The organism is Streptomyces sp. NBC_00887, assembly GCF_045207585.1.
Window position 1 is genome coordinate 1,547,203 of record NZ_CP108788.1, and the last position, 55,998, is coordinate 1,603,200.

Annotated in this window: 53 protein-coding genes, 1 tRNA gene and 2 pseudogenes (2 of these 56 cut by a window edge); 25 read left to right on the forward strand and 31 right to left on the reverse strand. The window is 70.4% G+C overall.

The features are described 5' to 3' along the window. Positions 1-123, reverse strand: partial view of a site-2 protease family protein gene (locus OG844_RS07025; protein ID WP_383811499.1) — the beginning only. It extends 1,128 nt beyond the left edge of the window; 123 of the gene's 1,251 nt are visible here — the first part of the coding sequence; the start codon lies at positions 121-123; its stop codon lies off the left edge, out of view. A 171-nt stretch (positions 124-294) separates the two neighbouring features. On the opposite strand from OG844_RS07025, the gene OG844_RS07030 reads away from it, so the two are divergent. Then, a complete protein-coding gene (locus OG844_RS07030; RefSeq protein WP_406396031.1) occupies positions 295-1,140 on the forward strand; it encodes a RecB family exonuclease in 846 nt (281 codons plus the stop codon). Between the two features lie 9 nt (positions 1,141-1,149). Next, entirely contained in the window at positions 1,150-1,821 is a 672-nt protein-coding gene (locus tag OG844_RS07035) for a response regulator (RefSeq protein ID WP_385610509.1), read from the forward strand. An 84-nt stretch (positions 1,822-1,905) separates the two neighbouring features. Here OG844_RS07035 and OG844_RS07040 read toward each other — a convergent pair whose 3' ends face one another. From OG844_RS07040 to metH, 3 genes are all read right to left on the reverse strand, one after another. Next, positions 1,906-3,492, reverse strand: coding sequence for an ABC transporter substrate-binding protein (locus tag OG844_RS07040; RefSeq protein WP_406388851.1), 1,587 nt, complete (start codon positions 3,490-3,492; stop codon positions 1,906-1,908). 277 nt (positions 3,493-3,769) lie between these two features. After that, entirely contained in the window at positions 3,770-4,474 is a 705-nt protein-coding gene (locus OG844_RS07045) for an HAD-IA family hydrolase (protein ID WP_406388852.1), read from the reverse strand. A gap of 140 nt (positions 4,475-4,614) precedes the next feature. After that, a complete protein-coding gene (gene metH / locus OG844_RS07050) occupies positions 4,615-8,127 on the reverse strand; it encodes a methionine synthase (protein WP_406388854.1) in 3,513 nt (1,170 codons plus the stop codon). Positions 8,128-8,367: 240 nt separating this feature from the next. Here metH and OG844_RS07055 point away from each other — a divergent pair, with 240 nt between their 5' ends. The 6 genes from OG844_RS07055 (at position 8,368) to OG844_RS07080 (ending at position 14,866) form a co-directional block, all read left to right on the forward strand. Continuing rightward, positions 8,368-9,132, forward strand: a complete 765-nt coding sequence (locus OG844_RS07055) for an IclR family transcriptional regulator (RefSeq protein WP_406388856.1) — start codon at positions 8,368-8,370, stop codon at positions 9,130-9,132. 274 nt (positions 9,133-9,406) lie between these two features. Then, the gene (locus OG844_RS07060; RefSeq protein ID WP_406388858.1) at positions 9,407-10,198 is read left to right on the forward strand and encodes an MIP/aquaporin family protein; all 792 of its coding nucleotides are present in this window, start codon (positions 9,407-9,409) and stop codon (positions 10,196-10,198) included. Between the two features lie 42 nt (positions 10,199-10,240). Continuing rightward, complete coding sequence (gene glpK / locus OG844_RS07065; protein WP_406388860.1) at positions 10,241-11,776, forward strand: glycerol kinase GlpK; 1,536 nt, start codon at positions 10,241-10,243, stop codon at positions 11,774-11,776. A 6-nt stretch (positions 11,777-11,782) separates the two neighbouring features. Then, positions 11,783-13,393 (forward strand): FAD-dependent oxidoreductase, encoded by a 1,611-nt coding sequence (locus OG844_RS07070; protein WP_406388862.1) that lies wholly within the window; start codon positions 11,783-11,785, stop codon positions 13,391-13,393. A 119-nt stretch (positions 13,394-13,512) separates the two neighbouring features. Next, the gene (locus tag OG844_RS07075) at positions 13,513-13,770 is read left to right on the forward strand and encodes a hypothetical protein (RefSeq protein ID WP_406388863.1); all 258 of its coding nucleotides are present in this window, start codon (positions 13,513-13,515) and stop codon (positions 13,768-13,770) included. A gap of 37 nt (positions 13,771-13,807) precedes the next feature. Beyond that, the gene (locus tag OG844_RS07080; RefSeq protein WP_406388865.1) at positions 13,808-14,866 is read left to right on the forward strand and encodes an LLM class flavin-dependent oxidoreductase; all 1,059 of its coding nucleotides are present in this window, start codon (positions 13,808-13,810) and stop codon (positions 14,864-14,866) included. Positions 14,867-14,901: 35 nt separating this feature from the next. On the opposite strand, the gene OG844_RS07085 is transcribed toward OG844_RS07080, so the two are convergent. The 4 genes from OG844_RS07085 to OG844_RS07100 form a co-directional block, all read right to left on the reverse strand. After that, a complete protein-coding gene (locus OG844_RS07085) occupies positions 14,902-16,059 on the reverse strand; it encodes an LLM class flavin-dependent oxidoreductase (protein ID WP_406388867.1) in 1,158 nt (385 codons plus the stop codon). A 22-nt stretch (positions 16,060-16,081) separates the two neighbouring features. Then, positions 16,082-17,263, reverse strand: coding sequence for an SfnB family sulfur acquisition oxidoreductase (locus OG844_RS07090; RefSeq protein WP_406388868.1), 1,182 nt, complete (start codon positions 17,261-17,263; stop codon positions 16,082-16,084). Next, positions 17,256-17,810, reverse strand: coding sequence for an NADPH-dependent FMN reductase (gene ssuE / locus OG844_RS07095; protein ID WP_406388870.1), 555 nt, complete (start codon positions 17,808-17,810; stop codon positions 17,256-17,258). The genes OG844_RS07090 and ssuE overlap by 8 nt, the downstream gene beginning before the upstream one ends. A gap of 228 nt (positions 17,811-18,038) precedes the next feature. Continuing rightward, positions 18,039-18,236, reverse strand: a complete 198-nt coding sequence (locus tag OG844_RS07100; RefSeq protein WP_406388872.1) for a putative leader peptide — start codon at positions 18,234-18,236, stop codon at positions 18,039-18,041. 135 nt (positions 18,237-18,371) lie between these two features. Between OG844_RS07100 and OG844_RS07105 the strand changes: the two genes are divergently transcribed. Both OG844_RS07105 and OG844_RS07110 read left to right on the forward strand, forming a co-directional pair. Continuing rightward, the gene (locus tag OG844_RS07105; RefSeq protein ID WP_406388873.1) at positions 18,372-19,043 is read left to right on the forward strand and encodes a FadR/GntR family transcriptional regulator; all 672 of its coding nucleotides are present in this window, start codon (positions 18,372-18,374) and stop codon (positions 19,041-19,043) included. Positions 19,044-19,372: 329 nt separating this feature from the next. Next, positions 19,373-20,455, forward strand: a complete 1,083-nt coding sequence (locus tag OG844_RS07110; RefSeq protein WP_406388875.1) for a PAC2 family protein — start codon at positions 19,373-19,375, stop codon at positions 20,453-20,455. A gap of 96 nt (positions 20,456-20,551) precedes the next feature. On the opposite strand, the gene mshC is transcribed toward OG844_RS07110, so the two are convergent. The 4 genes from mshC to OG844_RS07130 all read right to left on the reverse strand — a co-directional run bounded on the left by mshC (position 20,552) and on the right by OG844_RS07130 (position 24,221). Continuing rightward, complete coding sequence (gene mshC / locus OG844_RS07115) at positions 20,552-21,781, reverse strand: cysteine--1-D-myo-inosityl 2-amino-2-deoxy-alpha-D-glucopyranoside ligase (RefSeq protein WP_406388877.1); 1,230 nt, start codon at positions 21,779-21,781, stop codon at positions 20,552-20,554. A gap of 197 nt (positions 21,782-21,978) precedes the next feature. Then, a complete protein-coding gene (locus OG844_RS07120) occupies positions 21,979-22,848 on the reverse strand; it encodes an SCO1664 family protein (protein ID WP_406388879.1) in 870 nt (289 codons plus the stop codon). Further along, entirely contained in the window at positions 22,812-23,402 is a 591-nt protein-coding gene (locus OG844_RS07125; protein ID WP_406388881.1) for a DUF3090 domain-containing protein, read from the reverse strand. The genes OG844_RS07120 and OG844_RS07125 overlap by 37 nt, the downstream gene beginning before the upstream one ends. A 108-nt stretch (positions 23,403-23,510) precedes the next feature. Continuing rightward, positions 23,511-24,221 carry a histidine phosphatase family protein gene (locus OG844_RS07130; protein WP_384603587.1) on the reverse strand — a complete coding sequence of 237 codons (711 nt, stop codon included), beginning with the start codon at positions 24,219-24,221 and terminating at the stop codon, positions 23,511-23,513. 63 nt (positions 24,222-24,284) lie between these two features. On the opposite strand from OG844_RS07130, the gene corA reads away from it, so the two are divergent. Further along, entirely contained in the window at positions 24,285-25,271 is a 987-nt protein-coding gene (corA, locus tag OG844_RS07135) for a magnesium/cobalt transporter CorA (RefSeq protein WP_406388882.1), read from the forward strand. Positions 25,272-25,304: 33 nt separating this feature from the next. Here the strand turns inward: corA and OG844_RS07140 are convergent, their stop codons facing one another. Further along, positions 25,305-26,093: a ferritin-like domain-containing protein gene (locus OG844_RS07140; RefSeq protein WP_406396032.1), complete on the reverse strand. Its 789-nt coding sequence runs from the start codon at positions 26,091-26,093 to the stop codon at positions 25,305-25,307. Positions 26,094-26,342: 249 nt separating this feature from the next. Next, entirely contained in the window at positions 26,343-27,395 is a 1,053-nt protein-coding gene (locus tag OG844_RS07145) for an LLM class F420-dependent oxidoreductase (protein ID WP_406388884.1), read from the reverse strand. Positions 27,396-27,539: 144 nt separating this feature from the next. Here OG844_RS07145 and OG844_RS07150 point away from each other — a divergent pair, with 144 nt between their 5' ends. Continuing rightward, positions 27,540-28,523, forward strand: a complete 984-nt coding sequence (locus OG844_RS07150) for an aldo/keto reductase (RefSeq protein WP_406388886.1) — start codon at positions 27,540-27,542, stop codon at positions 28,521-28,523. Next, positions 28,520-30,853: a helix-hairpin-helix domain-containing protein gene (locus OG844_RS07155; RefSeq protein WP_406388887.1), complete on the forward strand. Its 2,334-nt coding sequence runs from the start codon at positions 28,520-28,522 to the stop codon at positions 30,851-30,853. The genes OG844_RS07150 and OG844_RS07155 overlap by 4 nt, the downstream gene beginning before the upstream one ends. A 69-nt stretch (positions 30,854-30,922) precedes the next feature. On the opposite strand, the gene OG844_RS07160 is transcribed toward OG844_RS07155, so the two are convergent. Then, on the reverse strand, positions 30,923-31,582 hold the full coding sequence (locus tag OG844_RS07160; protein ID WP_384603578.1) for a hypothetical protein: 660 nt from the start codon (positions 31,580-31,582) through the stop codon (positions 30,923-30,925). Positions 31,583-31,629: 47 nt separating this feature from the next. On the opposite strand from OG844_RS07160, the gene OG844_RS07165 reads away from it, so the two are divergent. Then, the gene (locus OG844_RS07165; protein ID WP_185301746.1) at positions 31,630-31,818 is read left to right on the forward strand and encodes a DUF5703 family protein; all 189 of its coding nucleotides are present in this window, start codon (positions 31,630-31,632) and stop codon (positions 31,816-31,818) included. Between the two features lie 69 nt (positions 31,819-31,887). Here OG844_RS07165 and OG844_RS07170 read toward each other — a convergent pair whose 3' ends face one another. From OG844_RS07170 to OG844_RS07180, 3 genes are all read right to left on the reverse strand, one after another. Further along, positions 31,888-32,652 (reverse strand): chaplin family protein, encoded by a 765-nt coding sequence (locus OG844_RS07170; protein WP_406388889.1) that lies wholly within the window; start codon positions 32,650-32,652, stop codon positions 31,888-31,890. A 135-nt stretch (positions 32,653-32,787) separates the two neighbouring features. Continuing rightward, positions 32,788-33,021 (reverse strand): chaplin ChpH, encoded by a 234-nt coding sequence (gene chpH / locus OG844_RS07175; RefSeq protein WP_406388891.1) that lies wholly within the window; start codon positions 33,019-33,021, stop codon positions 32,788-32,790. A 164-nt stretch (positions 33,022-33,185) separates the two neighbouring features. Next, positions 33,186-34,511 (reverse strand): M20/M25/M40 family metallo-hydrolase, encoded by a 1,326-nt coding sequence (locus tag OG844_RS07180; protein ID WP_406388892.1) that lies wholly within the window; start codon positions 34,509-34,511, stop codon positions 33,186-33,188. A gap of 181 nt (positions 34,512-34,692) precedes the next feature. Here OG844_RS07180 and OG844_RS07185 point away from each other — a divergent pair. Further along, positions 34,693-34,780: transfer RNA gene (locus OG844_RS07185), tRNA-Leu, on the forward strand. A gap of 45 nt (positions 34,781-34,825) precedes the next feature. On the opposite strand, the gene OG844_RS07190 is transcribed toward OG844_RS07185, so the two are convergent. The 3 genes and pseudogenes from OG844_RS07190 to OG844_RS07200 all read right to left on the reverse strand — a co-directional run bounded on the left by OG844_RS07190 (position 34,826) and on the right by OG844_RS07200 (position 39,641). Further along, positions 34,826-37,378 carry an alpha-L-arabinofuranosidase C-terminal domain-containing protein gene (locus OG844_RS07190; protein WP_406388894.1) on the reverse strand — a complete coding sequence of 851 codons (2,553 nt, stop codon included), beginning with the start codon at positions 37,376-37,378 and terminating at the stop codon, positions 34,826-34,828. A gap of 133 nt (positions 37,379-37,511) precedes the next feature. Next, a pseudogene (locus OG844_RS07195) lies at positions 37,512-38,539 on the reverse strand (family 43 glycosylhydrolase). 43 nt (positions 38,540-38,582) lie between these two features. Beyond that, entirely contained in the window at positions 38,583-39,641 is a 1,059-nt protein-coding gene (locus OG844_RS07200; RefSeq protein WP_406388896.1) for a rhamnogalacturonan acetylesterase, read from the reverse strand. A 386-nt stretch (positions 39,642-40,027) separates the two neighbouring features. Here OG844_RS07200 and OG844_RS07205 point away from each other — a divergent pair. Next, a pseudogene (locus OG844_RS07205) lies at positions 40,028-41,239 on the forward strand (immunoglobulin-like domain-containing protein); the annotation flags it as partial. A gap of 202 nt (positions 41,240-41,441) precedes the next feature. Here OG844_RS07205 and OG844_RS07210 read toward each other — a convergent pair. Beyond that, positions 41,442-42,173: an SUKH-3 domain-containing protein gene (locus OG844_RS07210; RefSeq protein ID WP_406388898.1), complete on the reverse strand. Its 732-nt coding sequence runs from the start codon at positions 42,171-42,173 to the stop codon at positions 41,442-41,444. 517 nt (positions 42,174-42,690) lie between these two features. On the opposite strand from OG844_RS07210, the gene OG844_RS07215 reads away from it, so the two are divergent. The 3 genes from OG844_RS07215 to OG844_RS07225 are packed head-to-tail and all read left to right on the forward strand — an operon-like array spanning position 42,691 to position 44,290. Beyond that, on the forward strand, positions 42,691-42,852 hold the full coding sequence (locus tag OG844_RS07215) for a hypothetical protein (RefSeq protein WP_406388899.1): 162 nt from the start codon (positions 42,691-42,693) through the stop codon (positions 42,850-42,852). Between the two features lie 38 nt (positions 42,853-42,890). Next, the gene (locus tag OG844_RS07220) at positions 42,891-43,418 is read left to right on the forward strand and encodes a sigma-70 family RNA polymerase sigma factor (protein ID WP_406388901.1); all 528 of its coding nucleotides are present in this window, start codon (positions 42,891-42,893) and stop codon (positions 43,416-43,418) included. Continuing rightward, entirely contained in the window at positions 43,415-44,290 is an 876-nt protein-coding gene (locus tag OG844_RS07225) for a hypothetical protein (RefSeq protein ID WP_406388903.1), read from the forward strand. The genes OG844_RS07220 and OG844_RS07225 overlap by 4 nt, the downstream gene beginning before the upstream one ends. Positions 44,291-44,349: 59 nt before the next feature. On the opposite strand, the gene OG844_RS07230 is transcribed toward OG844_RS07225, so the two are convergent. Next, complete coding sequence (locus OG844_RS07230; protein ID WP_406388905.1) at positions 44,350-44,742, reverse strand: hypothetical protein; 393 nt, start codon at positions 44,740-44,742, stop codon at positions 44,350-44,352. 466 nt (positions 44,743-45,208) lie between these two features. Here OG844_RS07230 and OG844_RS07235 point away from each other — a divergent pair, with 466 nt between their 5' ends. Continuing rightward, positions 45,209-46,147 carry an RluA family pseudouridine synthase gene (locus OG844_RS07235; RefSeq protein WP_406388907.1) on the forward strand — a complete coding sequence of 313 codons (939 nt, stop codon included), beginning with the start codon at positions 45,209-45,211 and terminating at the stop codon, positions 46,145-46,147. A gap of 12 nt (positions 46,148-46,159) precedes the next feature. On the opposite strand, the gene OG844_RS07240 is transcribed toward OG844_RS07235, so the two are convergent. Further along, positions 46,160-46,789: an MBL fold metallo-hydrolase gene (locus OG844_RS07240; RefSeq protein WP_406388909.1), complete on the reverse strand. Its 630-nt coding sequence runs from the start codon at positions 46,787-46,789 to the stop codon at positions 46,160-46,162. Beyond that, positions 46,789-47,874, reverse strand: a complete 1,086-nt coding sequence (locus OG844_RS07245) for an S-(hydroxymethyl)mycothiol dehydrogenase (RefSeq protein WP_406388911.1) — start codon at positions 47,872-47,874, stop codon at positions 46,789-46,791. Before OG844_RS07245 ends, OG844_RS07240 begins: the two co-directional genes overlap by 1 nt. A 119-nt stretch (positions 47,875-47,993) precedes the next feature. On the opposite strand from OG844_RS07245, the gene OG844_RS07250 reads away from it, so the two are divergent. Further along, positions 47,994-48,134 carry a hypothetical protein gene (locus OG844_RS07250; RefSeq protein ID WP_406388913.1) on the forward strand — a complete coding sequence of 47 codons (141 nt, stop codon included), beginning with the start codon at positions 47,994-47,996 and terminating at the stop codon, positions 48,132-48,134. Positions 48,135-48,213: 79 nt separating this feature from the next. Here the strand turns inward: OG844_RS07250 and OG844_RS07255 are convergent, their stop codons facing one another. Then, positions 48,214-48,915, reverse strand: a complete 702-nt coding sequence (locus OG844_RS07255) for a FadR/GntR family transcriptional regulator (RefSeq protein WP_406388915.1) — start codon at positions 48,913-48,915, stop codon at positions 48,214-48,216. Between the two features lie 131 nt (positions 48,916-49,046). Here OG844_RS07255 and OG844_RS07260 point away from each other — a divergent pair, with 131 nt between their 5' ends. Both OG844_RS07260 and OG844_RS07265 read left to right on the forward strand, forming a co-directional pair. Further along, positions 49,047-49,556, forward strand: a complete 510-nt coding sequence (locus tag OG844_RS07260) for a gluconokinase (protein WP_406388917.1) — start codon at positions 49,047-49,049, stop codon at positions 49,554-49,556. A gap of 8 nt (positions 49,557-49,564) precedes the next feature. After that, positions 49,565-50,962: a GntP family permease gene (locus OG844_RS07265; RefSeq protein ID WP_406388919.1), complete on the forward strand. Its 1,398-nt coding sequence runs from the start codon at positions 49,565-49,567 to the stop codon at positions 50,960-50,962. Here OG844_RS07265 and OG844_RS07270 read toward each other — a convergent pair whose 3' ends face one another. The 4 genes from OG844_RS07270 to OG844_RS07285 all read right to left on the reverse strand — a co-directional run bounded on the left by OG844_RS07270 (position 50,963) and on the right by OG844_RS07285 (position 54,964). After that, positions 50,963-51,628, reverse strand: coding sequence for a cytochrome b/b6 domain-containing protein (locus OG844_RS07270; RefSeq protein WP_406388921.1), 666 nt, complete (start codon positions 51,626-51,628; stop codon positions 50,963-50,965). Then, complete coding sequence (locus tag OG844_RS07275) at positions 51,570-52,322, reverse strand: molybdopterin-dependent oxidoreductase (RefSeq protein WP_406388923.1); 753 nt, start codon at positions 52,320-52,322, stop codon at positions 51,570-51,572. The genes OG844_RS07270 and OG844_RS07275 overlap by 59 nt, the downstream gene beginning before the upstream one ends. Before the next feature lie 69 nt (positions 52,323-52,391). Then, the gene (locus OG844_RS07280) at positions 52,392-53,963 is read right to left on the reverse strand and encodes an APC family permease (protein WP_406388925.1); all 1,572 of its coding nucleotides are present in this window, start codon (positions 53,961-53,963) and stop codon (positions 52,392-52,394) included. A 35-nt stretch (positions 53,964-53,998) separates the two neighbouring features. Continuing rightward, positions 53,999-54,964: a hypothetical protein gene (locus OG844_RS07285; RefSeq protein ID WP_406388927.1), complete on the reverse strand. Its 966-nt coding sequence runs from the start codon at positions 54,962-54,964 to the stop codon at positions 53,999-54,001. A 237-nt stretch (positions 54,965-55,201) separates the two neighbouring features. Here OG844_RS07285 and OG844_RS07290 point away from each other — a divergent pair, with 237 nt between their 5' ends. Beyond that, the gene (locus OG844_RS07290) at positions 55,202-55,627 is read left to right on the forward strand and encodes an ASCH domain-containing protein (RefSeq protein WP_406388929.1); all 426 of its coding nucleotides are present in this window, start codon (positions 55,202-55,204) and stop codon (positions 55,625-55,627) included. 115 nt (positions 55,628-55,742) lie between these two features. Here the strand turns inward: OG844_RS07290 and OG844_RS07295 are convergent, their stop codons facing one another. Then, a complete protein-coding gene (locus tag OG844_RS07295) occupies positions 55,743-55,913 on the reverse strand; it encodes a hypothetical protein (protein ID WP_406388931.1) in 171 nt (56 codons plus the stop codon). An 84-nt stretch (positions 55,914-55,997) separates the two neighbouring features. Between OG844_RS07295 and OG844_RS07300 the strand changes: the two genes are divergently transcribed. Next, position 55,998, forward strand: partial view of a hypothetical protein gene (locus OG844_RS07300; RefSeq protein WP_406388933.1) — a 1-nt sliver only. It continues 236 nt past the right edge of the window; a 1-nt sliver of its 237-nt coding sequence is all that appears in the window; only part of the start codon is in view: it crosses the right edge, with 1 base visible at position 55,998; its stop codon lies off the right edge, out of view.

The following is a 55,998-nucleotide window of genomic DNA, read 5'->3' on the forward strand; positions in this document are numbered from 1 at the left end:
GCCCATGAGGAGGCCGCCGCCCGGATCTGCGGGGCGGCGCGGTTTGCCTTTCTCCGGCCCGGTGCCGGGGTCGGAACCCCCTGCGCCGGGCTTCGGGCGCCCGCTGTCGCCGCTCTCGTCCACGGGGTCCTTTCGGTCGGTGGCGTCCTGCCACGATCATGCAGTCTGCGAGCTCTGTGGTCGATGGTATGCCGCTGGGTGTCGGTGGCGGGTCGTAGGGTCTGCGACATGACCTCCGTACCGCGCCCGCCTCGGCCACCCTCGTCCCTGTCGCCGTCGCGCGCGAGCGATTTCATGCAATGCCCGTTGCTGTACCGCTTCCGGGTCATCGACAAGCTGCCCGAGAAGCCCAGTGAGGCAGCTACCCGGGGCACGCTGGTGCATGCGGTGCTGGAGCGCCTGTTCGACTCCCCGGCGGGGGACCGTACGGCGCCGAAGGCCAAGGCGCTGATCCCCGGCCAGTGGGACCGGCTGCTCGAGTCGAAGCCCGAGCTGACCGAGCTGTTCGACGGGGACGCCGGGAGTGAGCGCCTCGCCGGGTGGCTGCGCGAGGCGGAGCAGCTGGTGGAGCGGTGGTTCTCGCTGGAGGACCCGACCCGGCTGGAGCCGGCCGAGCGTGAGCTGTTCGTCGAGACGGAGCTGGATTCGGGGCTGCGGCTGCGCGGTGTGATCGACCGGATCGACGTGGCTCCCACCGGCGAGGTCCGGATCGTGGACTACAAGACGGGCAAGGCCCCGCGTCCGGAGTACGCGGAGGGCGCGCTGTTCCAGATGAAGTTCTACGCCCTGGTGATCTGGCGTCTGAAGAACGTGCTGCCCAGGCGGCTCCAGCTCGTCTATCTGGGCAGCGGTGACGTCCTGACGTACGACCCCGTTCCGGCCGACCTGGAGCGGGTGGAGCGCAAACTGCTGGCCCTGTGGGACGCGATCCGGCTGGCTACGGAGACGGGCGAGTGGCGGCCGCGGCCGACGAAGCTCTGCGGCTGGTGCGATCACCGTGCGGTCTGTCCCGAGTTCGGTGGGACTCCCCCGGTGTATCCCCTGTCGGTACGCCCTGCGGAGTCGGAGGAAGGTGTCCAGGGCAGAATGGAGCCGGTCCGGGCAGAGGCCGGCCAACCGGCGGCCCTCGAAGGCCCTTAAGGAGATTCCGTGGCTATCCGCGTCCTGCTGGTCGATGACCAACCACTGCTGCGCACCGGTTTCCGGATGATCCTGGAGGCCGAGGGCGATCTCGCGGTGGTCGGGGAGGCCGGCGACGGTCTGCAGGCCATCGACCAGGTGCGGGCGCTGCAGCCCGATGTCGTGCTCATGGACATCCGGATGCCGCGGATGGACGGTGTCGAGGCGACCCGTCAGATCACCGGCCCCGGACGCGACGGTCCGGCGAAGGTCCTCGTGCTGACGACGTTCGATCTCGACGAGTACGTGGTGGAGGCGCTGCGCGCCGGAGCCAGCGGCTTCCTGCTGAAGGACGCTCCGGCCAATGAGCTGGTGCAGGCCATCCGCGTGGTGGCGGCGGGCGAGGCGATGCTGGCGCCGAGCATCACGCGCCGGCTGCTCGACAAGTACGCGGACCATCTGCCGTCGGGCGAGGAGCCCGTCCCGGACGCGCTCCACACGCTCACGGAGCGCGAGGTGGAAGTGCTGAAGCTCGTGGCGCGGGGCCTGTCGAACGCGGAGATCGCCGCCGACCTGTTCGTGAGCGAGACGACGGTCAAGACCCATGTGGGCCACGTGCTGACGAAGCTGGGCCTGCGCGACCGGGTGCAGGCGGCTGTCTACGCCTACGAGAGCGGTCTGGTGCGTCCCGGCGCCCAGTGAGCCGGGGCGGTACAGGCGGTGCGTACGGTGATGCGGTCCGGGGCAGTTGCCCCGGACCGCATCGCCGTTCCGCAAGGTGCCGCGTCAGCTGCGGGCGAGCTCCCAGAGCTGCAGGTCGGCCGAGGCGTTGACCGCCCACTCCACACCGTTCAGGCCGACACGCGAGGCGACGTACTGCTTGCCCTGCCAGACCGGGAGGACGGGGACGTCGTCGGCCACGATGTCCTGGATCTTCGTGAAGGTCCCGGACGCCGCGCTGCGGTCGGCCGCGCGGCGGGACTGGGGAATGAGCGTGTCCTGGGCGAGCGCCGACTCGTAGGGCGAGTTGAGGAAGTTGTTCTTGTCGAGGAACGGCGCCGTGTAGTTGTCCGGGTCCGGGAAGTCCGGGAACCAGCCCATCCCGTAAACGGCGTAGTCACCGTTCTTCTGGGCCGGGCGGTACTTGGACCACGGAGTGCCCACGACGTCGACCTCGAAGAGCTTCGAGTCGTTGAGCTGCTTCGCCAGCAGCTTGTACTCGGAGGCGGTGGCGGGACCGTAGTGGTCGGTCGTGTAGTTCAGCGTGAACTTCACCGGGGTGTCGATGCCGGCCTTCTCCAGGGTTTCCGCGGCGCCTGTGACGCTCGGCTCCCCGTACTTGTTGAAGAACGAGTTGGTGTGTCCGGTCACTCCGGACGGGATCAGCGAGTAGAGCGGCTCGGCGGTGCTGCCGTACACGCCGGTCGCGATGGACCCCCGGTCGATGACCTGGGCCATCGCCTGGCGCACGGCCTTGTCCTTCACCGCCGGGTCCTCGGTGTTGAAGGCGAGGTAGCTGATGGCGAGGCCGGGCATCTCGGTGAGCTCGATGCCTTCCTTCGGCTGCTCGAGCATCTGCTGGGCCTGCTCGGGCGACATGGTGCGCGTCATCATGTCGATCTCGTCGTCCTCGAGCGCCTTGCCCATCGCCGCCGCGTCGGGGAAGAGGTTCAGCTCGACCTTGTCGTTGAGGACCTTCAGGTCGCCCTTGTACTTGGGGTTCCGGGTGAAGACGACCTTGACGACCTGGTCGTCCTTGACCTCGGGCTCCATGGTGTACGGACCCGAGCCGTCGACCTGGAAGCCGTCGCGGGCGGCCTTGGCGGGGTACTTGTCCTTCTGGACGATCCCGGCGGGCGGCGTGGCGAGCTTGTAGGGGAAGGTCGCGTCCGAGGTCTTCAGGTGGAAGACGATCTGCTTCGGACCCTTGGTCTCGATCGTGTCGATGTTCGCGAGCAGGCCCACCGGGCCGCTTTCGTCCTTGATGTCCAGGACGCGCTGGATCGAGTACTTCACGTCCTCCGGCGTGACGGGCGTGCCGTCGGAGAAGGTGAGGCCGTCGCGCAGGGTGCAGCGGTAGCTCTCGCTCGCCGTGTCGGTGAACTCGCAGCTCCGGGCCGCTTCGGGAACGGGCTCACCGCCGCCGCGCGGGATGTGGGTCAGGGTCTGCACCGTCTGGCGCAGGACGTTCCAGACACCCGCTTCGTAGCCGATCGCCGGGTCGAGCGGCGCGGTGTTGTCCTTGGAGGCGACGAACTGGTCCGTTGTCCCGACGACGATGGCATCGCCCCCGTCGTCCGACCCGCCACAGGCGGCGAGAACGGGCGCGAGCAGGCCGATCACGGCCGGCAGCACCAGCGTCTTGCGGTTCATCTGGACGTACTCCCTCATTCCGACATGTGAGATGACCGAGGTTAGTGGGAGCCGTGGAAGGGCTTGACCGGGGCGATCCGGCCACGTATGCACTCGGTGATGACAGATGACCGCGCGTTCACATCACGCTCGGGAATGATTCGTACACCGCTTCATGAACCGGGACACATGGGCTGCCGAAACGGACACTCGGGGTGATCCCGAAAGGGTCCGACCGTCACGGCGCGTGACGAACCTCACGCCCGGACTGATGACGACGTCTTGACATGAACCTGCATTACGCGTGCTGTTCCGTGATCAGCCGGCGCAGGAACGCGAGATCCACGTGCTCGAGGGAGGGCACCACCACGCGTCCGGGCGCGGCGGCGATCGGAGCGACGGACGGCACGGCGACCACACGGCAGCCCGCGGCCTCCGCCGCGGCGACGCCCGTCGCGGTGTCCTCGACGACCGCGCAGCGCCGGGGGTCGGCCGCGAATCCGGCGGCCGCCGCGAGGTACGGCTCCGGGTGGGGCTTCGTGCGGGTGACCTCGTCACCCGCGACAGTGAGCGCGAAGTGGTGGTGCCCCACCGAGTCCAGCACCCGGTCGATGATGCGCCGGTGCGAGGCGGACACGAGGGCGGTGGGCACCCTGTGCGCGGCGAGCTCGGCGAGCAGCCGTGCGGCGCCCGGCATGAGCGGCACGCCACGTGCGATGCGCTTCTCGAAGCGGTCGTTGAGGAGCACCGTGAGCTCTTCGATGGAGATGTCGGCACCGGTGACCTCGATCAGGTACCCGGCGCTGCGGGTCATCGGACCTCCGACGACGATGTCGCGCCAGGATTCGTCCAGGCGGTGCCCGAGGTCGGCGAAGACCTCGGCCTCCACGTCCCACCAGAATCCCTCGGTATCGACCAGGGTGCCGTCCATGTCGAGAAGGACGGCCTGCAGGGCGGAGCCTTCGGCCGTACGGGTCAAGGACGCGGGGACCGTACTGGTCATCCGGTACACCTCCATGAGGGACGAGAAGGCCGGCCGCCTTCCCGGTGGGAACGGCGACCGGCCTGCACTGGACCGACCAGTCTACGACTCGTGCGGGGACGACGCATGGAGCGGCGCCCTGCCGCGCGTTGAACAGCTGACTACCGTGCGTTGAAGTACTTGGCCTCGGGGTGGTGGATGACGATCGCGTCGGTGGACTGCTCGGGGTGCAGCTGGAACTCCTCGGAGAGCTTCACCCCGATGCGCTCGGGCTCCAGGAGCGCCGCGATCTTCGCCCGGTCCTCCAGGTCCGGGCAGGCCCCGTAGCCGAGGGAGAAGCGCGCTCCGCGGTACTTCAGGGCGAACATGTCCTCGACGTCCGAAGGGTCCTCCCCGGCGAAGCCCAGCTCGCTGCGGACCCGTGCGTGCCAGTACTCGGCGAGCGCCTCGGCCAGCTGCACGGACAGCCCGTGCAGCTCCAGGTAGTCGCGGTAGGAGTTCGCCTCGAAGAGCTCGGCGGTGGCCCCGCCGATCTTCGAGCCGACCGTGACGACCTGGAGGCCGATCACGTCCGTCTCACCCGACTCCTCGGGGCGGAAGAAGTCCGCGAGGCACAGACGGCGGCCGCGGCGCTGGCGCGGGAAGGTGAAGCGGGTGCGCTCCGAGCCGTCCTCGTGCAGCAGGATCAGGTCGTCACCCTTGGACACGCACGGGAAGTAGCCGTAGACGACGGCCGCCTCCAGCAGGTTCTCGGTGTGGAGCTTGTCGAGCCAGCCGCGCAGGTGCGGGCGGCCCTCGGTCTCCACCAGCTCCTCGTACGTCGGCCCGTCGCCCGCACGGGCCTGCTTGAGGCCCCACTGGCCCTTGAAGAGGGCTCCCTCGTCCAGCCAGGAGGCGTACTCCTTGAGCTGGATGCCCTTGACCACGCGGGTGCCCCAGAACGGCGGCTCGGGGACCGGGTTGGTGACGGAGACGTCGGAACGCACGCCCTCCTCCGGCTCCTCGACCTCCGGTACGGCGGTGTCCCGCTTGGGCACCCTGCGCTGCTTCAGCTCGGGAAGCGTGGCACCCGGGACGCCCCGCTTGACCGCGATGAGGGCGTCCATGAGCCGCAGCCCCTCGAACGCGTCGCGGGCGTAGCGGACCTCGCCCTCGTAGATCTCGTGCAGGTCCTGCTCGACGTAGGCCCGGGTGAGGGCGGCACCGCCCAGGATGACCGGGTAGTCGGCCGCCATCCTGCGCTGGTTCAGCTCCTCCAGGTTCTCCTTCATGATCACCGTCGACTTCACCAGGAGACCGGACATGCCGATGACATCGGCCCGGTGCTCCTCGGCGGCGTCCAGGATCGCGGCGACGGGCTGCTTGATGCCCAGGTTGACGACGTTGTAGCCGTTGTTCGACAGGATGATGTCGACGAGGTTCTTGCCGATGTCGTGGACGTCGCCGCGGACGGTGGCCAGCACGATGGTGCCCTTGCCCTCGGCGTCCGACTTCTCCATGTGCGGTTCGAGGTGGGCCACCGCCGTCTTCATGACCTCGGCGGACTGCAGCACGAAGGGCAGCTGCATCTGCCCGGAGCCGAAGAGCTCGCCGACGACCTTCATGCCCGCGAGCAGGGTGTCGTTGACGATGTCGAGCGCGGGACGGCTCTGCAGGGCTTCGTCGAGGTCCGTCTCCAGACCGTTCTTCTCACCGTCGATGATGCGGCGCTGCAGTCGCTCGTCCAGCGGCAGGGCCAGGAGCTCCTCGGCCTTGCCCTCCTTCATCGACTTCATGTTGACGCCCTCGAACAGCTCCATGAGCCGCTGGAGGGGGTCGTACCCCTCGGCGCGCCGGTCGTAGACGAGATCGAGTGCGACCTTGACCTGTTCCTCCTCCAGCCGCGCGATGGGCAGGATCTTGGAGGCGTGCACGATCGCGGAGTCCAGGCCGGCCTTGACGCACTCGTCGAGGAACACGGAGTTCAGGACGACGCGGGCGGCCGGGTTGAGGCCGAAGGAGATGTTGGACAGGCCGAGCGTGGTCTGGACGTCGGGGTGGCGCTTCTTCAGCTCCCGGATTGCTCCGATCGTGGCGACGCCGTCCTTGCGGGACTCCTCCTGACCGGTGCAGATGGTGAAGGTCAGGGTGTCGATGAGGATGTCGGACTCGTGGATGCCCCAGTTCCCGGTCAGGTCCTCGATCAGGCGCTCGGCGATGGCGACCTTGTGCTCGACGGTGCGGGCCTGGCCCTCCTCGTCGATGGTCAGCGCGATCAGCGCGGCGCCGTGCTCTGAGGCCAGCGCGCTGACCTGGGCGAAGCGGGACTCGGGCCCGTCGCCGTCCTCGTAGTTGACGGAGTTGAGCACCGCTCGTCCGCCGAGCTTCTCCAGGCCGGCCCGCAGGACGGGCAGCTCGGTGGAGTCCAGGACGATGGGCAGCGTGGAGGCCGTGGCGAAGCGTCCCGCCAGCTCCTCCATGTCGGCCACGCCGTCGCGGCCGACGTAGTCGACGCAGAGGTCGAGCATGTGCGCGCCCTCCCGGATCTGGTCGCGGGCCATCTCCACGCAGTCGTCCCAGCGCGCCTCGAGCATGGCCTCGCGGAACTTCTTCGACCCGTTGGCGTTCGTACGCTCGCCGATCGCCAGGTAGGAGGTGTCCTGGCGGAACGGAACGGTCTGGTAGAGGGAGGCGGCGCCCGGCTCGGGGCGCGGCTCGCGGACGGTGGGGGCCACGCCCCGCACGCGCTCGACGACCTGGCGCAGGTGTTCGGGCGTGGTCCCGCAGCAGCCGCCGATCAGGGAGAGGCCGTACTCGCGTACGAAGGTCTCCTGGGCGTCGGCCAGTTCCGACGGGGACAGCGGGTAGTGCGCGCCGTTCTTGCCGAGCACCGGCAGGCCCGCGTTCGGCATGCAGGAGAGCGGGATGCGGGAGTGCCGGGCGAGGTAGCGCAGGTGCTCGCTCATCTCGGCCGGGCCGGTGGCACAGTTCAGGCCGATCATGTCGATGCCGAGCGGCTCGAGCGCGGTCAGTGCGGCGCCGATCTCGGAGCCGAGCAGCATCGTGCCGGTCGTCTCGACGGTGACGGAGCAGATGACCGGCAGGTCGGCGCCGGTGGCTTCGAGGGCGCGCCGGGCGCCGATGACGGAGGCCTTGGTCTGCAGCAGGTCCTGGGTGGTCTCGATCAGGAGCGCGTCGGCGCCGCCGGCGATCATGCCTTCGGCGTTCTGCTGGTAGGCGTCGCGGAGCTTGCCGTACGGGGCGTGGCCGAGGGTCGGCAGTTTGGTACCCGGCCCCATCGAGCCGAGCACCCAGCGCTGCTGCCCGGTGGAGGCGGTGAACTCGTCGGCGACCTCACGGGCGATACGGGCTCCGGATTCGGAGAGCTCGAAGACCCGCTCGGGAATGTCGTACTCGCCCAGGGCCGCGAGGTTGGCTCCGAACGTGTTCGTCTCGACGCAGTCCACGCCGACGGCGAAGTACTCCTCATGCACCGAACGGACGATGTCGGGCCGGGTGACGTTGAGGATCTCGTTACAGCCCTCCAGGTCCTCGAAGTCCTCGAGGGTGGGGTCCTGGGCCTGCAGCATCGTGCCCATGGCGCCGTCGGCCACCACCACACGGGTGGCGAGCGCCTCGCGGAGGGCTGCGGCTCGGGTGCGGCTGTCAGCGGCGGGGGTCTGCAACGAGGCCATGGATGTTCTCCCTGGGATGCGACGGCTGTCGGCTTTGCGCCCTTCTGCGGAGGAGGGCACGCCGCCAGCCTAGCCGGGCGGGGCCCGGCCCGGTCGTCGCGTCCCACGGGGCGGACTGCATGCTGTGCGAGGAACGGGCCCGGTCGCGCGGTGACGCAGAATCTTCGACCGACCGGACATAGGTCGGCATCGACCGATAGTGTTCAGCATTGTCGAACCGAGGTGGAGGAGTACGGCGCGATGGCCAAGAACATCCAGTCGCTCGAGCGGGCAGCAGCGATGCTGCGTCTGCTGGCGGGCGGCGAGCGTCGGCTCGGGCTGTCCGACATCTCCTCCTCGCTGGGGCTGGCCAAGGGCACCGCGCACGGCATCCTGCGCACCCTGCAGCACGAGGGCTTCGTCGAGCAGGACGCCGCCTCCGGCCGCTATCAGCTCGGCGCCGAACTGCTGCGCCTGGGCAACAGCTATCTCGACGTGCACGAGCTGCGGGCCCGCGCCCTCGTCTGGACCGACGACCTGGCACGTTCCAGCGGCGAGAGCGTCCACCTGGGCGTGCTGCACCAGCACGGCGTGCTGATCGTCCACCACGTCTTCCGGCCCGACGACAGCCGCCAGGTACTGGAGGTCGGGGCCATGCAGCCGCTGCACTCCACCGCTCTCGGCAAGGTGCTCTCCGCCTACGACCCCGTGGCGCACAGCGAGGTCGTCGAGGTGGAGCGCCGGCCCTTCACGCCGCGCACGGTCACCGCCGAGCAGGAGTTCGAGTCACTGCTCGACCTGATCCGGGCGCAGGGCTGGGCCTCCGACGTGGAGGAGACCTGGGAGGGGGTGGCCGCGGTGGCCGCACCCATTCACGACCGGCGGCGGATGCCCGTGGGCGCCGTGGCCGTGACGGGCGCCGTGGAGCGGGTCAGCCCCGGCGGTGACCTGCGCCCCGAGCTCATCGCCGCGGTACGGGACTGCGCCCGCGCCGTCTCCCGGGATCTGGGTGCCGGGCGCTTCTGAGCCCGCACCGCGCCGTCGGTAACGATCGAGTCCCGCACCGGGTCCCGAGCCACAGAACTCTTGACGCGTCGTTCATTGGGGAGAAACATTGCCGTTCACCGGTCGGCATTGCCGAACACCTAACGGCAATACGCGTTAGGGTGTGACAGTGCCGAGGGCCGGTCAAGCCCTTACAGGTGACGTGCCCTCAATGAGGGGTACCCACCTGGGGCGCGATCCACCGGAGGGACCCGGTGTTTCGCCTTCCCATGGACGAAGGACAAAGGAGTCGCGGGTGTCCAGCTCCGACATCTTCATCGGCGAGACCATCGGTACCGCCATACTCATCCTGCTCGGCGGCGGTGTCTGTGCCGCCGTCACGCTCAAGCACTCGAAGGCGCGGAACGCCGGCTGGCTGGCCATCACCTTCGGGTGGGGCTTCGCCGTACTGACCGGCGCCTATCTCTCGGCCGGCGTGTCCGGTGCCCACCTCAATCCGGCCGTCACGATCGGCGTCGCGATTCAGGGCGGCACCCCGTGGAGCGAAGTACCGCTGTACTTCGCTTCCCAGCTGCTCGGCGCGATGATCGGCGCGGTGCTGGTCTGGGCCGTGTACTACGGGCAGTTCCACGCACACCTCAACGACCCGGAGATCGTGAAGGGCCCTCCCGCCGAGGAGGGCATGGTCGACCAGTCGGCCGCTCCGAAGGCGGGCCCCGTACTCGGGATCTTCTCCACGGGTCCTGAGATCCGCAACGTCGTACAGAACCTGGTCACGGAGATCATCGCCACCGCCGTCCTGATCCTGGCGATCCTCACCCAGGGCCTCAACAACGAGGGCAAGGGCCTCGGGACGCTCGGCGTCCTGATCACCGCTCTGGTGGTCGTCGGAATCGGTCTCTCGCTCGGTGGTCCGACCGGCTACGCGATCAACCCGGTTCGCGACCTCGGTCCGCGTATCGTGCACGCGCTGCTGCCACTGCCGAACAAGGGCGGTTCCGACTGGGGCTACGCCTGGGTACCGGTAGTAGGACCCCTCGTAGGCGCCGCCCTGGCGGGCGGGCTCTACAACCTCGCCTTCGCCTGAGCCGTAAAACCCCTCGACACCACAGACCTCCGGGAGCACACCGTGACCGACGCACACACCACCGGGCCGTTCATCGCGGCCATCGACCAGGGCACCACGTCCAGTCGCTGCATCGTCTTCGACAAGGACGGCCGGATCGTCTCCGTCGACCAGAAGGAGCACGAGCAGATCTTCCCCAAGCCGGGCTGGGTCGAGCACAACGCGACAGAGATCTGGGAGAACGTCCAGGAAGTCGTCGCCGGGGCGGTCGTCAAGGCGGGAATCACCTCCGCCGACGTCAAGGCGATCGGCATCACCAACCAGCGCGAGACCACCCTGCTCTGGGACAAGAACACCGGTGAGCCCGTCCACAACGCCCTCGTCTGGCAGGACACCCGCACCGACGCGCTCTGCAAGGAACTCGGCCGCAACGTCGGCCAGGACCGCTTCCGCCGCGAGACGGGGCTGCCGCTCGCGTCGTACTTCGCCGGTCCGAAGGTCCGCTGGCTGCTCGACAACGTCGAAGGGCTGCGCGAGCGCGCCGAGCGGGGCGACATCCTCTTCGGCACCATGGACTCCTGGGTCATCTGGAACCTGACCGGCGGCACCGACGGCGGCGTCCACGTCACCGACGTCACCAACGCCTCCCGCACCCTCCTGATGAACCTGCACACGATGCGGTGGGACGACAAGATCGTCCAGTCGATGAACATCCCGCCGGCCGTGCTGCCGGAGATCCGGTCCTCCGCCGAGGTGTACGGAACCGCCAAGGGCGGCGTCCTCGACGGCATCCCGGTGGCCTCCGCGCTCGGCGACCAGCAGGCCGCGCTGTTCGGCCAGACCTGTTTCTCCCAGGGCGAGGCCAAGTCCACGTACGGCACCGGCACCTTCATGCTGATGAACACCGGCCACACCCCGGTGAACTCGTACAACGGACTGCTGACGACCGTCGGTTACCAGATCGGCGACCAGAAGCCGGTGTACGCCCTGGAGGGGTCCATCGCCGTCACCGGTTCGCTGGTGCAGTGGATGCGCGACCAGATGGGTCTGATCAAGTCCGCGGCCGAGATCGAGACGCTCGCGTCCTCGGTCGAGGACAACGGGGGCGCGTACTTCGTGCCGGCGTTCTCCGGTCTGTTCGCCCCCTACTGGCGTCCCGACGCCCGCGGTGTCATCGCCGGCCTCACCCGGTACGTGACCAAGGCGCACATCGCCCGTGCCGTGCTCGAGGCCACCGCCTGGCAGACCCGCGAGATCAGTGACGCCATGACCAAGGACTCCGGCGTCGAGCTGACCGCTCTCAAGGTCGACGGCGGCATGACCTCCAACAACCTGCTGATGCAGACGCTCTCCGACTTCCTGGACGCGCCCGTGGTGCGTCCCATGGTCGCCGAGACCACCTGCCTCGGCGCCGCCTACGCCGCCGGCCTCGCCGTCGGCTTCTGGCCGGACACCGACGCGCTGCGCGCCAACTGGCGCCGGGCCGCCGAGTGGACACCCCGGATGGACGCGGGCACCCGCGACCGCGAGTACAAGAGCTGGCTCAAGGCCGTGGAGCGTTCCATGGGCTGGCTCGACGAAGACACTGCCGAGGAGTAAAACGACATGACCACCCTGCAGAGCGTCCCCGCCCTCGGGACGCATCCGGCCTCCGGCTCCCTTCCGAGCCGCGCCGAGACCCGGGAGCAGCTTTCCAAGGCGACGTACGACCTCCTGGTGATCGGCGGCGGCATCCTGGGCATCTCCACCGCCTGGCACGCCGCGCAGTCCGGGCTGCGGGTGGCTCTGGTGGACGCCGGCGACTTCGCCGGCGCCACCTCCTCCGCCTCCTCCAAGCTCCTCCACGGCGGTCTGCGCTACCTGCAGACCGGCGCGGTGAAGCTGGTCGCGGAGAACCACTTCGAGCGGCGCGCGGTGTCCCGTCAGGTAGCCCCGCACCTGGCCAATCCGCTCACCTTCTACCTCCCCGTCTACAAGGGCGGGCCGCACGGCGCGGCCAAGCTCGGGGCGGGCGTCTTCGCCTACTCGGCGCTGTCCGGGTTCGGTGACGGCGTCGGCCATGTGATCAGCCCGGCGAGGGCACAGCGCGATGTGCCCGAGCTGCGCACGGACAATCTGAAGGCCGTCGCGGTCTACGGCGACGACCAGATGAACGACGCCAGGATGGCGCTGATGACGGTCCGCGCGGCCGTCGACGCCGGCGCCGTCGTCCTCAACCACGCCGCGGTGACCGGGCTGCGCTTCACCCGGGGCCGGGTCACCGGGGCGGAGCTGGAGGACCGTCAGGACGGCACGGAGTTCGGTGTGGACGCCCGTCTCGTCCTGAACGCCACCGGCCCGTGGGTCGACCACCTGCGGAAGATGGAGAACCCCGACGCGGCTCCTTCCATACGCCTGTCCAAGGGCGCGCACCTGGTCCTCAAGCGCACCCGCCCCTGGAAGGCCGCGCTGGCCACCCCGATCGACAAGTACAGGATCACGTTCGCGCTGCCGTGGGAGGACATGCTGCTGCTCGGCACGACCGACGAGGAGTACGAGGGCGACCCGGCCGATGTCGCGGTCACCGAGAAGGACACCGCGCAGATCCTGGACGAGGCGGCGTTCTCCGTCCGCGACCAGCAGCTGTCACGCGACCTGATCACGTACGCGTTCGCGGGCCTGCGCGTCCTGCCGGGCGGTCCCGGCGGCACGTCCAAGGCGAAGCGGGAGACCGTCGTGACGGAGGGCCGCGGCGGCATGCTGTCGGTCGCGGGCGGCAAGTGGACGACGTTCCGCCACATCGGCCGTACGGTGATGAACAAGCTGGCCGCACTGCCCGGGCACCCCCTCACCGAGGACATGGAGCCGATGTCGCGGCTGCCGCGGAAGCTGCCGCTCCCCGGCATCGCGAACCCCAACGCGGTCGCGCACCGGCTGATGGTCGACGGTGGCACGCCCGGTCCGCGGATGCCGGCCGACACGGCCCGGCACCTCGCCACCCACTACGGATCGCTCGCCTTCGACATCGCGCGGCTGGCGAACGAGAACCCGGCGCTGGCGGCCCGTATCCACCCGGACGCGCCGGAGATCTGGGCGCAGGTCGCGTACGCACGTGACCGCGAGTGGGCCGAGACGGCGGACGACGTGCTGCGCCGCCGGACGACGCTCACGATCCGGGGTCTGGCGACGGACGGGATCCGGGCCCAGGTCGAGGAGGTACTGGCCGACAGGCGCTGACGGTCGGCACAGCACACCGCAGGGGCGGCTCCGGGGGGAGCCGCCCCTGCGGTGTGCCTCCGTGGGACGCGCCACACAGCTGCCATACGGGTGCAACGTGACGCGGGGACAGTGGAGGGATGACCGCACACGAGGGTTTCCGTCTGTCGGTGGCACTGAACGGTGCCGGGTCCCATCCCGCCGCACCCGCACGGCCGTTCACGCCCGAGGCGTACGCCTCCCTGGTGCGCGGCGCCGAGGAGGACGGGTTCCGGCTGCGGCCCGCCGTACTCCCGGTCACCGCCGACCTGGTGCCCGTCCTGCAGCGGCGGGGGCTCTTCCGCACCGAGTACACCGCCCTGACCCTGCGCGGCCACCTCGGTCCGGCCGGGGTCTGACGCCCCGTCTCTCCACGCATCGGAAGGAAAGGTCCTCGTGAAGTTCTCCGTGCTCTCCCTCATCGGGCACGCCCCGCACCCGCTGACGGGCGAACTCCCCTCGGCGGCCGACCGGTTCCACGAGGTGATCGAGACCGCGACGGCTGCGGAGCGCCTCGGTTTCGACGCCTGTTCGGTCGGGGAGCGGCACGCCGGGCCGTTCCTCTCCTCCAGTCCCGGCGTGGTACTGGGCGCGCTGGCCGCACGTACGAGCACCATCAGGCTGCTGACCGGGGTCACGGTCGTCGCGATCCTCGATCCGGTGCGGGTGGCGGAGGACTTCGCGACGCTCGACCAGATATCGCGCGGCCGGATCGAGCTCGTCGTGGGCAAGGGTGCGGAGGCCGGGCACTTCGATCTGTTCGGGCTCGACGAGGAGCGGCAGTGGGATCTGCAGAAGGAGAAGTACGAGCTGCTGCGGCGGCTGTGGACCGAGGAAGGGGTCGACTGGGAGGGCGAGTTCCGTCCGTCCCTGAAGAACGTGACGACCGTGCCGCGTCCGTACGCCGGGCTGCCGCGCATCTGGCACGGCTCGGCGACCAGCCTCAACTCCCCCGAACTCGCCGCGAAGCACGGCGATCCGCTCTTCACGGCCAACGCGATCCAGCCCCGTGAGGCGTACGCCCGGCTCATCGCCCACTACCGGGAACGGTTCGAGGCGCACGGACACGACCCGGCCGATGCGCGGGTGGCGGCGGGGTCGGGCGGGCTGCTCATCGCGGACAGCTCGCAGCGTGCCGTCGAACGATACAAGGAGCTCTACGAGGCCAGGGTCGCCCAGTCGTTCAGACCGCATCTGGAGGGCAGGGCAGGCTACAACACCCCGTTCCGCACGATCGAGGACGCCATCGCGAACGGGCCGCAGCTCATCGGGTCCCCGCAGCAGATCATCGACAAGGTCCTCGGCTGCCACTCGGTGTACCGGCACGACCTGCAGTCGATCACCGTGGACGGTTTCGGTCTGCCGCACGGCGAACAGCTGGAGACCCTGCAGCGGTTCGCCGAGGAGGTCGCCCCGGTACTGCGACGCGAGGCGCCCTCCACGCTCTGGGAGTGACCCCGGGCCCGCACGGGGCCCGGGGCGCCGGGCCCTCAGGCCCTTGCCGGAGCCTTGGCGAAGGGGACCTGGGCGGGGCCGGGGTCGGCCGGACCGTCCGGGTGGGCCCACAGGCCCCGGGCGGCGAGCCGGGGAAGGACGCCTTCGCCGAACCAGTACGCCTCCTCGAGGTGCGGGTACCCGGAGAGGATGAACTCGTCGATGCCGAGCCGGTGGTACTCCTCGATGCGCTCGACGACCTCCTCGTGGCTGCCGACGAGCGCGGTGCCCGCACCGCCCCGGACCAGGCCGATGCCCGCCCACAGGTTGGGGTGGATCTCCAGGCCGTCGCGGCCGCCGCCGTGCAGGGCGAGCATCCGCTTCTGCCCGTCGGACTCGCTGCGGGCCAGGCCCTCCTGGACGGAGCGCACGGTGGCGGGGTCGAAGCCCGCCAGGAGGCGGTCCGCCTCGGCCCAGGCCCGCTCGGAGGTGTCACGGGCGATGACGTGGAGCCGGATGCCGAAGCGCAGGGTGCGGCCCTCGCGCTCGGCCAGCCCGCGTATCCAGGCGATCTTCTCCGCTACCTGGGCGGGCGGTTCGCCCCAGGTGAGGTAGACGTCCGCGTGGCGGGCTGCGACCACACCGGCGGCGGGCGAGGAGCCGCCGAAGTACACCTCGGGCACCGGGTCGGGCACCCGGGTGAGCCGGGCGTCCTCGACGGTGAGGTGCTCGCCCTTCATGTCCACGGTCCTGCCCGCCCACAGGTCCCGGACGATCTCCAGGAACTCTCCGGTCCGGGCGTAGCGCGCGTCCTTGTCGAGGAAGTCCCCGTACGCGCGCTGCTCATGGCTCTCCCCGCCCGTCACCACGTTGAGCAGCAGCCGTCCCCCGGTCTGGCGCTGGTAGGTGGAGGCCATCTGCGCGGCGAGGGTGGGCGAGAGGAAACCGGGCCTGAAGGCGACCAGGAACTTCAGGCGTTCGGTGTGCTGGCTGACCATGGCCGTGGTCAGCCAGGCGTCCTCGCACCAGGCACCGGTGGGGGTCAGCACCCCTTCGAAGCCGAGGTCCTCGGCGGCACGGGCGATCTGGGCCAGGTAGCGGACGGTGGGCGGACGGTCGCCGCCCGCCGCCGTGACGGGGGTGCCGTGCCCGCCTCCGACGACGTGGCGGCTGTCGCCGTTGGTGGGCAGGAACCAGTGGAAGGTGAGAGTCACCGGTGATCTCCGTTCGGGGGTGTCACAGCAGGCCGTGGCGGGGCGGTCGGGTGCCGCTGAGGGCGTGGCGGCCGAGGTGCTGGATCTTCCAGCGGGCCGGGTCGTGGAGGGTGTGGGTGCGGGCGTCGCGCCAGTGCCGGTGCAGGTTGAGCGAGTCGAGGGCCGAGCGGGTGCCGGCCACCTCGAACAGGGCTCCCGCGACCTCGACGGCGGCGCTCGCGGCGTACGCCTTGGCTGCGGCGACGGCGAGTGACGCCTCGGCGGCGGTCCCGTCGGTGAGGGTGGTCTGCGCGGTGTCGACGGCACGGGCGGCGGTGTCCAGGAGCGCGTCGGCGGCCCGCACCCGGAGGTCGAGTTCGCCGAACCGCTGGATGAGCAGCGGGTCCTCGGCCGCGGTGTCGTACCCGCTCTCGAACCAGGGGCGGCTCTTCGTCGTCACGAAATCCGCCGCCTCGGCCAGGGCTCCGGCCGCGATCCCCGCGTCGATCGCCGCGTGCAGCAACTGGGCCACCGCGCCGTGCAGTTGCGGACCCTCGAAGGTCAGATGGTGCGCGAACACCCGGTCTGCGGGCACGCGCACGCCCTCCAGGCGTACGGTGCCGCTCGCGGTGGTGCGCTGGCCCATGCCGTCCCAGTCGTCGAGGACGGTCAGACCGGGTGCCCCGGCGGGGACGAGGGCGACGTGCAGCTTGTCCTCGACGCCGCGGGCGAGCACGGGGATCCAGTCGGCGAAGAGTGCGCCGGTCGCGTAGTTCTTCACACCCGTCAGCAGGTACGAGCCGTCGGGGGCGGGTTCCAGCCGGGTGCGGATGTCCTGGACGTGCCTCGTCCCCGCCTCGGACTGGGCGTTGCCGAACCGCTTGCCCGCCAGCAGCTCCGCGTGGAAGAAGGCCTGCTGCTCGCGGGTGCCCTGCCTGCGGATCACGTTGACGTACGCGAAATGGCTCTGCGGGATCTGGGCGAGGCTCGCGTCGGCCGAGGCGAGCAGCCGGAATACGTGGGCGAGGGTGAGGGCGCTGACGTCCGCGCCGCCGTGGTCCGCGGGGACGGTCACGGCCAGCAGGCCGGATGCCGAGAGCTTCTCCAGTTCGGTGCGCGGCAGCAGGCGTTCGGCGTCGCGCCGCGGGGCTCCTTCGCGGAATTCCGCGGCGAGTTCGGCAGCCTTCTTCAGTGCCTCGGCGTCGTCGCGGATGATCTCAGCCATGGACTGCCACCGGTGCCGTGCGCTCCAGCGCGGCCGAGAACCCGTCGACGATCCGGTCCAGCGCCTCGGCATCCGCCGCCTCGACGGTGAGTGCCCCGTCGGTGGACACCGTGATGTGCCGGTCCAGGACGAACCAGCCCTGGGTGATGTGGGACGCGCCCATCGAACTGAGCACCGGGCGCAGCGCGTAGTCGATGGCCAGGACGTGGGCGGTGCTGCCTCCGGTGGCCAGGGGCAGGACGGTCTTCCCGGCGAGGGCGGACTGCGGCAGCAGGTCGAGCAGGGACTTGAGCAGTCCCGAGTACGCGGCCTTGTAGATGGGCGTGCCGATGACGACGCCGTCGGCACGCGCGAACAGATCGAGGGCGCCCACCACGGCCGGATGGCCGAAGTCTGCGCGGAGCAGGGCGTCCGCGGGCAGCGTGCGGACGTCGAACGGTATGACCGTGTGGCCCTGGCCTGCGAGGCGGTCGTCGAGGTGGCGCAGCAGCCGGGCGGTGCGGGAGGTGGCGGAGGGGCTTCCCGAGACGGACAGGACGGTGGCCATGGGCTCTCTTCTCGTGGGGCGGTGCAGGCAGGACCGCGGACGGCGCACGGACCCGCGCCGGACGGCGCGGAGCGGCACGAGGCGCCGGGTCGGCCGGGGCGGAGCGGGGCGTCGGCGTCGGCGTCGGCGTCGGCGGGAAATGCCGGGTCACCGGCGGAGGGGGTCCCGGAGACGGGCCGGCCCGTCCTGGTCAGGAGGGCATGGGACAGCGCGCGAAGGAGGGGTCCCTCAGACTTCGCGACAACAGAAGGAGCTGGCAACACGTGCGAGGTCGATGTGACGTCGCTGTGTGAGGTTCCGTCGGTCCTTCATGCCCGTCAGACTAGCCATCCACGGCGCCGGCAGTCGAGTGGGTGTCCACGGGCCGAACACCGCGGTCGGGCTCCGCCTCACGGGGCGAAACACCGCGGTCGGGCTCCGCCTCATGCGGCGAGTCCCTCCACCGGCTCTTTGTGGAGCACCCCCCGGAGCCTTTGGAGCCCGCGGGTGGCCGTGCCACGGGCAGAGGGCCACATAATGGGGGCATACATCGGATGTCTTGTGTGCGCGAGGAGGCCCACCATGGCCGTCACCGACGAAGCGATCGAGAAGATCAAGGGAATGATCGTCACGGGCGCCCTGCGACCCGGCGACCGGCTCCCCAAGGAGAGCGAACTCGCGGCCGAGCTGGGCCTGTCACGCAACTCGCTGCGCGAGGCGGTGCGGGCGCTGTCCCTCATCCGGATCCTCGACGTGCGCCAGGGTGACGGCACCTATGTGACCAGCCTGGATCCTCAGCTGCTGCTGGAGGCCCTGAGTTTCGTGGTGGACTTCCACCGGGACGACACCGTGCTCGAGTTCCTCGCGGTCCGCAGGATCCTGGAGCCTGCGGCCACGGCGATGGCGGCCCCGCTGATCGAGGATTCCCAACTGGACGCGCTGGACGCCCAGCTGGACGCACTGGGTGCCGATCCCTCGGTGGAGGAGCTGGTCGCCGGCGATCTGGAGTTCCACCGCGGGATCGTCCAGGCGTCCGGGAACTCCGTCCTCTGCTCGTTGCTGGACGGGCTCTCCGGGCCGACCACCCGCGCCAGGGTCTGGCGTGGGCTGACCCAGGAGGACGCGGTCAGCCGCACCCTGCACGAGCACCGGGCGATTCTCGCGGCGCTGCGGGACCGGGACGCCGAGGCGGCCCGTTCCTGGGCGACGGTGCATGTGGCGAGTGTCGAGCAGTGGCTGCGCTCGGCGCTGTGACGGGCGGGCCCGAACACGACGCGGCTCGCGGCGTGTTCGCCGGTGGCGGCGCCGGTGGTCGAGCCGGTACGGGCCGTGCGGCGCTGACGCGCGCATCCACTCCACGGCCTCGGCCGGAGGAACTGCCCGACCGGGCGGCCGGTGCATGACGTCGCGCGCAGCACGCAGCCCCAGGACAGAGCGACAACTCGACCTGTTTTCCTGGCCTACAGCTCGGATGAATCAGGGAACATGCACGGTTCACTCGCCCACGCAAACGGACTGCAGGGGGAGGGGGCGGAAGCCGTAAGGTTGGTCCGTACGCAAGGAAACTTCGGAAGGAGGCCTGGGTGATCGAGCTCGAGGGGGTACCCGAGCTGATCGACCCGGTCATGGTGGCCGCGTTCGAAGGCTGGAACGACGCCGGTGACGCCGCCTCCACAGCGGTCGGACATCTGGACCGGGAATGGAAGGGCGAGGTGTTCGCGGCGCTCGACGCCGAGGACTACTACGACTTCCAGGTCAACCGGCCCACGGTGTGGCTGGACGGTGGGGTGCGCAAGATCACCTGGCCCACCACGCGGCTCTCCGTGGTCCGTATCGGCGGGGAGAAACCCCGCGACCTGGTGCTGGTCCGAGGCATCGAACCCTCGATGCGCTGGCGCTCGTTCTGCAACGAGATCCTGGGTTTCGCCCATGAGCTGGGCGTCGAGATGGTCGTCATCCTGGGGGCACTGCTCGGCGACACCCCGCACACCAGGCCGGTGCCGGTCAGCGGGGTCACGTCGGACCCGGATCTGGCCAGGACGATGGATCTGGAGGAAACCCGGTACGAGGGCCCGACCGGCATCGTCGGCATCCTCCAGGAGGCCTGTACGCACGCCGGTGTGCCTGCGGTGAGCCTGTGGGCGGCGGTGCCGCACTACGTGTCGCAGCCCCCGAACCCGAAGGCGACGCTCGCCCTGCTGAACCGTCTGGAGGACCTGCTCGGGCTGCGGATCCCGCTGGGCGAACTGGCCGAGGACGCACGCGCGTGGCAGCTCGGCGTCGATCAACTGGCCGCCGAGGACAGCGAGGTGGCCGAGTACGTGCAGACACTGGAGGAGGCTCGGGACACCGCGGAGCTGCCCGAGGCGTCCGGCGAGGCCATCGCCCGGGAATTCGAGCGGTATCTCAGACGCCGGGATGTCGGAGGTCCCGGCCAGGGGCCGGGCGGCCATGCAACGGAGAGCGGCGACGTGTCCTATCTGCGGGACACGTCGAGCGGTCGCACGAGACCGCCGAAGCCGCAGCGTCCGGAGAGCGGGCGGCCCAAGGACACCCCGAAGGACGCCCCCGAGGGCGGGTCCGGCTCGGGTCCCGGGTCCCAGGACTCGCCGGAGGACCCGTCCGCCGGGACCGACGAGGGGCCGGCAGGTCCTGCCGGGGACTGACTCCGCACGGCGCACCACCCGCCTCCGTACACGAGGCCCCGCCCCGGACTTCTCGTCGAAGTCCGGGGCCGGTTCGTGTCGGCAGGGGTGGTCGGGTCAGAGTGCGACACCGAGCAGGGCGTCGACGGTGCGCGAGACGAGACCGGGTGCGCCCTCGTCGGTACCGCCGTCGGAGTTCTGCCGGGCTGCCCAGCGGTCCACGGCGGCGAGCGCCGCCGGAGCGTCCAGGTCGTCGGCCAGGGCCTCCCGGACCTCCTCGACGAGTGCGTCCGCGGAGAGCCCGTCGGGCCGGGAGACGGCGGCACGCCAGGTCGCGAGACGCGCGACGGCGTCGGCGAGCACCTGGTCGGTCCACTCCCAGTCGGACCGGTAGTGGTGCGAGAGCAGCGCCAGCCTGATCGCCGCGGGGTCCACGTCGTCGCGGCGCAGGGCCGAGACGAAGACGAGGTTGCCCTTGGATTTGGACATCTTCTGGCCGTTCAGGGCGACCATGCCGGCGTGCACGTAGGCGCGGGCGAACGGATGCTCGCCGGTCAGTGCCTGCGCGTGGGAGGCACCCATCTCGTGGTGCGGGAAGGCGAGGTCGGAACCGCCCCCCTGGATGTCGAAGCCCATGCCGAGGTGGTCCAGCGCGATGGCGACGCACTCGATGTGCCAGCCGGGCCGGCCACGGCCGAGACTGCCGCCGTCCCAGCTCGGCTCGCCCTCGCGAGCGGCCATCCAGAGTATCGGGTCGAGCGGGTTCTTCTTGCCCGGCCGGTCCGGGTCACCGCCGCGTTCCGCGGAGAGGAGGCGCATCGCATCGGCGTCGAGCCCCGAGACCTCACCGAAGTGCGGGTCGCAGTCGACGGAGAAGTACACGTCGCCGTCGAGCTCGTAGGCGGCACCCGCGTCCCTGAGGCGTTCGACCAGCGGGACGATGCCCGGTATCGCCTCGACCGCCCCGATGTAGTGCTGGGGCGGAAGCATGCGCAGGGCGGTCATGTCCTCCCTGAAGAGTGCCGTCTCGCGCTCCGCGAGCTCGGTCCAGTCCTGACCGTCGCGCACGGCCCGCTCCAGCAGCGGATCGTCCACGTCGGTCACATTCTGGACGTAGTGAACCTGCCGCTTGGTGTCGAGCCACACGCGCTGAACGAGGTCGAACGCGTTGTAGGTCGCCGCATGACCCATGTGGGTCGCGTCGTACGGCGTGATGCCGCAGACATAGATGCGGGCGACGGGACCGGGGTCAAGGGTGATCCGTCCGCCGGTCGCGGTGTCGTGGATCCGAAGGTCGCGGCCCTTGCCAGGCAGGGCGGGGACCTCAGAAGCGGGCCAGGCATGCATGTCATGAGCGTAACCGGACGATGCTTCCGGATACGAACCGGATCAAGGATCCTGGCCGAAGAGGCGTCTTGTACGGGCGGCAGTTTTCCGCCGGCGGCCGGGAACGGGCTGCCGGAGGCCCACTCCCGCACCGGTCGATCCGCCCTCCGGACCCGCTGTCCGGCCTTCGGCCACCTGCCCCCGCGAGAGGGCCGCTCTCAGACCGGTGGCCACGGAATCGCCGGCCACTCCCCGCTCGGCTGCGGGTGCCTCCCGGACTTCCGCAGCCCGGCAACCCGCCCCCGCAGCGCGTCGAGCTCCACCGCGGTGATGAGTTCCCCCAACCGGGTGGCCAGCGCCGCACCTGGTTCCAGGTCGGCGGACAGCGCGTCCAGTACCTCGACCGCCTCGGCCGTCAGCGGCTCGCCCGCCCAGCCCCACAGCAACGTCCGCAGCTTGTCATCGGCGTTGAAGGTGACACCGTGATCGATGCCGAACAGCCGGCCTCCGGGGGCGGGCAGCAGATGCCCGCCCTTGCGGTCGCCGTTGTTGATCACCGCGTCCAGGACCGCGAGCCTGCGCAGCCGGGGGTCGTCAGCGTGCACCAGCAGCGCGGTCTTCCCCTCTCCCACCTCGGCGAAGCCCACAGCCTTCCAGCCGTCCCCCGGCTCCTCGTCCTCGACGAGCCCGAGCAGCGGCGGCAGTCCGTGGACACCGCCGCCGTCGGCCGCGGACTCCTCGGCGGTCTCGTCCGCCTCGATCCACAGTTGGCACATGCCCTCGCCGTAGGGGCCCTCGCGCAGCACCGTCGGCGGCACGAGCCCCCACCCGGTCGCCTCGGAGAGCTCGTAGGCCGCAACCTCGCGCTGGGCGAGCGTGCCGTCCGGGAAGTCCCACAGCGGCTGCTCCCCGGCCACCGGCTTGTACACGCAGGGGCGTTCCTCGCCCTCGTACGCGACCGTGCAGTAGAGCACGGCGTTCGACGCGCCGCGGACCTGTCCGAGGACCGTGAGCTCCCCCTGGGCGAGCAGGGTCTTCAGTCCGGCCTCCGTCAGGCTCCGCGACGGTATCCGTTCTGGCGCGGGCATACGTGTCCTTCCGGGTCGAGCGGCAGGCTGCAGAGCGGGCACGGCGGGCGGCCTGCGTTCACGACGTCCAGGGCGCGCTTGGCGAACGCCCGGGCCTGCGCGCCGCTCAGCCGGACCCGGAGCATCGGCGGGCCGTTCTCCTCGTCCTGCAGGAGCCTTTCCTCGGCCTCCGCGAGGTCGTCCGCGGAGTCCGCGTCCAGCTCGACGAGGGCCTGCGCCTCGACGATCATGCGCTGTTCCTCGCCGTCCCAGGCGAGCGCCATCGTGCCGACCCTGAACTCCTCCTCGACCGGGGCGTCGAGCGGGGCGGTGTCGGTGACGTCCATGGGTGCCACCGCCGGCACCGGTGAATTGCCGCCGGTCCGCCGGACGACCTCGTCGAGGAGTTCGTCGATCCGTTCGGCCAACGCGGCAACCTGGGTCTTCTCCAGGGCCACACTGGTGACCCGTCCCGTCGAGGATGCCTGCAGGAAAAACGTACGGCGGCCAGGCAGCCCGACCGTACCGGCCACGAAACGGTCCGGGGGGTCGTAGAGGAACACCTGACGGGACACGTCCTGTCTCCCTTGAAATATGAAGGCGAATGGGGGCCGCCCGGGCCCCGGGGGGGGGGATTCCCCCGCAAGGCCTCCACGGCGCGTCCACCCTACTGCGCGGAGAGATCACGGCGCCCCCGCGCCGCCCCCGACGGCCGCATCCGTTGCCTCCTCCCCCGCCGCGTCGGCCCCCAGGGGCTGTTCGCGCGGTGCCAGGGACGCGAAGTCGCCGGTGTCACCGAGGCGGAGGAGGAAGGGCCGGAGGCGGGTGTAGCGGATCGCGGTGACCGAGCAGGGGTCGGCGTGAATGCGCTGGAAGAGGTCGAGGTGCATGCCGAGCGCGTCGGCCACGAGGGCCTTGATGATGTCGCCGTGCGAGCACATCACGTACGTGGCGTCGTCGCCGTGTTCCGCCTCGATGCGGCTGTTCCAGTCCCGTACGGCGTCCACGGCCCTGGCCTGCATGGCCCGCATGGACTCGCCGCCGGGGAACGCGGCGGCCGAGGGGTGCTGCTGCACGACGGACATCAGCGGTTCGTCGGAGAGTTCGGCGAGCTTGCGCCCCGACCAGTCGCCGTAGTCGCATTCGCTGATCCGGTCCTCGGTCCGCAGGACGAGGCCGGGCCGGGCGTCGAGCAGGGGCTGGAGGGTCTCACGACAGCGCTGCAGGGGGCTGCTGACGGCCGCGACGAGGTTGATCGCGGCCAGTCGTCCGGGCAGCGCGGCCGCCTGTTCGGCGCCGCGCTCGTCGAGGGAGACACCGGGGGTCCGCCCCGCGAGCACTCCGGCGGTGTTGGCGGTCGAGCGTCCGTGGCGTACAAGGATGAGCGTGGGCATACGTGCCAGCGTAGAGGGAACGTCGAAGGTGCGAGGAGGCACGATGCAGGGAAGAATGCGCGCGTGATCGTGGACTGCGGCATTTACCGGGACGGGCGCCGGACCGACGGCCCCGCCGACTTCTCCGACGCCCTGGGCGAAGCGCGGCAGGTCGGGGACGCCTTTGTCTGGATCGGACTGCACGAGCCGACGGAGAAGGAGTTCGACCTCGTCAGCAGCGAGTTCGGCCTGCACCCCCTGGCGGTGGAGGACGCCCTGCGCGCCCATCAGCGTCCCAAGCTCGAGGTCTACGACGACTCCCTGTTCGCCGTCATCAAGCCCGTGGTCTACGAGCCGGAGAGCGACACGGTCAGCACCGATGAGCTGATGATCTTCATAGGCGACTCCTTCGTGGTGACCGTCCGCCACGGCGAGGGGGCACCCCTCGCAGCGGTACGCCGCCGGCTCGAGGCCGAGCCCGAGGTGCTCAGGCACGGCCCCACGGCAGTGCTGTACGCGGTCAGCGACGCGGCGGTCGACCACTACATCGAGGTCGCCGCCGAGCTCCAGGCGGACCTGTCGGAGCTGGAGGCGCAGGTGTTCGCCCCGAGCGGCACCGGGGACGCCAAGAACACCGCTGCCCGCATCTACACCTTCAAACGGCAGGTGCTGGAATTCCGCCGGGCGACCGGCCCGCTGACCGCGCCGATGACCCGGCTCGCGGGCGCGGGCGTGCCTTTCGTCGACAAGCACTCTCAGCCGTTCTTCCGGGACGTCAGCGACCACCTGACGCGTGCCAACGAGCATGTGGAGGGGCTCGACCGGCTGCTCTCGGACATTCTGTCGGCGCATCTGGCACAGATGGGGGTACGGCAGAACGACGACATGAGGAAGATCTCGGCGTGGGCGGCCATGGCCGCCGTACCGACCATGGTGGCCGGCATCTACGGCATGAACTTCGACCACATGCCCGAGCTGCACTGGGTGTGGACGTACCCGGTGGTGATCGGGCTGATGGGCTGCGCCGTTTTCGGCCTGTACCGCCTGTTCAAACACCGCGGCTGGATGTAGCGCTCCGCGTTCGGGGCGGGCCGGGCCCGTCCGTCAGGCGTACTCGACTTCCGGCGTCGCCGGGCCGCCCAGCGCGTCGGGCCGTGCGGGCGGCTCCAGGCTCACCATGCGCCGCCAGCCGGCCAGCCGCTCGTACGCGTACATCCCGTGGATCCCCGCGGCCAGGACGGCCGCCTTGGCGCGGGGCCAGCGCAGCACGGTGCCCATGTGGCTCATCACGGCGAGGCTGACGTCCCGGTACACCCGGATCTCGGCGAGGGCGCACTCCCGCAGGACGGTCTGAATCGTCCGGCCGTGCCCGGCCCGGGCGAAGCGGAGCAGTTCCTCATGGCAGTAGGCAAGGTGGTTGTCCTCGTCCCGCGAGATCATCTTCACCGCGCGGCCGAGTGCCGGATGGTCCGCGAAGTGCCTGCGCAGCAGCTGCATCTGCTCGGAGGCGCGCTGTTCCGTGACCCTGCTGTGGGCGAGGTAGACGATGATGTCCCGCTCCGACAGCGGTTCGTCTCGGTTGAGCTGGTCATGGGCGAGGCCGATGCCGTGCCTCTCCAGGAGCCGCGTGTAGTCGGTCTCGTACGGCACGACCACGGGTTCGAGCCCGCGCTGCTTCAGCAGGGCGTTGAAGATCCGGCCGTGCTTGTCCTCGTCGGCCCCGTGCCGGGTGATCTTGGGGGCGAGATCGCGCAAGGTTCCCGGGACGAGGGCGGCGATGCGGCCGTTCTCCCAGCCGCCCTGGGACTCCCCGCTGGCTGCGATCGAGCAGAACAGCCGGAAGGCGTCGTCGTCGTCCAGGATCTCCTGAAAAAGACTCTTTGCCGAGAGCATCACTGCCACCCTTCGCACCGTGTCCGCAGAAACAAAGTCAAAGGCGGAACCGGGCGGCAGGCAACACGAGGGGGGCCGGACAGGGCCGAACGGGCCCCCGCCCCGTCCGGTCGGCGGCGTCGGGGCGTCGGGGCGTCGGGGCGTAACCGTCGGGCGCGGTGCGCGTTGTTCCCTGTGACGGCCGTGGCGGGGAGGACCCCAGAAGCCCCCACCACGGCCGTAGTGCTGTCCCCGGGGGCGTGGAAGGCCCTAGGCGGCGATGCCGGAGTGCTCCAGGGCGTCCGTGCCGGCGCGCAGGGCCGCAAGCCGCTCCTCGAGCGTGAAGCCGGCCGGGGCGAGCGTCAGCGTGGTGACTCCGGCGGCGGCGTAGGCCTGCATGCGTTCGGCGATCCGCTCCACCGAGCCGAGCAGCGTGGTCTGGTCGATGAGCTGGTGCGGCACGGCGGCGGCGGCGCCCGCCTTGTCACCGGCCAGGTACTTGTCCTGGATCTCGGCGGCTTCCTTCTCGTACCCCATGCGCCGGGCCAGCTGGTTGTAGAAGTTCTGCTTGCGGCTGCCCATGCCGCCGACGTACAGCGCGGTGTACGGGCGGAACATGTCGGCGAGGCCGTTGATGTCGTCGCCGACGGCGAGCGGCAGCGTCGGACAGACGTCGAAGCCCTCCATGGTCTTCCCGGCCTTCTCACGGCCGGCCCGCAGGTGCTTCACCGCGGTGTCCTCGAGGTGTTCGGCGGAGGGGAAGATCAGCAGGGCTCCGTCGGCGATCTCGCCGGTCTGCTCCAGGTTCTTCGGGCCGATCGCCGCAATGTAGAGCGGGATGTGCTCGCGCTGTGGGTGGACGGTGAGCTTGATGGGCTTGCCCGGGCCGTCGGGGAGCGGCAGCGTCCAGTGCTCCCCCTCGTAGGAGAGGCGCTCGCGGGACATGGCCTTGCGCACGATGTCGACGTACTCGCGGGTGCGGGCCAGCGGCTTGTCGAACTTGACGCCGTACCAGCCCTCGGAGACCTGCGGTCCCGACACACCGAGGCCGAGGCGGAACCGGCCTCCGGAGAGCGAGTCGAGAGTGGCCGCGGTCATCGCCGTCATGGCGGGCTGACGGGCCGGGATCTGCATGATGGCGGACCCGACGTCGATGGACTCGGTCTGGGCGGCGACCCAGGCAAGCACGGTCGGTACGTCGGAGCCGTAGGCCTCGGCCGCCCAGCAGACGTCGTAACCGAGCCGGTCGGCCTCCTGGGCGACGGCGAGGTTGTCGCCGTCCATGCCCGCGCCCCAGTAACCGAGATTGATGCCGAGCCGCATGCCGCGCTCCCTCTACTGATGAGTAACGTCCCTGTGTCCCGGACTCTAGCGCGCATGCCGGGGATCCGGCAGGCTGGACGGCCCTCAGTTCGGTTGTCCACAGGCTTCCACCCTGTGGGGCCTTGGCCAGTAATCTCAGCGCCCATGGAGCAGAGGCATCTCGGCCGTACCGGCCTTCGCGTGTCCCGGGTCGGGCTCGGCACCCTCACCTGGGGCCGGGACACCGACGAGCACGATGCTGCCGACCAGCTGAAAGCCTTCTGGGACGCCGGCGGCACGCTGGTCGACACCGCCGATGTGTACGGCGGCGGGGAGGCCGAGTACCTCCTCGGGCGGCTCGTCGACAACCTGGTGCCCCGGCAGGATCTGGTCATCGCGACCAAGGCCGGCAGCGTGCCCGATCCGTACCGCCGCTTCGACGGATCGCGCGGGCATCTGCTGGCCGCGCTCGACGCGTCCCTGGAGCGGCTCGGGACGGACTACGTCGACCTGTGGCAGGTCCACGCCTTCGACCCCGTGACTCCGCTGGACGAGACCCTTCAGACACTGGACCTGGCGGTGTCCTCGGGACGGGTCCGCTATGCGGGAGTGTCGAACTTCAGCGGCTGGCAGCTGGCCAAGGCGGCCACCTGGCAGCTCGCGGCGCCCGGTCTGCGTACCCGGCTGGCCAGCACGCAGATGGAGTACTCACTGCTGCAGCGGGGCATCGAGCGGGAGGTGCTGCCCGCGGCACTGGATCTCGGAGTGGGGCTGCTGCCTTCGTCCCCGCTCGGCCGCGGGGTACTGACCGGCAAGTACCGCACCGGCACGCCGTCCGATTCACGGGGCGCCTCGGAGCACCTCGCCCCCTTCGTCGAGCCGTATCTCGACGAACCTGCGAGCCGGATCGTGGACGCGGTGGCCACAGCCGCGGACGGCCTCGCCACGACACCTCTCATGGTCGCGCTCGCCTGGGTGCGGGACCGCCCGGGAGTGGTGGCCCCGATCATCGGCGCGCGCAACGCGCAGCAACTCTCCGAGGCCTTGTCAGTGGAGGCGCTTAGTCTTCCTGACGAGATCTGCCAGGCGCTCGACGATGTGTCGGCGCCCGTGCACCGCTATCCCGACCAGGACTGGAGCACGCTGTGACTGCCCTTCCCCGGGGGGAAACCCCGGACCCCGCGGCCGAGAACCACGAGGACCGCGAGGACGCGGGCTCCGACGACGCCGTCGGCGCCTCCGGTGCGCCCGGCGACGACGGGGCCGCGGAGGGCGGTGCGGAGCAGGTTCCCGCGAGCCCCGAAGCCTCCGCAGAGTCCGAGACCGCCGCGGACGCCGAGGCCTCGGCCGACCTCGAGCCCTCCGCAGAATCCGCAGACGCCGAGGCTTCCGGCGGCACCGAGGCCGGCGGCACGCCCGGGACCGTCGCGGATCCCGCGCTCTCGGAGGCCGAGATCGAGCTGGCGGCTCAGCGCGAGCTCCGGGAGCGGATCGAGAAGCGCAAGGCGGAGAAGGAAGGACCCATCGCCGCCGGTACGAAGCTGAGCGGCCCGGCTGCCGACCTGCTCGCGGCCGTGCGCGCCGTCGAGAGCGGCGAGAAGGCCGGCACCGCGTTCTTCGAGCCGCGCGCGTCGGCGCCCGCGCCCCGCCCGGCCGCCACCGGACCCGCGTCCGTACCCGCTGCCGCCCGGCCCCGGCCCGCCGGACAGCAGCCCACGCACAGCGCCTCCCCCGAGGCGGCCGGCGCCGTCGCGGCGGTGCTCGCCGAGGGCGGCGCGCCCGAGGCCCTGGCACGGCCGGCTGCTGTGACGCTCGGCGAACAGGCCGCCGGTCTCCTGCGCGAGGACCCCTGGCAGCTGCTGTCCGTGCCCGGGGTCCGCCCCGAGCAGGCTGACGGCTTCGCCAGGGCTCTGCTCGGGGCGGAGTGCGGCCCGGACGACGAGCGGCGCACGGCGGCGCTCGTGGGCTGGCTGCTGGAGCGTGCCGCCCTCCAGGGCCATACCGCACTGGACGCGTCGCAGGTACGTGCGGCACTGGCCGAGCGCGCGGTCACCGATCCCGAAGCCGCCGTCGAGCACGCCGTCGCCGAGGGTGTCGTGCTCGTCTTCCAGGACGGCCTCGACCCCGCGGACGCCGCGGAGGCCGAGGAGTCGGAGGGGGACGACGAGGACGGCGCTCAGGACGCACACGACGAGCAGGAGCCGGTACAGGTCCTACTGGGCCTCGACCGGTACGCGCTGGCCGAGGAGAGCCTCGCCGACGGCCTGGCACGGCTGGTCAACGCCTGCGAGAAGGGCGCCGACTGGACGGAGGCCGCTGACGCCGCCCCGTCGCCCTCGGCGGCCGAGCTGATCAGGACGGTGGCGACCGCCGGACTCGTCGCCCACAGCGGTGGCGAGAGTGCCCGGGCGGAACCCGCCGCCCTCGTCGCCGCCGCGCAGGGCCTGGGACTGCGCGCCCTCGGCGCGACCCACAGTGTGGACGGCAGGCACCGGCTGGCCACCGCGGTCGGTGATCCGCGGACCGCGGTCACCCTCCTGGATCTGCTCTCCGGTGCGTCGGGCCCCGGACGGGACACTGACGGTGCCCTCGCCTTGGACCTGCTGGTCGTGCTGGACGCGCCGCAGCTCGATGTGGAGACCGCCGCGATGCTGGTGGAGTCCCTCGCCGACGGGACCCGGCTGGTGCTGAGCGGCGACCCGGGTGTGCTGGGTTCCGCCGGTGCGGGCCGGGTGTTCGCGGACGTGCTGGCGGCACGCGCCTGCCCGCAGGTGGTGTCGCGCACACCGGACCCCGGACCGATCGGCGAACTCGTCTCGGGCATCGGAATCGGTGAGCTCACCCAGGTCGACGCGCCGGGCCGGGAAGTCGTGATCGTCCCCGTCCGCGATGCGGGTGAGGCGGTCCACCGCACCGTGCAGCTCGTCGCCGACTCGGTGCCGCGTGCCATCGGCGTGCCTTCGTCCGACACGCAGGTGATCACCGTCGGACACGGTGGCTCCGCCGGCACCAAGGCGCTCAACGCGGCGCTCAAGGAGCGGCTCAATCCGGGCCCCGGCAGATTCGGCGGCTTCGACCCGGGCGACCGGGTCGTCCACGTACCGGCTCCCGGCAGGACCGTTCCGGGTTCGGTCGTCTCGGCCGACGCCGAGGGACTGCACCTGGACTGTGCGGGCACCCCCGTCGTCGTACCCCCGGACGCGGTGGAGTCGTCGGTACGCCACGGCTGGGCCCTCAGCGCCCATCAGGCGGCCGGAATGCGCTGGCCCGCCGTGGTCGTCGTCCTGCCTGGCGATGCGGCTCAGGGCCTGAGCCGCCCATGGGTGTACACCGCGTTCAGCCGCGGTGAGCACCACCTGTCCGTGGTGCACGGCGTGGACCAGGCACTGCCGCGCGCGGTCGCCGAGATCCCCGCCCAGGAGCGGACGACGCGGCTGCGCCCCCTGCTGGAGGCGCTGCCGACCCCGGACGCGTCCTAGGGAACCCCGGCGTGCCCCGGACCGCCCGACGAAGGCCCCCGGTGCGCGCCGGGGCCTTCGTCCGCGGAGTCAGGAGCCGCCGACCACCGACACGTCCGCGTCTCCGTCCAGCTCGTCCTCGTCGAAGACCGAGCTGACGTCGAAGCGGCAGACCACCTGCGCCGGATCGGCGTCGTCGAACGGTGCCCCGAGCCACTCCCCCGGCTCGGGAAGCTCGTCCACTGCGGAGACCCACAGCGTGGAGTCGCCCTCTTCCAGTCCGAATTCCTTGTGCCGGGACGCGATCTCGTCCACCTCGTACTCGCCGAACAGCACGCCCAGCGCGGCATGCACGCTGGTGCCGACCACCGGCACGGTGTCGCTGTCGTGCTGGTCCGGGTCCAGGTCGGCGAGCCGCTGGGCCTGGGCCAGCAGCCGCGGGGGTTCCACCACCGCGTAGTCGCGCCTGATCAGCACACTGAGGGCGTGCGGCTCCTCCGGACCCGCGTACGGCGGCAGCGAGTCCTCAGCGCCGGGGATCTCGAAGGGGGTGACCTCGTCGTAGCGGTCGTAGAGGAATTCGTCGTAGACCTCGGCCGCAGCGGCCAGTGCGTTGAACGCGTCGAAAACAGCGGGGTCGTCGTCCCCCGTACGTCGTTCGACCGCCTCGAGGTGGCGGTCGAGCGCGGTTTTGACTGCATCGGCGGCGGCGCGTACCTCGGCAGCGGTGGGCTGCGCAGCATCAGACATAGTGCAGACGCTATCCGTACCGGGGCTCTGCACGCACAATAGATGCGATGCCGGAATACGAATTTGTCGACGTGTACGTGCCGCGCGGGGTCTCCCGCAAGGAAGCGACCCGCCTGCTGACCGACCATGCCGAGTACGGGCACTGGGAGTTGGACCGCCTGACCCTGCGCCTGGACGGCAGCCGCCGCGTCCGGTTGCGCCGCCGGATCATCCGCCAGCTCCGGGCCACCTGGTAGCGCGGAGCGGGTCCCGCGCCTGCGGAACCCGCTCCCTGAACGACGCCGTACGCCGAAGTCGCGGTGCCGTTATGCGGCGCTGCGCGAGCGGCGGTACAGGACCGTACCCGCACCGGCGAGCAGCAGGCCTGCGCTCGCCGGGACCAGCAGGTCGAGCCCGCCCGCACCGGTCTGTGCGAGCTGCGGGCCGGGCACGAGCTGGGCCTCGGGAGCGGGCGGAACCTGCGCGGGCGGCAGGGCCGGCTCCTCGGGGGTGTGGGGCGTCTGCGGTACGACGGGCGGAGGGCTGACCTCCGCGTCGTTCTCGCAACTGTTGCCGAAGACCGGGTTGAGCAGGCCACCGATGGTGACGCTGTTGCCGCAGACGTTCACGGAGATCTCGACCGGCACCTGCACCTGGTTGCCGGAGCCGATACCGGGTGACCCCTTCGCCTCCCCCTGAGCGGAGGCGCCCGGGGCGCGGTGCCTGCCGGTCCCCTCTCCGCCGCCCAGGCCCTCGTGCCCGGAGGCCCGGCTGCCGGAGCCGGACCTGCCGTGTCCGTGACCGGACGAGGCGCCGTCTTCCCTGGAGTGGCCGGGACCGGCGTCCGCCGATCCGTTTCCGCAGTCGTTCCCGCCCGTGGGATTGAGCAGGCCGACGACGTTCACGGAGTTTCCGCAGACGTTGACCGGTACGTCGATCGGGACCTGGATCGAGTTCCCCGACAGCACCCCCGGTGAGTTCGACGCGCCGCCTGCGGCTCCCGAGTCGGCGTGTGCGTAGCCACCACTGAGCGCGAGCACGCCGCCCGCCGCTGCCATGGTGATCAGGCCTTTACGTGTGACCTGTCGCATAGGTTCGTTTCCTGCCTTCTGCCTTCCGAATGCCCTCGGCACAGCCGTGCGAGGGCCGAATGCCCAGTGGCCCCGGAGTGCATGGCGCACTCCGGGGCCGACCGGACTCACACCCTTACGGGTTGGTGTTCAACGTCAGCTGTTGACGCAGACGTTGCCGAAGGCCGGGTTCAGCAGGCCGATGACGGAAATGGTGTTGCCGCACACGTTCACCGGAACGTGGACCGGGACCTGGACAACGTTGCCCGAGAGCACGCCGGGGCTGCCGATGGCAGCACCCTGGGCGCCGGCGTCGGCAGAAGCCATACCCGCACCCGCGAGCACGAGACCACCGGTAGCAGCCGCGACCGCGACGACCTTCTTGATCATTATTCCTCCTGGTTGACAAGTGCGATCCCAGCCGCGGACCGCATCACCTGTAACGAGGAGGGAGTTGGGGGGCTACGAGTGCGCGACCCCTTTCATCCTTTCCGGTGAGGTACGCACACGCTGGCGAATTCGGCTGCCGGCAGCGCGCCCTCTGCTCCAGGACCTCAGGAATGGTCGATGAAGCGGTCGAGCACCCGGGTGCCGAATTTCAGGCCGTCCACCGGCACCCGCTCGTCCACACCGTGGAACATGCCGGCGAAGTCCAGCTCCGGCGGCAGCTTCAACGGGGCGAAGCCGAAGCAGCGGATGCCGAGGTCGTCGAAGGACTTCGCGTCGGTACCGCCGGAGAGCATGTAGGGAACGGCGCGGGCGATCGGGTCCTCGGCCTTGAGCGCGAGCTGGATCGCGTCCACCAGGGAGCCGTCGAAACTGGTCTCCAGCGCCTTGTCGCCGTGCACGTCCTCGCGCTTCACCCGCGGGCCGAGGATCCGGTCGAGGTCGGCCAGGAACTCGTCCTCGTAACCGGGCAGGAAGCGCCCGTCCACGTGCGCGGTGGCCTGTCCGGGGATCACGTTCACCTTGTACCCGGCGCCGAGCATGGTCGGGGCGGCGGAGTTCCGCAGGGTGGCGCCGACCATCTTGGCGATCCCGCCGAGCTTGGCGAGCGTCGCCTCCATGTCCTCCGGGTCGAGCGGGGTGCCCAGCGCGTCGGACAGCTCGTCGAGGAAGGACCGCACGGTCTTGGTCACCCGGACCGGCCATTTGTGGCGGCCGAGCCTGCCCACGGCCTCGCAGAGCTCCGTGATCGCGTTGTCGTTGTTGGTCATGGATCCGTGCCCGGCCGTGCCGTCCACGGTGAGCCGCATCCAGTGCATGCCCTTCTGCGCGGTCTCCACCAGGTAGAGCCGCAGGTTCTCGTTGACGGTGAACGAGAAGCCGCCGACCTCGCCGATCGCCTCGGTGACGCCGTCGAAGAGGTCACGGTGGTGGTCGACGAGGTGCCGCGCCCCGTACGTGCCGCCCGCCTCCTCGTCCGCGAGGAAGGCCAGCACGATGTCACGCGGGGGCTTGCGTCCGCTGCGCATGCGGTCGCGGACGACCGCGAGGGTCATCGCGTCCATGTCCTTCATGTCGACCGCGCCCCGGCCCCAGACGCAGCCGTCCGCGATCTCGCCGGAAAACGGGTCGTGCGTCCAGTCGACCGCGTTGGCGGGGACCACGTCGGTGTGCCCGTGGATCAGCAGCGCGGGCTTGGAGGGGTCCTCGCCCTCGATCCGGGCCACGGTGGATGCCCGGCCCTTGTGGGACTCGATGATCTTCGGTTCCAGCCCGACCTCGGCGAGCTTCTCGGCGACGTACTCGGCGGCGAGCCGCTCCCCGGGGCCCGAGTGGTCGCCGTAGTTGCTGGTGTCGATCCTGATCAGGTCACGACAGAGGTCCACGACCTCATCCTCACCGGAGACGGTCCGAGTCGTGTTGGTCTCGCTCACGCTGCTTCCTTCCACTGTCGCGGTGGTGCTCCCCCTCATCCTCGCGCGCCTGCCCCGCACACCCAAGACCGCCCGCTCCTCGTTACGTGCCTTTCACACCATGGGGCGTGATCGAGCACCCCCGAATGTTTGCTATGGTTTTCCACGTCGGAACGGGCCCTGCCCGATCGACACACACCCGGTCCGGGTGGCGGAATGGCAGACGCGCTAGCTTGAGGTGCTAGTGCCCTTTATCGGGCGTGGGGGTTCAAGTCCCCCCTCGGACACCAGCAGAAAACCCCCAGGTCACCCTGGGGGTTTTCGCTGTTCCGGCCCTATTCCCTGATGCGCAGGAAGGTCACGGAGTGCGCCGGGAACGTGTGGGTGAGTACGCGTCCGTCGACCCTCAGGGTCGATTTCCGTGGCGCCACCTGCCGGTCGTCTGCGGTGTTCACCGCGTCCGGGGCCGCCTGGAGCGTGGTCAGCCGGGCGGTCCGCGAGGCCGGCCTCGCCCCCAGGTCGATCCTGGTCCTGGCATCCGACGCCTGGGCGTTGACCACCTTGACCACGAGCTCGCCCGTGGCGTCGTCCCGGGTGACCACCTGCCGGAAGGGTTCGGCGGGCTTGTCGTCGGTGAAGGTGCCCCACTGCTTCCCGTCGAGGAAGAGGGTGACCTGCCGGTCGCGCACCTGGATCCTGAGGTCGTACGCGCGTCCCGTCTCGATCTTCGTGCTGTCCTCGGTCATCGTCTGGTTGGCGCCGTCGACCGTCTTCTCCACTGCGGAGCGGGTGTTGCCCCAGCCTCCGAGGTTCCACCAGTACTTGTTCCCGGTATCCTTGACCCCGAAGGCGACGAGGAAGCCCTCCTTGCCCGCCTTCTTCGTCGCCTTGACCCGCAGGTCGTAGTTCTGCCAGCCGGTGTCGCCGGCCGTGACCAGGGTGTTCTCGGCGCTCTCGTCGGACTGGACGTACGCGCCGTCCTCGACGGCCCAGGCGCCGCAGCCCGCCGCCTTCGTCCACTGCGCGTCCCCGGCCGAGAAGTCGTCGCTCAGCAGAGGGGTGCCGTCCTCGCCGGTGACCTCGACGTGGTCGTACGCGGCGCTGGTCGCCCAGGTCGACAGCCCGACGGCGCCGGTGATCGGCGCGGAGACCGCGGGTGTGGTGGAGGCGGTGCTCGGCACGACCCGGTCGCCGACGTTGTTCATGAAGAGCTTCTGCACCTCATAGTTCGCCGACCCCCATGACTTCTCGTTGTCGAACCAGATCATGTCCGGGCGCCACTGCGCGTCGCTCGTGTCGGCGAGCAGCGGGGCGTAGGAGGCGAGCTTCACGACATCCGCGTTGCGTTCGAGGCCGGTCATGAAGGCGGCTTCGGCAAGGGCGTTGGAGAAGCGGTTGTCGAGCGACGCGTATTCGCCGAGGAACACCTCGGGGCCGTTGCGGTCGTAGGTGTCGTAGCGGGCGTTGTTCTCGAGGAACCACTGCGGGCTGTTGTAGTAGTGCTCGTCGACCATGGCGACGTCCGCGGCACGGTTGAGCTGCCAGGCGCGGTCGAAGGTGGTGCCGCTGTCGTCCGGGCCGGAGTTGCTGACCACGGTGATGTCCGGGTACCTGGCCTCGATGGCCTCGCGGAACTCGGTGAAGCGGGTGAAGAACTCGTCCGGGAGGTTCTCCTCGTTGCCGACCTCCAGGTGGGTGAGTCCGAACGGCGCGCGGTGGCCCATGGCGGCGCGCTTGGCGCCCCAGGTGGAGCCGGCCGGGCCGTTGGCGAACTCGATCAGGTCGAGCGCGTCCTGGATGTGCCGTTGCAGCAGGTCCGGGTCGTCGGTCGCCTTGTTCTGGCCGCAGCCGGTGACCAGTGCGGGCACGACGGGCAGCGCCATCGCGCCGATGTCCTCGGCGAACTGGAAGTACTCGTAGTAGCCGAGGCCGTAGGTCTGGTTGTAGCCCCAGAAGTTGGCGTTGACGGGACGCTGCTCGACCGGGCCGATGGTGTCCTTCCACTGGTAGGAGCGCTTGCGCTCCCAGCCGGGCGCCTCGTACGCCTCATGGCTTCCCGTGTTGACGAGGCAGCCTCCGGGGAAGCGCAGGAAGCCGGGTTCCAGTGCGGCGGTCTTCTCCGCGAGGTCCTTGCGGAGGCCGTTCGCCCGTCCCTTGTAGGTGTCCCGGGGGAAGAGGGAGATCATGTCGAGCCGTACGGTGCCGCTGCCGCCGGCCGTCACGGTGAGCCGGCCGTCCGCGGCCGCGGTGCGGGCGGTGAGGGTGCCCGTGTACTTCGCCCAGCGGTCTCCACGCACGGTGATGCGCAGCGGTGCGGTGAGCGCGGTGCCGTCCGCGGCGGTCGCTCCGACGGTCAGCGCGGTGCCCTCGGCCCGGTCGGTGCGCGCCCAGACGGAGAAGTCGTAGCGGGCGCCCCGGCGTATGCGCAGGCCCTCGTTGTAACCCGAGTTGGTCACCCCGAAACCGGCCTGTCCGCCCGCGCCGCCGGCGAGGTCGAGGCGCAGGTACCGGCGGTTGCGTTCGTTCAGACGGTCGTCGTCGTCCACGGTCAGGGCCTGCCCCGTGCCGCCGGACACCGCGGTCGGACTCCAGGCGGTCATGGCCGAGTACGCGGCGTTGTCGGCACGGTCGTACTCGAAGGATCTGTTCTGGACGAGTTCGGCGTACAGCCCTCCGTCGGCCGCGTGGTTGATGTCTTCGTAGAAGACCCCGTACATCGTGTCGTCGATGGTGGGGCCGGTGCGGTCCGGGTGCACGGTGAGGGAGTAGTCGGTCGGCTCGGCCACCGGTGCGGTGCCGTCGGCGCGGGCGGGTGCGGCCACCAGCGTTCCGAGGAGGAGCGCGACGACGGGGACGGTGAGCCGGGGCCACAGGTGCGGGTACGGCATGGATGCTCCAGGAGTTCACTGTTCGATATATCGGACGTTGCCCAGAACTTCGAACGCAAGATAGGCAGGGACATGGGGCGCGTCAATGCCGCGGACGGGTCCCGGCACCGGTGGGCGGGGCCGGTTCCGGATGTCACTCGGAGTCGGCCACCGGGATGCCGAAGTCCGGTGTGCCGTCCGCCTTCCAGGCCAGCCGCTGGATCCGGGTGTGCCGGTTGGGGTCGTGCAGCGGGTCGCCGGCGATCTCCCGGTACGGCCGTGCGTGGTAGACGAGCACGTCGGTGCGGCCGTCCTCGGCCACGGTGAAGGAGTTGTGGCCCGGGCCGTACTGACCCGTTCCTCGCTGCTGGTGAAGACGGGCTCCGGGGACTTGGTCCAGGAGGCAGGGTTCATCAGGTCGCTGCGGGCGTCCGCGGTGAGGAGGCCCACGCAGTAGTTGGCATCGGTCGCGCTCGCGGAGTACGACATGAAGACGCGGCCGTTCCGCTTGATCACCGCGGGCCCTTCGTTGACCTTGAAGCCGACACATTCCCAGTCGTACTCGGGTGTGCTGAGGCGGATCTGGGGCCCGGTCAGCTTCCACGGGCCGGCCATCCGGGAGAGGAAGAGCCCGGTGTTGCTGTCCAGGCCGGGCTCGTGCTGGGCCCAGACGAGGTAGCGGTCTCCCCGGTGGGTGAAGGTGTGGGCGTCGAGCGAGAACGTGTCCCAGGCCGTGGCAAGCTGCCCCTTCTCGGTCCAGGTGCCGCGGAAGGGGTCGGCGCTCGCGTTCTCCAGCACCCAGATCCGTATCCTCCACACGTCGTCCGCGGGCGCCGAGGCGAAATAGACGTACCACTTGCCGCCGATGCGGTGGAGTTCCGGCGCCCAGATGTGGGCGGCCATGTCCCCGGTGGTGTGCCGGGTCCAGATCACCGCTTCCTCGGCGGTGCTCAGGCCGCGCAGGGTGCGGGAGGAACGCAGGATGATCCGGTCGTACTCGGGGGCGCTGGCGGTGAAGTAGTAACGGCCGTCGGTGTGCCGGGTGATGTGCGGGTCGGCACGTTGCTCGACCAGTGGATTGCGGTACGGGGCGCGTGGCGCCGCGGCGTGGGCGACGCCTGGTACGGCGGTGAGGGCTCCCGCACCCAGGGCTCCCCTCAGCACGGCCCTGCGGCTGGGCATTTCGGCATGGTTCACGGCGATGGCCTTTCGTCGGGGTGCGGGGTCACCGGACCGTGCGCGGCGCAAGGAGCTGCTGGGCGCGCAGTTCACCGAGGACGAGCGCGGCGTACTCGGTGGCGCCTCGCGTGGAGGTGTGGGTGTTGTCGCGCTTCTCGTTGTAGAGGTAGAGGGCTTTGGAGGCCTCGGGGCCGAGCTCCTCGACCCTCGCCCTGGTCAGGGCGGTGAGGTCGACGAGCGGGGTGTCCTGCTCGGCGGCGAGGGTGCGCGCCTCGGCAGGCAGGTCCACGCCCAGGCCGTTGACGATCAGCGCGGTGCCGTTGTCGAGCGTGCCGTCGGTGTTGAACCAGCGGCGGACGATCGGGGTGACGAGCACGGGCCGGCCGCCCTCGGCGCGCACGTCCTCGATCATCGCGGTGAGGTTGGCCCGGTAGGTGGCGCGGTCGGTCTGCTTGTCGTTGTGGGCGAGCTGGATGAGGACGAGGTCGCCGCGGTGGATTCGGGCCCGGAGGGCGGGGAACAGGGCCGGGTTGTCCCGGAAGGTCTGCGAGCTCTCCCCGGAGTCGGCGTAGTTGGCGACGGAGAGCCGGTCCGTGAGGTACTGCGGGAGCTGCTGCCCCCAACCCGAGTAGGGCTCACCGGGCTGGTCACAGACGGTGGAGTCGCCCGCGAGGAGGATCTGGGGCGTGCGGACCCGCTCGACCCGGAGTGCCGCGAGCCGCGGTGCCGTGCCGCCGAAGGCGAGGTCCAGTCCGGGGCTGCCGGCCGGCCCCGTGGGCTCGCCCTCCGGCTCGCGCACATCCACCGTGAAGCTGCGGCGCAGGGTCTCACCGGCCGCGTTCGGGGTCTCGGCGAGCACGGCTCTTCGCGTCTCGGCGGTGACCGCCGTCGAGCCGGCCTCCACACCTCCGAGAAGGACCCGGACCCGGTACGTACCGGGAGCGACGTCGAAGTGGCAGACGACCGGGGCCGTCCCGGTGCAGCGGTCCAGGCCGTCCGGCCCGGCGGCGGTGCGGCCCTGGGCCACCGCGGGAGTGACCGCCAGGGCGGTCAGGGCGGCAGCGGCGGTGCAGGCGGTCAGCAGGAGTGTTCCGGCTCGGCGCATGGCGAGGCTCCTCCGGGTCGAGTGATTCGGGGTCGAGTGATTCGGGGTCGAGTGATTCAGGGTTGGGTGATTCGGGGCTGGGTGATTCAGGGTTGGACGTCAACGGATTGAATGGATTCAGCGGGCAGGACCCTACGCGGGTCGGCAAGCGCTTTCTACAGGGCGTGCGAATTCGTCCGCGACCCTTGACGAGGGCCCTCAACACCCCTAGCGTCGGTCCGATTTGACGAACAGCGTCCGGTATTCCGAACGACTTCGGGAGAGACATGCGTCCGCACCCCGCGAGAAGAGCCCTTGCCCCTCTGCTGCCTCTCCTGTCCCTCGTCGTCGGCCTGCTCGCGTTCCCCGGCAGCGGCCCCGCCCACGCCGGACCCGCGGGGATCAGCGACGGGGCCGCGACCTCGCAAGCCGCGGCCGCGCTCACGGTGCACGACCTCGCCGACGTGCGCGGCAATCTGACGCTGCCCGCCGCCGGGGCCCACGGCACCACCGTCACGTGGAGGTCCCACCGGCCCCGGGTCATCGACGCGACGGGCATCGTGCACCGCCCGGCGCCGGGTGCGGGACCGACGAGCGTGGAGCTCACCGCCCTGGTCACCCGGGGCAGGGCGGCCGCGCGCCGTACCTTCACCGCGGCCGTGCCCGAACTGCCGCAGGAGCGGACGTACACCGGCTACGCCATGAGCTACTTCACGGGCGAGGGCACCGAGGACGGCGAGCAGATACGGATGTCGCTCAGCCGTGGCGACGACCCGCTGCACTGGCAGGAGCTGAACGGCGGCGAGCCGGTGCTCACTTCGGACCTCGGCACCAAGGGGCTCCGCGACCCGTTCGTCATCCGCTCACCGGAGGGCGACAAGTTCTACCAGATCGCCACCGACCTGCGGATGTACGGCGGCGCGGGCGGCAGCTGGGACCAGGTCCAGCGCACCGGCAGCAGATCGGTCATGGTCTGGGAGTCCACGGACCTGGTGAACTGGACCGACCGGCGCCTGGTGGAGGTCGCGCCCGACACCGCCGGCAACACCTGGGCCCCGGAGGCGTACTACGACGAGAAGCTCGGCTCGTACGTCGTCTTCTGGGCCTCCAAGATCTACGCGGCGGACGACCCGGAGCACACCGGCAGCACCTACAACAAGATGCTGTACGCGACCACGCGCGACTTCCGCACCTTCACCGAGCCGGAGGTGTGGCACGACCCCGGGTACTCGGTGATCGACTCGACGGTCATCCGCCACGACGGCAGCTACTACCGCTTCACCAAGGACGAGCGGAACCCGTCGTCGGACACCCCGTGCTCCAAGTTCATCACGGCGGAGAAGTCTCAGGACCTCACATCCCGTTCGTACGGCTTCGTGACCGACTGCATCGGTAAGGGCTCGGTCGACCGGGGCGAGGGCCCCGCGGTCTTCAGGTCCAACACCGAGGAGACGTGGTACCTCCTCATCGACGAGTTCGGCGGGCGCGGCTACGTACCGTTCGAGACGGACGACCTCGACTCGGGCAGGTGGACGATGTCCGCGGACTACGCACTCCCGGCGGGCGCCCGGCACGGCACGGTACTTCCGGTCACGCAGGAGGAGTACGAGCGGCTGCTCGGCTCCTGACGGCCGAGCTGTGAGGCCGGCCTATGTCCAGGCCCTTCGCTCGTCGCGCCGCACGCCAGGCGACGGACGTGGACCAGCGGGTCTCAGCGGGCGTCGGACAAGTCGCTGGGGCAGGACCCCTGTTGACGAGGCGTGTTGAGACAGCCGGTTCGGAGCACCACTGCCGTTGCACGGTATGCGATGGCGACTCACCTCAACCGATACGCCGTGGAGATATGCCCAGGACGAGTTTCTCCAGTGCCTCCCGGGCCGGGCCGAACGTCGCTATCCACGTCTCGATCAGATAGATCTCGCTGGTCTCGTCGATGCCGAGGAAGAATCTGCCCTCGTCGAGTTCACCGATGGGGAAGATGTCCCGTCCCACCGTCGAGCTCCAGTCTGCGAATCGGTCCTCCTCGCCCACCGCGAGTTCGGGATCGAAGGTGAAGGGCGTTCTCGCACAGGTGATGCCCGGCCCGCTGATCTGGACGTCCAAACCTCCGAACTCCGTCAGGAAGCGGTCGGCGGCCTCATGCAACCGCACCAGCCCAGTTGCCTCCAGCCTCTCGCGCCACTGTTGAACGGGGACGCGTCGCTCCGGCCGCCATCCGGCCGCGCGCAGCGTCTCCTCGACCTCACCGGCATCCCGCCGGGCCGCCGCATCTGCCTCGACCCACGCCTGATCCACGGGCACGTTCTCAGGCCAGCCCGGCCGCCACTGGGCCAGCCACTCGTCGAAGTCCTCGCGCAGGAACTGGCGCACTACGGGCTTGAGTCGCACCTGCGGCCGCATATCGGCCCACCAGACCTCGAACTCCGCCACGGTCCCCACCGTCGGCCAGCGCTCCGCGGCGGACGGAAGCAGCAGCACGTCGACGAACCCGCCAACCGGAAGGCCGATGTCGACGAAGATCCCCGTCGCACCCGGATTCGGAACCGCGGTCACCGTCCCTGAAAGCCTCTGCCCCAACCACAGGCCTCTCCGAGCCCGGATCCACTCTTCGACGCTGACCATGAAGCGCATTCTCGCAGCGGAATCACGGCAAAGGGGTTATGCGGTTGCAACCGTACTTGTTGTCTCGAGGCCAGGCGCATCAGATCGGCCGACGCCGGACGAAGAGGCCACCGCGCCGGCACGTAGGTTCCGAACCTTGTCGAAGCGTGAGCTACATCACTCCAAAAGTTTGCTGCATTCGCGCAAATTTACGCAAATTGCTGATCGTACGATGAATTTGCTGGTGGTAGCTCTGGCGTTCGGGTGGCGCGGGATGGCTATTGATTCTGGATAAGCAGTAGGGAACACCTGTGTGTCACCAAGGCTTGGCGCTGCGTAACCTTTCTCGAATTACCCCTGCACACCTGGCCATTGGGTGGCGTCGTTGTAAGTGAAGGGCGCACAACCCGCGCACTTCCCGGGCTTGAGAAATCCGCCCGGCTCTTCGTACGAGCAGAGGCCTGCGCCTGTGACGATCCAACTCGTAGGTGACCTGATGATGCTGGCTGTCACGATCCGCGTCTTCGGTCAGGACGCCATCACGCTGCTTCGCCGTCTGGCAGCCGCAGGCGTCCGGGCCGGGGTGAGCGAGATGAGCCGCCGCCCCCACGACGGGAAGGAAGGGCGGTGACCGAGAACCGACACTGCACCCGGCGGGGTGGCGAGCCGATGACACAGCAGCCCCCCGACCACGCCTTCACTGCCTTCCACCGGATGAAGCGCCCGCACTACGTCCACTACGCCGAGACGTTCCTGCACAACCGTCACGACGCCGAGGAGGCGACCGACAGCGCCTTCGAGCAGCTCTACCGTTCCTGGGGCAAAGTCCTGAGCAGCGACAATCCGGACGGCTATGCCTGGACCGTCATGCGCAACAAGGTCACCGACCACGTCCGCGCCCGTAACCGCCGGCCCCCACTGCTCGACGACGAGGCCTTCAACACGGTCGCCTTGCGCGACGCCGTCGATCCGTACGGCCAGATCACCGAGTCCCTCGCACTTATGCGCGCCATGCGCCAGCTCACCGAACGCCAGCTCGACGTCATGGTGATGACTTGCCTCCACGCACTCAACGCGACCCAGGTCGCCGAAGCGCTCGGCATCACCAGCGCTACCGTCCGATCCACGGTCCGCCACGCAACGCGCAGACTGCGCGACATCCTGGGCACCGACCACACCATGGAAGGACGGCGATGACCCCCCACATCACGGAGTTCCTCTCCCGAGCCCGCCTGGTCACCACCCCCTACACCCAAGAAGACATCGACGCCGCCGAGGCCCGCCTCATCGCTCGCATCCACACGAGCACACCACCCGCCGCCGCGCCTCCGGCGCCACCCGCTGCTGTCCCGGAAGAGCCGACGGAGCAGCAGGCAGCGCAGAACCTGAACACCCTCTGCGAAGCCGTCGTCACCCGCAAAACCGCCCTCAGCACCCTGAACACCTTCCTCACCCCGCAACTCCCCGAGCCCCCGGGCGCCCGGGTCCTGGGCTGCATCCTCCAGCTCGCCGAGTCCGAAGAGAACGCCCGCTTCTGGTGGCAGTACGCGGCCGGCGCCGGAGACCCTGCAGCCTCCTACTGCCTGTACCTCCACCACCTCGCGCTCGGCGAGCACGGTGAAGCCGACTGGTGGCACGAACAGACCGAGCAGATCCAGAGCGCTCTGCCCTCCAGCGACGACTCCACCGACGCAGAGCCCCGCATCAAGAACGACGTGTCCGATGCCGTCACCGACGCACTGCACGCCGTAACGACTACCGACGCGAGCCTGTTGCCCACTGCTCTGCGCATCCTGGGCGCACTCAAAACCGAATCCGAACCGGCTCCGGTGCCGGAGGTGGTAGGCGCCGTACTCGACTACGTCCCCGCAGCCGTCGGCCCCATCGGCGACTTCGAACTCCCCCTGCCTGCCCCTGGCTTCACCGACCACATCCGCACCCTCACCAAGACCACCGGCCCGCCCGCTCCCAGCCGACCGCGGGTACGCAACCGGCTCCAGACCCGCCCCAAGGCCGCAGGCTCGCTCATTGCCTCCGCGCGTCGGCATTCCACCTGGTGCTGGGGGTGAAGCCGCCGGTAGACCTTCGGGAAGGTCTGCTGCGCACACGGGTGTCACGCCCCCAGACGTCAGTTCAGACTCGCCATGAAGCCCCCGTGGGCGGAGCCGGAGCCGACCAGGTAGGCCCGATCGAGCACCTCGGGCAGTTCGTCGAGTGACAGGACGACGGCGCCACCGGCTCGTTCTGTGTCCGTGCACCAGTCGCCCATTTCGCCGGCCTCGGCACCGTTGCCCGTATCGATGACCGGGGCCGCTGCGGCAGGGATGATGAACCCAGCCTCGCCGGGCCCGTCCACGACACACAGGGTGAGTTTGGAGACGATGTTCCACCCCTCGCGCCGGGGTACCGCGCCGTCAGGTGCGGCCAGAACGGGTAGAACGCCATGAACCGGGGCTACGGACAGCAGGAGCACAGGGGTGGCCCCCCGAATGAACTGGGTCTTCTCAGGATTCAGAAGCATCGGGGCACTCTGGCAGGCGGGTGGGGCCGGAGCGGCGGCGGGGCGGCCGGCGCGCTGCAGTGCCGGGACGTGGCCTCGGCGCGCTCCGAGCACCCGGCCAGGATTCCCGGACGAGCTGGTGCAGGCGTAGCGGTCCTGGCTCGCCGCCGTCCCTCGCTCACCCCTTGGCCGGCTCAAGGCTGAGCACGACGACCTCGAGCACCACCGCGCCGTAGCGGCTGATACCGGGACCACCGTCCCACCCAGCAACTGCCCCGCAAGCAGGCAACTGTGGGGAACCGGGCTGCATGCCGGGTCGCACCGTGTCCGGTCGCCCTTGAGCCGGTCGAGCACGCCGATCTCGATCAGGCGCTCGGCGATCGGCGATCGGCAGCACCGGGGGGCGCGCTGTCAGAGGTCACCGGCAACCGGGCGGTGCCATGATGGGCAGTCCTCCAGGCCCCCACCCATGACAAGGACCGACGCGATGAGAGGACGGGCGAAGCCCCCCGCCGCCCCGCTGCCCCAGCGGGACGGCATCGATCCGGTGCGGGTGAGGCTGCCGGAGGACCCGGACGGGGTCTGGGGATGCGTCCGGGACCATCTGCTGGACCGGTTCGCAGGGGCGGTCGGGGCGCGGCGGGTGGAGGCGATGCTCGCCGAGGGGCTGTTCGTCGGGGCCGACGGCGGTGCGGTGCGTGGCGACGAGCCGTACACAGCGGGCCGGTACCTCTGGTTCCACCGGGACTTCGCGCCGGAGGATCCGGTGCCGTTCCCCGTCGGTGTGGTGTACCGCGACGAGCACCTCGTCATCGCGGACAAGCCGCACTTCCTCGCCACGACTCCGCGCGGCCGGCACATCACCGAGACGGCGGTGGCCCGGTTGCGCAGGGAGCTGGATCTGCCGGAGCTGCAGCCCGCCCACCGCCTCGACCGGCTGACGGCGGGGCTCGTCCTGTTCGTCGTACGGCCCGGGGAGCGGGGGGCGTACCAGACCCTGTTCCGGGACCGGCTGGTGCGCAAGGAGTACGAGGCCGTGGCACCGTACGACGCGGGTGTGACGCTCCCCCGCACCGTGCGCAGCCGGATCGTCAAGGAGCGCGGGGTCATCGCCGCGCGCGAGGAGCCGGGCGAGGCGAACAGTGAGAGCCGGATCGAGCTCCTGGAGCACCGGGGCGGGTTCGGCCGTTACCGGCTGCTGCCCGCCACGGGGCGTACCCATCAGCTCCGGGTCCACATGAACGCGCTGGGGCTGCCGCTCGTCCACGATCCCGTCTATCCGGTGGTGGAACCGGAGCAGGACCGTGACGACTACACGCGGCCCATGCAACTGCTGGCCAGGGTGCTGGAGTTCACCGATCCGGTCACGGGCACGCCGCACCGCTTCGAGAGCGGCCTGCGGCTCACCGCGTGGCCGGACCGGTGAACCCGGGCCGGGTCAGTGGCCGCGGGCGATCCATTCGTCCAGGTGCGGGGCCTCGTCGCCGATCGTGGTGGAGTCCCCGTGTCCGGTGCGCACGACGGTCTCGGGCGGGAGTCCGAGCAGCCGGTCCCTGATCGAGTCGACGATCGTCGGGAAGTGGGAGAAGGACCGTCCGGTCGCCCCGGGCCCGCCGTGGAACAGGGTGTCACCGGTGAAGACGGTGGCCAGGTCCGGGGCGTAGAGGCAGACAGCGCCCGGCGCATGGCCCGGGGTGTGCAGGACCGACAGGCGTGTTCCGGCGACCTCCAGCTCCTGCCCGTCGGCCAGTTCGGCGTCGGGGGTGCGGTGCGGGTGGGTCTGCTTCCACAGCGGCAGGTCGTCGGGGTGCAGGAGGATCGGTGCGCCGGTCGCGTCGGCGAGGGCGGGGGCCGCGTCGATGTGGTCGTTGTGCGCGTGGGTGCAGATGATGGCGCGCAGCGTACGGCCGCCGAGTGCGGCCTCGATCGCGAGGGCGTCGTGGGCGGCGTCGATGACGACCGCCTCGGTCTCGTCGCCGATGATCCAGACGTTGTTGTCGACGTCCCACTCACCGCCGTCGAGGGCGAAGGTGCCGGAGGTGACCAGGTGGTCGATGCGGGCGGTCATCAGAACACCACCACCGAACGCAGGACGTCACCGTCGTGCATGCGGGCGAAGGCCTGTTCGATGTCGCCGAGTCCGATCGTCTCGGTGACGAACGCGCCGAGGTCGATGCGGCCCTGCTGGTGCAGGTCGATGAGCACCGGGAAGTCGCGCGAGGGCAGGCAGTCGCCGTACCAGGAGGACTTGAGCGAGCCGCCGCGGCCGAACACGTCGAGCAGCGGGAGTTCGAGCTGCATCTCCGGGGTGGGGACGCCGACGAGGACGACGGTGCCGGCGAGGTCGCGGGCGTAGAAGGCCTGCTTGTACGTCTCCGGGCGGCCGACGGCCTCGATGACGACGTCCGCGCCGTTGCCGCCGGTCAGTGCGCGGATCGCCTCGACGGGGTCGTCGGAGCGTGAGTTGACGGTGTGGGTGGCACCCATCTTCTTCGCCGTCTCCAGCTTGCGGTCGTCGATGTCGACCGCGATGATCTTCGCCGCGCCTGCGAGCCGGGCGCCGACGACGGCCGCGTCGCCGACGCCGCCGCAGCCGATGACGGCCACGGAGTCGCCGCGGCCGACCTGGCCGGTGTTGATGGCGGCGCCGATGCCCGCCATGACACCGCAGCCGAGCAGTCCGGCGACGGCCGGGGAGACCTCGGGGTCGACCTTGGTGCACTGGCCGGCCGCGACGAGGGTCTTCTCGGCGAAGGCGCCGATCCCGAGTGCCGGGGAGAGTTCGGTGCCGTCCAGCAGGGTCATCTTCTGCGCGGCGTTGTGGGTGTTGAAGCAGTACCAGGGACGGCCGCGCAGACAGGCGCGGCACTGTCCGCACACCGCACGCCAGTTGAGGACGACGAAGTCGCCGGGCGCGACGTCGCCGACGCCCTCGCCCACGGACTCCACGATGCCCGCGGCCTCGTGGCCGAGGAGGAACGGGAAGTCGTCGTTGATGCCGCCCTGCTTGTAGTGCAGGTCGGTGTGGCAGACGCCGCACGCCTGGATCTTCACGACTGCCTCGCCGGGCCCGGGGTCCGGGATCACGATGGTCTCGACCCGTACCGGCTCGTTCTTCCCCGGTGCGATGACCCCTTGCACCTGCTGCGCCATACCGTGGTCTCCCTGTTTCCGAGTGGGACTCCTGCGAAGGTTGATCACGGACAACCGTACGCCCCGGAGGGTGCCGCGTCGGCACCCTCCGGGGCGTTGCGTTCCACGGAGGAGGTTCGGTGTCAGGCCCCGGAGTCGTGGGCCTTCCGGCCGCCGACGCAGGTCCGCAGCACACGTGTCCGGCCGATCTCGTCGGACGGGTTTCGCTACGGGTCGCGGTCCAGGACCACCAGGCCGGCGAGGGCTCCGGCGCGGAGTGAGCCGGTGCTCGCGGCCGCTGCCAGGCGGTCGGCGCACGTGCGTGAAGGACCGTGCCCGCCCGGCGACCGAGGGCGGAGCTCAGGGCGCGAGTACGTCCAGTTCGTGGAGGGCGCCCACCGCGATCTCCTTCGTCAGCCGTTCCGCGGCTGCCGCGTCCCCCTCGCGGACCGCCTCGGCCAGGCGTACGTGGAGGGTGACGGCGGCGGGGTCGGGGTCCTCGAACATCACCTGGTGGTGGGTACGGCCGGCGAGGACCTCGGCGACGACGTCGCCGAGCCGCGCGAACATCTCGTTCCCGGAGGCGTTGAGCACGATGCGGTGGAACGCGATGTCGTGCCGCAGATAGCCCTCCAACTGCTGGCCGCGCGAGGTGGCGACCATGCCGAGGGCGCATTCGGTGAGGGCGGCGCACTGTTCGGGGGTGGCGTGCCGGGCGGCGAGTCCGGCGGCGACGGGTTCGACGGCGGACCTCAGCACGGTGAGGGAGCGCAGCTGCCGGGGGCGGTCGGAGCCGGCCAGCCGCCAGCGGATGACCTGGGGGTCGTAGACGTTCCACTCCTCGGTGGGCCGCACGGTCACGCCGACCCGGCGGCGGGACTCGACCAGGTGCATGGACTCCAGGACGCGGATCACTTCGCGTACGACGGTGCGGGACACCTCGAAGCGCTGCGCCAGCTCGTCGGTGCGCAGGACCCGGCCGGGCGGGAAGTCCCCGGCGGCGATCTCCAGACCCAGGGTGTCCAGCACATGTGTATGCAGCCCCTGGCCCTGTGTGGTCATGCCCGCAAGCCTACGGGGAGGCCCGCGGGAACATTAAGTACGACGTTTATGTCACAGCTACTTGAATAAGTCGTATGTAATGAGTTTCAGTAGCGCGACGGACCGATGTCGAAGAAGACAGCGAGGCACCAATGAGCACCCCCCACGTCGTCGTGGTGATGGGCGTAGCAGGGACCGGCAAGACCACGATCGGTCCCCTGCTCGCCGCCGAACTCGGCGTTCCCTACGCCGAGGGCGACGACTTCCACCCGCCGGCCAACATCGCCAAGATGTCGGCGGGGACCCCGCTGGACGACACCGACCGCCGGCCCTGGCTGGACGCGATCGGCCGGTGGGCCCACGGCCGGGCGGGGCTCGGCGGCGTCGTCAGCAGCTCCGCGCTCAAGCGCGTCTACCGTGACCGGCTGCGCGCCGAAGCCCCTGGTGCCGTCTTCCTCCATCTGACCGGTGACCGGGCTCTCATCGAGCGCCGGATGGCGGACCGCAAGGGCCACTTCATGCCGACCGCACTGCTCGACTCCCAGTTCGCGACCCTGCAGGAACTGCAGGAGGACGAGGCGGGCGTGGCAGTGGACGTGTCCGGCACCCCCGAAGAAATAACCGACCGGGCCGTCGCCGCGTTGCGCCGGCTCGCCTCTTAAGGATCACCGTGAGCAGTCTCAGCGTCGAGATGCTGGCAGCGGATGCCGTCGAGCCGATCACCTCGGCCGGCAACGCGCAGTTGGGCATCGCCGTCCTGGCGGGCATCGCCGTCATCGTCGTACTCATCACCAAGTTCAAGGTGCACGCCTTCCTGGCGCTGACCATCGGTTCACTGGCGCTCGGCGTCTTCGCCGGTGCCCCGCTGGACAAGACGATCACCAGCTTCTCCACGGGCCTCGGCGCCACCGTCGCCAGTGTCGGTGTGCTGATCGCGCTCGGCGCGATCCTGGGCAAGCTGCTCGCCGACTCGGGCGGCGCCGACCAGATCGTCGACACGATTCTCGCGAGGGCGAGCGGGCGCGCCATGCCCTGGGCGATGGTCCTGATCGCCTCGATCATCGGTCTGCCGTTGTTCTTCGAGGTCGGCATCGTGCTGCTGATCCCGGTGGTGCTGCTGGTCGCCAAGCGCGGCAACTACTCCCTGATGCGGATCGGTATCCCCGCGCTCGCCGGACTCTCGGTGATGCACGGCCTGATCCCGCCGCACCCCGGCCCGCTGGTCGCCATCGACGCGCTCGACGCCAACCTGGGGGTCACCCTCGCGCTGGGTGTCCTCGTCGCCATCCCGACCGTGATCATCGCGGGCCCGGTCTTCTCCCGGTACGCCGCCCGCTGGGTGGACATCCAGGCACCGGAGAAGATGATCCCCGAGCGCCCCTCGGAGGACCTGGACCGCCGCCCGGGCTTCGGCGCCACCCTGGCCACCGTGCTGCTGCCCGTCGTCCTGATGCTGGCCAAGGCCCTCGTCGACATCGTGGTGGACGACCCGGAGAACCACGTCCAGCGGGTCACCGATGTGATCGGTTCGCCGCTGATCGCCCTGCTCGCCGCAGTGATCGTCGGCATGTTCACGCTGGGCCGGGCCGCCGGATTCACGAAGGCGCGGCTCTCCACGACCGTCGAGAAGTCGCTCGCCCCGATCGCCGGGGTGCTGATGATCGTCGGTGCCGGCGGCGGCTTCAAGACGACCCTCATCGACGCCGGTGTGGGCCGGATGATCCTCGAGTTCTCCGAGAACTGGTCGATACCCGCCCTGCTGCTCGGCTGGCTGATCGCCGTCGCGATCCGCCTGGCGACGGGTTCGGCGACCGTGGCCACCATCTCGGCGGCCGGTCTCGTCGCTCCGCTGGCGGCCGGCATGTCCACCCCGGAGGCGGCCCTGCTCGTCCTGGCCGTCGGTGCGGGCTCGCTCTTCTTCAGCCACGTCAACGACGCGGGGTTCTGGCTGGTGAAGGAGTACTTCGGCATGGACGTCGGTCAGACGATCAAGACCTGGTCGGTGATGGAGACCATCATCTCCGTCGTCTCGCTGGGCTTCATCCTGCTGCTGTCGCTGGTCCTGTAGCTACTCCTCCGGATCCCGCCACAGCGGGTGCTCGGAGCGGGCCCAAGGGCGCTCGACCGACCCGGTGCGCATGCCACGGCGTGCCTCCGGGTCGGCGAGCGCCATTGCCGTATGTCCGGCCAGGACGATGCCGATCGCGAGTGCCAGCCAGTCGTGCACGAAGGTCGCGCCCGTGCGCCACACCAGCGGGGCGAGGTCCGTGAACCACATCAGCAGGCCGGTGCCGAGCATCACGAGCACGGCGCCCGCGATCCAGGCGGCGTAGAGCTTCTGGCCCGCGTTGAACTTCCCGGCCGGCCGGGCGCCGGGCGTGCGGTCGCGGCGCAGAGCGGCCTTCAGCCACTGCCGGTCGTGCGGTCCGAACCGGTTGAGCCGGGAGAGGTCGGCGCGCAGGGCCCGGGAGACCAGCCCGGCGAGCAGCGGTACGGGGACGAGCAGCCCGGACCATTCGTGGACGGTGACCACGAGGTGGCGGCGGCCGACGAGTTCGGCGAGCTGGGGGACGTACAGAAAGGCCGCGGTGGCCACGCACAGCAGCGTCAGCCAGGCGGTGGTGCGGTGCACCCAGCGCTCGGTGCGGGTGAAGCGGCGGATCCTCGTGGGGTGTTCAGACGGTGGGGGCGTCGTCCCGGCCGTTGGACCGGCCCACCCAGGCGTCGACGTCATAGCCGAGCTCCTCCCAGTAGCCGGGGCGTACGGCGTCGGTGACGGTGATCCCGGAGAGCCATTTCGCCGATTTGTAGAAGTACATCGGTGCCACGTAGAGACGGACGGGGCCGCCGTGCGAGTGGGTGACCGGCTTGTCCTGCATGCGCAGCGCGACCAGGACGTCCGCCCGGCGGGCCTGCTCCAGGGTGAGGCTCTCGCTGTAGGCGCCGTCGAAGCAGGTGAAGCGGACCGCCTTCGCGCCGGGACGTACTCCTGCCGCGTCCAGCAGCACGGACAGCCTGACCCCCTCGAACGGGGTCTCGGGGACGCGCCAGCCGGTGACGCACTGGACATCGCGCACCAGGCGGCTCTGCGGGAGCGCCTTCAGGGAGTCCAGGGTGTAGGTGGCGGGGCGGTCGACCAGGCCGTCCACGGTGAGGCGGTAGTCGGCGGCGGTCTTCTCCGGTACGGACGTGGCGACGGAGTAGTAGCGGAAACCGCCGCCGTTGGGCAGGAGCCCGGTCAGCCCGGTGGGGTCCTTGTCCGCGACCGCTCCGAGCCCGGTCTCCAGGCCCCGCTGGAGCACCGGGGCGGCAACCACTCCGGCGACGCCCAGGCCGAGCATGGCCAGGACGAGGCGGCGGCCGACGGGCGCGCCTTCGGCACGGCTGCCGTCAGGAGGATCTTCGCTGTCGGGAGGGCGACTGTTCACCCGCCCATTCGAACACCCGCGGCCGTCCGTCACCAGGAGCCGCGGGCGTTCGTCACCACCCGGTAAGAACTACCGGGGGGCCGTCGTGCTCTCCGCGGCCTTCTCCAGCTGGAACGCCTCGTTGCCGAGGCCGATCCTGGCGTGCACCTCGGGCTTCGTGGAGCGCAGCACCGCCCCGTACGCCAGGCCGCCGACGAGGGCGACACCGATGACGCCGGGCAGCAGCCAGTTGAGTACGGAGCCGGGGCCCGAGCCGACCAGTACGTCGAAGTCCCGGACGGTGAACACCGCGATGGCCAGCAGCGCGATCCCGGCGAGGCCGGAGGCCACGAGCCGGGGTGCCTGGGCGCGGCCCGCACCGCGGCGTACGAAGAAGGCGATCACGGCGAAGGAGGCCGCCGCCATCAGCAGGATCACTCCGAGCGCACCGACGTTGCCCATCCACGTGAACAGCCGCAGGACGGGCGCCGTGGGGTCGCCGACCGGGTGGTCGTCCGTGAGGGCGAAGGCCGCCACGATCACGACGGAGATCACGGACTGGAGCATCGAGCCGGTGGCGGGCGCGCCGCTGGTCTTGCTGGTCCGGCCGAAGCCCGCAGGAAGCAGGCCCTCACGGCCCATCGCGAAGGCGTAGCGGGCGACCACGTTGTGGAAGCTGAGCAGCGCGGCGAACATGCCCGTGACGAAGAGGACGTGCAGCACGTCCGTGAACGTGGCGCCGAGCCTCTCCTCCGTCAGACCGAAGAGCATGCCCGGGCCCTCCCTGAGGGAGGTGTCCGAGATGAAGCCGGGGCCCGCGGCGACGGTCAGCGCCCAGGAGCTCACCGCGAGGAACAGGGCGGCGTAGCCGACGGCCAGGAACATCACCCGGGACACGACGACCTGCGGACGGCTGGTCTCCTCCGCGTACACGGGGGCCTGCTCGAAGCCGACGAACGCGGCGATGCAGAAGCAGAGCGCCGTGCCCAGCCCCGCGCCGGTGAGGGTGTCGGGGTTGAACGCGTGGAAGGACAGGCCCTCGGGGCCGGGCTTGCTCACGGCGGCGATGTCGAAGATCACGACCAGGGCGCACTCGATGACCAGCAGGACGCCGAGCACCTTGGCGTTGAGGTCGATCTTCAGCCAGCCGAGGACGCCGACGACGGCCACCGAGACGAGGGCGGGAAGCCACCAGGGCATGTCGATGTCGAGATAGGTGGCGAAGAGACCGGAGACCTCGAAGCCGAGGATGCCGTAGATGCCGACCTGCATGGCGCTGTACGCGACCAGCGCGACGAGCGAGGCGCCCGCGCCGGCCGTCGGGCCGAGACCGCGGGCGATGTAGGCGTAGAACGCACCGGCGTTGTGGACGTGCCGGCTCATCTCCGCGTAACCGACGCTGAACAGCATGAGGACGATGCCGAGGACGACGTAGAGCAGCGGCTGCCCGACGATGCCCATCACACCGAAGACCGTGGGCATCACCCCCGCGACGACCATCAGCGGGGCGCTGGCCGCCAGGACCGAGAGCAGCAGTCCGGGGGTGCCGAGCCGGTCGGCGCGCAGGGCGCGTTCCTCCCCCTTGTACGTGTTGATCCCGCCGGTGTCGCCGTTCGTCGCGGCCGTTCCGGTCCCGGTCGTATCTGTTCTGCCCGTCGACATGGCGGGGTTGGTCCCTTCGTTGAAAGCAAGGTGCATCACGGGGTACCGAGCGCGTAGGTGCGCGCGGCAAGAAATGCGGGGTACGGATCGCGGCCGGAGTACGACCAGGGGGCCGCGGTCGCGTGGGGGCCGATGCGGTGGAAGAGCGCGGCGGCCTCGGCGGGGCGCCCCTCGCAGATCTTGGCGTGGGCGAGGAAGTTGAGGTCGACGTGGTGGCGGGGGTGGTCCTCGCGCTCCCATTCCAGCCACCAGTCGAAGGCTGCCTTCATCACCTGTCTGGCCCGGCGGCCGGTCCAGTGCCCCGAGCCCGCCGGGTCGTCGGACACGCTGCCCGCCGCGGCCAGGACGCGGTAGCGCTCCGCGTGCGCGACGACGGGGAGTACGGCGAGCGGCGAGTCGGCCGGGGCCTGTTCGGCCGCCCATGCGGCGAAGTCGTAGACCTCGTGCAGCGGGTCGCCGCCCTCGGGATCGGTCTCGGCCAGCAGGGCCGTCATCAGGTGGTGCGCCTGGTGGTGCTCGGGGTGACGGGACCGGATCGCCTCGAACTGCCTGGCGGTCTCCTCCCGGGTGCCGTACGTGCGGTCGAGCAGCATCAGGCCCAGCCAGGGGGTCGGGTCCGCGGGGTCGAGCCGGGCTGCGCCCAGGCAGGCCTCGCGGGCCTTTTCCCGTTCTCCGGCACCGGACTTGGGGCTCAGGGCCCTGGTCACGGTGGCGCAGGCGAGAAGGGTGGAGGCGTCGGGGCTGTCCGGTTCGGCGAGCAGCCACTCGCGTGCCCAGTCGGCCGCGGACGGGGTGGCGGCGAGTGCGAGCACACGGTGGCCGCGGCGGTCCCAGTCGGTATCGGTGGCGGCAAGAAGAGCGCGGGCCCTGGCCCACCGGCCCTGGGCGAACTGACCTCGTACGTCGATCAGTTCGCTGTCGTCGAGAGCCGGGTCGAAAGCGTGGTCCGAGCGACCGCCCTTGCGGCGGGCGCGGCCCAGGGGCGGCGGAGGCGGGGACATCCGCAGGCTTCCTTTTTTCGACGCGGTGTGCGAGTTGGTTCGATGCTGTGTGCGAGCAAACGATCGCGCACAGCAAAGCGGTAGGCAATGCTCCACGTCAAGGGCAACCCTCCGTCAACTGCATGCGTGAGCCATGCAGTTGATGGTCGGGGGGCGTGGTCTGAACCATTCGCGCAGCTCGTCGCGGGGGTCGCGGAGACACGGAACGGCTGGGGTGACGCGTGCCACACTGCCGTCATGGAGAACCGTGAACCGCTCAAACCCTTCCTCCTCGCCTTCCCCGGACCGCTGCGCGACCGGCTGGTGGCGGCCGTGCTCTCCGGCGAGAAGGTGTCGACGTCGGGGCTGCTCGCGGAGTACGAGGTGGAGAAGGAGGACCTTCCGCCGGTGGGCGAGCGGTCCGCGCTGATCGACTCCCGGGGGCAGGAGGTCGCCGTCGTGGAGCTGACGGAGGTTCGGGTGGTGGCCCTGGGCTCGGTCGGCCTGCAGCACGCACTCGACGAGGGCGAGGGGTACACGTCGGTCGCCGGGTGGCGTGCGGGGCACGAGGCGTTCTGGCACAGCGAGGAGATGCGGGAGGCCCTGGGGGACCCGGCGTTCACCGTGGACGACGACACGCAGATCGTCGTGGAGAGGTTCCGAGTGGTGGAGCGGTGGGAGTGAGGGGTGGGGACCGGAGTGACGGTGCCCGGCCCGGCCCCGCGTGCGGACGCGGCGGGAATCCGGACCGGGAGGCGGGGTCACACGGCGGGGAGCGCGTAGAACCTCTTGCCGTGCATCACGGCCGGCCGCTTGCCGCCGCCACCGCGTTCCACTGCTGGATGTCGCCGGTTCTGTCGTTGTAGGTCCAGCGCAGCTTCCCGGTCGTCGCGTCGAAGGCGTGCACGCCCCCGCCCTTGTCGAACTCGGTCGCGCGGTACGGGTGTTGTCCACCTTGGCGAACTGCCATGCCTGCGTGGCCGTGTCCCGCAGGTCCTCGTTGTGCCAGATCTGCTTGCCCCTCGCGTGATCCACCGCCCGCAGGCTGCGGGCGG

Coding starts and splice junctions, on each gene's coding strand:
- OG844_RS07030 (WP_406396031.1), top strand. CDS start 295: ATGCAATGCCCGTTGCTGTACCGCTTCCGGGTCATCGACAAGCTGCCC.
- OG844_RS07040 (WP_406388851.1), bottom strand. CDS start 3,492: ATGAACCGCAAGACGCTGGTGCTGCCGGCCGTGATCGGCCTGCTCGCG.
- OG844_RS07045 (WP_406388852.1), bottom strand. CDS start 4,474: ATGACCAGTACGGTCCCCGCGTCCTTGACCCGTACGGCCGAAGGCTCC.
- metH (WP_406388854.1), bottom strand. CDS start 8,127: ATGGCCTCGTTGCAGACCCCCGCCGCTGACAGCCGCACCCGAGCCGCA.
- OG844_RS07055 (WP_406388856.1), top strand. CDS start 8,368: ATGGCCAAGAACATCCAGTCGCTCGAGCGGGCAGCAGCGATGCTGCGT.
- OG844_RS07070 (WP_406388862.1), top strand. CDS start 11,783: ATGACCACCCTGCAGAGCGTCCCCGCCCTCGGGACGCATCCGGCCTCC.
- OG844_RS07075 (WP_406388863.1), top strand. CDS start 13,513: ATGACCGCACACGAGGGTTTCCGTCTGTCGGTGGCACTGAACGGTGCC.
- OG844_RS07090 (WP_406388868.1), bottom strand. CDS start 17,263: ATGGCTGAGATCATCCGCGACGACGCCGAGGCACTGAAGAAGGCTGCC.
- ssuE (WP_406388870.1), bottom strand. CDS start 17,810: ATGGCCACCGTCCTGTCCGTCTCGGGAAGCCCCTCCGCCACCTCCCGC.
- OG844_RS07100 (WP_406388872.1), bottom strand. CDS start 18,236: ATGAGGCGGAGCCCGACCGCGGTGTTTCGCCCCGTGAGGCGGAGCCCG.
- OG844_RS07105 (WP_406388873.1), top strand. CDS start 18,372: ATGGCCGTCACCGACGAAGCGATCGAGAAGATCAAGGGAATGATCGTC.
- mshC (WP_406388877.1), bottom strand. CDS start 21,781: ATGCATGCCTGGCCCGCTTCTGAGGTCCCCGCCCTGCCTGGCAAGGGC.
- OG844_RS07120 (WP_406388879.1), bottom strand. CDS start 22,848: ATGCCCGCGCCAGAACGGATACCGTCGCGGAGCCTGACGGAGGCCGGA.
- OG844_RS07130 (WP_384603587.1), bottom strand. CDS start 24,221: ATGCCCACGCTCATCCTTGTACGCCACGGACGCTCGACCGCCAACACC.
- OG844_RS07140 (WP_406396032.1), bottom strand. CDS start 26,093: ATGCTCTCGGCAAAGAGTCTTTTTCAGGAGATCCTGGACGACGACGAC.
- OG844_RS07145 (WP_406388884.1), bottom strand. CDS start 27,395: ATGCGGCTCGGCATCAATCTCGGTTACTGGGGCGCGGGCATGGACGGC.
- OG844_RS07150 (WP_406388886.1), top strand. CDS start 27,540: ATGGAGCAGAGGCATCTCGGCCGTACCGGCCTTCGCGTGTCCCGGGTC.
- OG844_RS07160 (WP_384603578.1), bottom strand. CDS start 31,582: ATGTCTGATGCTGCGCAGCCCACCGCTGCCGAGGTACGCGCCGCCGCC.
- OG844_RS07165 (WP_185301746.1), top strand. CDS start 31,630: ATGCCGGAATACGAATTTGTCGACGTGTACGTGCCGCGCGGGGTCTCC.
- OG844_RS07170 (WP_406388889.1), bottom strand. CDS start 32,652: ATGCGACAGGTCACACGTAAAGGCCTGATCACCATGGCAGCGGCGGGC.
- chpH (WP_406388891.1), bottom strand. CDS start 33,021: ATGATCAAGAAGGTCGTCGCGGTCGCGGCTGCTACCGGTGGTCTCGTG.
- OG844_RS07190 (WP_406388894.1), bottom strand. CDS start 37,378: ATGCCGTACCCGCACCTGTGGCCCCGGCTCACCGTCCCCGTCGTCGCG.
- OG844_RS07200 (WP_406388896.1), bottom strand. CDS start 39,641: ATGCGCCGAGCCGGAACACTCCTGCTGACCGCCTGCACCGCCGCTGCC.
- OG844_RS07220 (WP_406388901.1), top strand. CDS start 42,891: ATGACACAGCAGCCCCCCGACCACGCCTTCACTGCCTTCCACCGGATG.
- OG844_RS07225 (WP_406388903.1), top strand. CDS start 43,415: ATGACCCCCCACATCACGGAGTTCCTCTCCCGAGCCCGCCTGGTCACC.
- OG844_RS07230 (WP_406388905.1), bottom strand. CDS start 44,742: ATGCTTCTGAATCCTGAGAAGACCCAGTTCATTCGGGGGGCCACCCCT.
- OG844_RS07235 (WP_406388907.1), top strand. CDS start 45,209: ATGAGAGGACGGGCGAAGCCCCCCGCCGCCCCGCTGCCCCAGCGGGAC.
- OG844_RS07240 (WP_406388909.1), bottom strand. CDS start 46,789: ATGACCGCCCGCATCGACCACCTGGTCACCTCCGGCACCTTCGCCCTC.
- OG844_RS07245 (WP_406388911.1), bottom strand. CDS start 47,874: ATGGCGCAGCAGGTGCAAGGGGTCATCGCACCGGGGAAGAACGAGCCG.
- OG844_RS07255 (WP_406388915.1), bottom strand. CDS start 48,915: ATGACCACACAGGGCCAGGGGCTGCATACACATGTGCTGGACACCCTG.
- OG844_RS07260 (WP_406388917.1), top strand. CDS start 49,047: ATGAGCACCCCCCACGTCGTCGTGGTGATGGGCGTAGCAGGGACCGGC.
- OG844_RS07270 (WP_406388921.1), bottom strand. CDS start 51,628: ATGACGTCGACGCCTGGGTGGGCCGGTCCAACGGCCGGGACGACGCCC.
- OG844_RS07280 (WP_406388925.1), bottom strand. CDS start 53,963: ATGTCGACGGGCAGAACAGATACGACCGGGACCGGAACGGCCGCGACG.
- OG844_RS07285 (WP_406388927.1), bottom strand. CDS start 54,964: ATGTCCCCGCCTCCGCCGCCCCTGGGCCGCGCCCGCCGCAAGGGCGGT.
- OG844_RS07290 (WP_406388929.1), top strand. CDS start 55,202: ATGGAGAACCGTGAACCGCTCAAACCCTTCCTCCTCGCCTTCCCCGGA.
- OG844_RS07295 (WP_406388931.1), bottom strand. CDS start 55,913: ATGGCAGTTCGCCAAGGTGGACAACACCCGTACCGCGCGACCGAGTTC.